The 54223-nt window shown below is 64.4% G+C and carries 54 protein-coding genes and 3 pseudogenes (1 of these 57 running past the window's edge); 29 read left to right on the top strand and 28 right to left on the bottom strand.

Features of this window, described 5'->3' with window-relative positions; genetic code table 11:
• Positions 1 to 1503, bottom strand: partial view of a molybdopterin-containing oxidoreductase family protein gene (locus AC4BBN_RS07555; RefSeq protein WP_490591322.1) — the 5' portion only. Its footprint begins 582 nt before the window's first position; only the first 1503 of its 2085 coding nucleotides appear in the window; the start codon lies at positions 1501 to 1503; the stop codon falls past the left edge of the window.
• 32 nt (positions 1504 to 1535) lie between these two features.
• Between AC4BBN_RS07555 and AC4BBN_RS07550 the strand changes: the two genes are divergently transcribed.
• Entirely contained in the window at positions 1536 to 2672 is a 1137-nt protein-coding gene (locus AC4BBN_RS07550) for an ABC transporter substrate-binding protein (protein WP_490591321.1), read from the top strand.
• Positions 2673 to 2684: 12 nt separating this feature from the next.
• Positions 2685 to 3893 carry a M20 aminoacylase family protein gene (locus AC4BBN_RS07545; RefSeq protein ID WP_490591320.1) on the top strand — a complete coding sequence of 403 codons (1209 nt, stop codon included), beginning with the start codon at positions 2685 to 2687 and terminating at the stop codon, positions 3891 to 3893.
• 47 nt (positions 3894 to 3940) lie between these two features.
• Here the strand turns inward: AC4BBN_RS07545 and AC4BBN_RS07540 are convergent, their stop codons facing one another.
• The 8 genes and pseudogenes from AC4BBN_RS07540 to AC4BBN_RS07505 all read right to left on the bottom strand — a co-directional run bounded on the left by AC4BBN_RS07540 (position 3941) and on the right by AC4BBN_RS07505 (position 12284).
• Positions 3941 to 4714 carry a type III pantothenate kinase gene (locus tag AC4BBN_RS07540; RefSeq protein WP_490591319.1) on the bottom strand — a complete coding sequence of 258 codons (774 nt, stop codon included), beginning with the start codon at positions 4712 to 4714 and terminating at the stop codon, positions 3941 to 3943.
• 63 nt (positions 4715 to 4777) lie between these two features.
• A complete protein-coding gene (locus AC4BBN_RS07535) occupies positions 4778 to 5254 on the bottom strand; it encodes a rhodanese-like domain-containing protein (RefSeq protein ID WP_490591409.1) in 477 nt (158 codons plus the stop codon).
• Between the two features lie 138 nt (positions 5255 to 5392).
• Positions 5393 to 5893: pseudogene (locus AC4BBN_RS07530) on the bottom strand (MBL fold metallo-hydrolase); the annotation flags it as partial.
• A 149-nt stretch (positions 5894 to 6042) separates the two neighbouring features.
• Positions 6043 to 7704 carry a hypothetical protein gene (locus AC4BBN_RS07525; protein ID WP_490591318.1) on the bottom strand — a complete coding sequence of 554 codons (1662 nt, stop codon included), beginning with the start codon at positions 7702 to 7704 and terminating at the stop codon, positions 6043 to 6045.
• 157 nt (positions 7705 to 7861) lie between these two features.
• Positions 7862 to 9556, bottom strand: a complete 1695-nt coding sequence (locus AC4BBN_RS07520; RefSeq protein ID WP_490591317.1) for an NAD(P)/FAD-dependent oxidoreductase — start codon at positions 9554 to 9556, stop codon at positions 7862 to 7864.
• 85 nt (positions 9557 to 9641) lie between these two features.
• Positions 9642 to 10160: a superoxide dismutase family protein gene (locus AC4BBN_RS07515; protein WP_490591316.1), complete on the bottom strand. Its 519-nt coding sequence runs from the start codon at positions 10158 to 10160 to the stop codon at positions 9642 to 9644.
• A gap of 112 nt (positions 10161 to 10272) precedes the next feature.
• Positions 10273 to 11064: pseudogene (locus AC4BBN_RS07510) on the bottom strand (CBS domain-containing protein); the annotation flags it as partial.
• A 26-nt stretch (positions 11065 to 11090) separates the two neighbouring features.
• The gene (locus AC4BBN_RS07505; protein WP_490591315.1) at positions 11091 to 12284 is read right to left on the bottom strand and encodes an HPP family protein; all 1194 of its coding nucleotides are present in this window, start codon (positions 12282 to 12284) and stop codon (positions 11091 to 11093) included.
• Between the two features lie 70 nt (positions 12285 to 12354).
• Here AC4BBN_RS07505 and AC4BBN_RS07500 point away from each other — a divergent pair, with 70 nt between their 5' ends.
• Together AC4BBN_RS07500 and AC4BBN_RS07495 are read left to right on the top strand one after the other, a co-directional pair.
• Positions 12355 to 12783, top strand: a complete 429-nt coding sequence (locus AC4BBN_RS07500; protein WP_490591314.1) for a MarR family winged helix-turn-helix transcriptional regulator — start codon at positions 12355 to 12357, stop codon at positions 12781 to 12783.
• Between the two features lie 162 nt (positions 12784 to 12945).
• Positions 12946 to 13248 (top strand): hypothetical protein, encoded by a 303-nt coding sequence (locus AC4BBN_RS07495; RefSeq protein WP_490591313.1) that lies wholly within the window; start codon positions 12946 to 12948, stop codon positions 13246 to 13248.
• Between the two features lie 26 nt (positions 13249 to 13274).
• Here the strand turns inward: AC4BBN_RS07495 and acnA are convergent, their stop codons facing one another.
• The 6 genes from acnA to AC4BBN_RS07465 all read right to left on the bottom strand — a co-directional run bounded on the left by acnA (position 13275) and on the right by AC4BBN_RS07465 (position 20579).
• Entirely contained in the window at positions 13275 to 16013 is a 2739-nt protein-coding gene (gene acnA / locus AC4BBN_RS07490; protein WP_490591312.1) for an aconitate hydratase AcnA, read from the bottom strand.
• 87 nt (positions 16014 to 16100) lie between these two features.
• Positions 16101 to 16625 carry a 2'-5' RNA ligase family protein gene (locus AC4BBN_RS07485; protein ID WP_490591311.1) on the bottom strand — a complete coding sequence of 175 codons (525 nt, stop codon included), beginning with the start codon at positions 16623 to 16625 and terminating at the stop codon, positions 16101 to 16103.
• A gap of 4 nt (positions 16626 to 16629) precedes the next feature.
• Positions 16630 to 17250, bottom strand: a complete 621-nt coding sequence (locus tag AC4BBN_RS07480; protein WP_490591408.1) for an ABC transporter permease — start codon at positions 17248 to 17250, stop codon at positions 16630 to 16632.
• A 203-nt stretch (positions 17251 to 17453) separates the two neighbouring features.
• The gene (locus AC4BBN_RS07475) at positions 17454 to 18302 is read right to left on the bottom strand and encodes an ABC transporter permease (RefSeq protein ID WP_490591310.1); all 849 of its coding nucleotides are present in this window, start codon (positions 18300 to 18302) and stop codon (positions 17454 to 17456) included.
• 12 nt (positions 18303 to 18314) lie between these two features.
• A complete protein-coding gene (locus AC4BBN_RS07470; RefSeq protein ID WP_490591309.1) occupies positions 18315 to 19469 on the bottom strand; it encodes an ABC transporter substrate-binding protein in 1155 nt (384 codons plus the stop codon).
• A 33-nt stretch (positions 19470 to 19502) separates the two neighbouring features.
• Positions 19503 to 20579 carry an ABC transporter ATP-binding protein gene (locus AC4BBN_RS07465; protein WP_490591308.1) on the bottom strand — a complete coding sequence of 359 codons (1077 nt, stop codon included), beginning with the start codon at positions 20577 to 20579 and terminating at the stop codon, positions 19503 to 19505.
• 540 nt (positions 20580 to 21119) lie between these two features.
• Between AC4BBN_RS07465 and AC4BBN_RS07460 the strand changes: the two genes are divergently transcribed.
• The 8 genes from AC4BBN_RS07460 to AC4BBN_RS07425 are packed head-to-tail and all read left to right on the top strand — an operon-like array spanning position 21120 to position 28278.
• Positions 21120 to 22412, top strand: coding sequence for an ABC transporter substrate-binding protein (locus tag AC4BBN_RS07460; RefSeq protein WP_490591307.1), 1293 nt, complete (start codon positions 21120 to 21122; stop codon positions 22410 to 22412).
• Positions 22413 to 22452: 40 nt separating this feature from the next.
• Positions 22453 to 23184 (top strand): ABC transporter ATP-binding protein, encoded by a 732-nt coding sequence (locus AC4BBN_RS07455; protein WP_490591306.1) that lies wholly within the window; start codon positions 22453 to 22455, stop codon positions 23182 to 23184.
• On the top strand, positions 23181 to 23933 hold the full coding sequence (locus tag AC4BBN_RS07450) for an ABC transporter ATP-binding protein (RefSeq protein WP_490591305.1): 753 nt from the start codon (positions 23181 to 23183) through the stop codon (positions 23931 to 23933). Before AC4BBN_RS07455 ends, AC4BBN_RS07450 begins: the two co-directional genes overlap by 4 nt.
• Positions 23920 to 24780 carry a branched-chain amino acid ABC transporter permease gene (locus AC4BBN_RS07445; protein ID WP_490591304.1) on the top strand — a complete coding sequence of 287 codons (861 nt, stop codon included), beginning with the start codon at positions 23920 to 23922 and terminating at the stop codon, positions 24778 to 24780. The genes AC4BBN_RS07450 and AC4BBN_RS07445 overlap by 14 nt, the downstream gene beginning before the upstream one ends.
• Positions 24781 to 24785: 5 nt before the next feature.
• Complete coding sequence (locus tag AC4BBN_RS07440) at positions 24786 to 25841, top strand: branched-chain amino acid ABC transporter permease (protein ID WP_490591303.1); 1056 nt, start codon at positions 24786 to 24788, stop codon at positions 25839 to 25841.
• A gap of 30 nt (positions 25842 to 25871) precedes the next feature.
• Entirely contained in the window at positions 25872 to 26405 is a 534-nt protein-coding gene (locus AC4BBN_RS07435; protein ID WP_490591302.1) for a 2,4'-dihydroxyacetophenone dioxygenase family protein, read from the top strand.
• Between the two features lie 34 nt (positions 26406 to 26439).
• A complete protein-coding gene (locus AC4BBN_RS07430) occupies positions 26440 to 27249 on the top strand; it encodes an SDR family NAD(P)-dependent oxidoreductase (RefSeq protein ID WP_490591301.1) in 810 nt (269 codons plus the stop codon).
• A 9-nt stretch (positions 27250 to 27258) separates the two neighbouring features.
• Positions 27259 to 28278 carry a zinc-dependent alcohol dehydrogenase gene (locus AC4BBN_RS07425; RefSeq protein ID WP_490591300.1) on the top strand — a complete coding sequence of 340 codons (1020 nt, stop codon included), beginning with the start codon at positions 27259 to 27261 and terminating at the stop codon, positions 28276 to 28278.
• 12 nt (positions 28279 to 28290) lie between these two features.
• On the opposite strand, the gene AC4BBN_RS07420 is transcribed toward AC4BBN_RS07425, so the two are convergent.
• Positions 28291 to 29265, bottom strand: a complete 975-nt coding sequence (locus AC4BBN_RS07420) for a helix-turn-helix domain-containing protein (protein ID WP_490591299.1) — start codon at positions 29263 to 29265, stop codon at positions 28291 to 28293.
• 199 nt (positions 29266 to 29464) lie between these two features.
• Between AC4BBN_RS07420 and AC4BBN_RS07415 the strand changes: the two genes are divergently transcribed.
• Positions 29465 to 29980, top strand: coding sequence for a DUF4124 domain-containing protein (locus tag AC4BBN_RS07415; RefSeq protein WP_490591298.1), 516 nt, complete (start codon positions 29465 to 29467; stop codon positions 29978 to 29980).
• A gap of 24 nt (positions 29981 to 30004) precedes the next feature.
• Here AC4BBN_RS07415 and AC4BBN_RS07410 read toward each other — a convergent pair whose 3' ends face one another.
• The 3 genes from AC4BBN_RS07410 to AC4BBN_RS07400 are packed head-to-tail and all read right to left on the bottom strand — an operon-like array spanning position 30005 to position 33140.
• Complete coding sequence (locus tag AC4BBN_RS07410) at positions 30005 to 32128, bottom strand: protein-disulfide reductase DsbD family protein (RefSeq protein WP_490591297.1); 2124 nt, start codon at positions 32126 to 32128, stop codon at positions 30005 to 30007.
• A gap of 56 nt (positions 32129 to 32184) precedes the next feature.
• A complete protein-coding gene (locus tag AC4BBN_RS07405) occupies positions 32185 to 32496 on the bottom strand; it encodes a DUF167 domain-containing protein (protein ID WP_490591296.1) in 312 nt (103 codons plus the stop codon).
• 5 nt (positions 32497 to 32501) lie between these two features.
• Positions 32502 to 33140 carry a LysE family translocator gene (locus AC4BBN_RS07400; protein ID WP_490591295.1) on the bottom strand — a complete coding sequence of 213 codons (639 nt, stop codon included), beginning with the start codon at positions 33138 to 33140 and terminating at the stop codon, positions 32502 to 32504.
• A 269-nt stretch (positions 33141 to 33409) separates the two neighbouring features.
• On the opposite strand from AC4BBN_RS07400, the gene AC4BBN_RS07395 reads away from it, so the two are divergent.
• Complete coding sequence (locus tag AC4BBN_RS07395) at positions 33410 to 34003, top strand: CBS domain-containing protein (RefSeq protein WP_490591294.1); 594 nt, start codon at positions 33410 to 33412, stop codon at positions 34001 to 34003.
• 58 nt (positions 34004 to 34061) lie between these two features.
• Here the strand turns inward: AC4BBN_RS07395 and AC4BBN_RS07390 are convergent, their stop codons facing one another.
• From AC4BBN_RS07390 to AC4BBN_RS07380, 3 genes are read right to left on the bottom strand one after another with little or no spacing between them, the layout of a single operon-like run.
• Positions 34062 to 35216: an alpha/beta fold hydrolase gene (locus AC4BBN_RS07390; protein WP_490591293.1), complete on the bottom strand. Its 1155-nt coding sequence runs from the start codon at positions 35214 to 35216 to the stop codon at positions 34062 to 34064.
• A gap of 51 nt (positions 35217 to 35267) precedes the next feature.
• Positions 35268 to 35489, bottom strand: a complete 222-nt coding sequence (locus tag AC4BBN_RS07385; protein ID WP_490591292.1) for a hypothetical protein — start codon at positions 35487 to 35489, stop codon at positions 35268 to 35270.
• Positions 35486 to 35812 carry a plasmid stabilization protein gene (locus tag AC4BBN_RS07380; RefSeq protein ID WP_490591291.1) on the bottom strand — a complete coding sequence of 109 codons (327 nt, stop codon included), beginning with the start codon at positions 35810 to 35812 and terminating at the stop codon, positions 35486 to 35488. The genes AC4BBN_RS07385 and AC4BBN_RS07380 overlap by 4 nt, the downstream gene beginning before the upstream one ends.
• Positions 35813 to 36069: 257 nt before the next feature.
• On the opposite strand from AC4BBN_RS07380, the gene argG reads away from it, so the two are divergent.
• Positions 36070 to 37416 carry an argininosuccinate synthase gene (argG, locus tag AC4BBN_RS07375; RefSeq protein ID WP_490591290.1) on the top strand — a complete coding sequence of 449 codons (1347 nt, stop codon included), beginning with the start codon at positions 36070 to 36072 and terminating at the stop codon, positions 37414 to 37416.
• A gap of 16 nt (positions 37417 to 37432) precedes the next feature.
• Here the strand turns inward: argG and AC4BBN_RS07370 are convergent, their stop codons facing one another.
• From AC4BBN_RS07370 to AC4BBN_RS07360, 3 genes are all read right to left on the bottom strand, one after another.
• Positions 37433 to 37828 carry a VOC family protein gene (locus tag AC4BBN_RS07370; RefSeq protein WP_490591289.1) on the bottom strand — a complete coding sequence of 132 codons (396 nt, stop codon included), beginning with the start codon at positions 37826 to 37828 and terminating at the stop codon, positions 37433 to 37435.
• A 15-nt stretch (positions 37829 to 37843) separates the two neighbouring features.
• Positions 37844 to 38230: an ABC transporter C-terminal domain-containing protein gene (locus AC4BBN_RS07365; protein ID WP_490591288.1), complete on the bottom strand. Its 387-nt coding sequence runs from the start codon at positions 38228 to 38230 to the stop codon at positions 37844 to 37846.
• 173 nt (positions 38231 to 38403) lie between these two features.
• Positions 38404 to 38841, bottom strand: coding sequence for a universal stress protein (locus AC4BBN_RS07360; RefSeq protein ID WP_490591287.1), 438 nt, complete (start codon positions 38839 to 38841; stop codon positions 38404 to 38406).
• Between the two features lie 104 nt (positions 38842 to 38945).
• Here AC4BBN_RS07360 and AC4BBN_RS07355 point away from each other — a divergent pair, with 104 nt between their 5' ends.
• From AC4BBN_RS07355 to AC4BBN_RS07315, 9 genes are all read left to right on the top strand, one after another.
• The gene (locus AC4BBN_RS07355) at positions 38946 to 41225 is read left to right on the top strand and encodes a heavy metal translocating P-type ATPase (protein WP_490591286.1); all 2280 of its coding nucleotides are present in this window, start codon (positions 38946 to 38948) and stop codon (positions 41223 to 41225) included.
• Between the two features lie 85 nt (positions 41226 to 41310).
• The gene (gene ccoS / locus AC4BBN_RS07350; protein WP_490591285.1) at positions 41311 to 41448 is read left to right on the top strand and encodes a cbb3-type cytochrome oxidase assembly protein CcoS; all 138 of its coding nucleotides are present in this window, start codon (positions 41311 to 41313) and stop codon (positions 41446 to 41448) included.
• Between the two features lie 223 nt (positions 41449 to 41671).
• The gene (gene ccoN / locus AC4BBN_RS07345; protein ID WP_490591284.1) at positions 41672 to 43120 is read left to right on the top strand and encodes a cytochrome-c oxidase, cbb3-type subunit I; all 1449 of its coding nucleotides are present in this window, start codon (positions 41672 to 41674) and stop codon (positions 43118 to 43120) included.
• Positions 43121 to 43132: 12 nt separating this feature from the next.
• The gene (gene ccoO / locus AC4BBN_RS07340) at positions 43133 to 43843 is read left to right on the top strand and encodes a cytochrome-c oxidase, cbb3-type subunit II (RefSeq protein WP_490591283.1); all 711 of its coding nucleotides are present in this window, start codon (positions 43133 to 43135) and stop codon (positions 43841 to 43843) included.
• Positions 43844 to 43858: 15 nt separating this feature from the next.
• Positions 43859 to 43996, top strand: coding sequence for a cbb3-type cytochrome oxidase subunit 3 (locus tag AC4BBN_RS07335; RefSeq protein WP_490591282.1), 138 nt, complete (start codon positions 43859 to 43861; stop codon positions 43994 to 43996).
• A 12-nt stretch (positions 43997 to 44008) separates the two neighbouring features.
• A complete protein-coding gene (ccoP, locus tag AC4BBN_RS07330) occupies positions 44009 to 44923 on the top strand; it encodes a cytochrome-c oxidase, cbb3-type subunit III (protein ID WP_490591281.1) in 915 nt (304 codons plus the stop codon).
• 78 nt (positions 44924 to 45001) lie between these two features.
• On the top strand, positions 45002 to 46372 hold the full coding sequence (gene ccoG / locus AC4BBN_RS07325) for a cytochrome c oxidase accessory protein CcoG (protein ID WP_490591407.1): 1371 nt from the start codon (positions 45002 to 45004) through the stop codon (positions 46370 to 46372).
• 21 nt (positions 46373 to 46393) lie between these two features.
• Positions 46394 to 46666 (top strand): FixH family protein, encoded by a 273-nt coding sequence (locus AC4BBN_RS07320; RefSeq protein ID WP_490591280.1) that lies wholly within the window; start codon positions 46394 to 46396, stop codon positions 46664 to 46666.
• Positions 46667 to 46678: 12 nt separating this feature from the next.
• Complete coding sequence (locus AC4BBN_RS07315) at positions 46679 to 46927, top strand: hypothetical protein (protein ID WP_490591279.1); 249 nt, start codon at positions 46679 to 46681, stop codon at positions 46925 to 46927.
• Here the strand turns inward: AC4BBN_RS07315 and fnr are convergent.
• Positions 46905 to 47624: a fumarate/nitrate reduction transcriptional regulator Fnr gene (gene fnr / locus AC4BBN_RS07310; protein WP_490591278.1), complete on the bottom strand. Its 720-nt coding sequence runs from the start codon at positions 47622 to 47624 to the stop codon at positions 46905 to 46907. The two genes, AC4BBN_RS07315 and fnr, sit on opposite strands and share 23 nt — an antisense overlap.
• Before the next feature lie 145 nt (positions 47625 to 47769).
• Between fnr and hemN the strand changes: the two genes are divergently transcribed.
• Genes hemN through AC4BBN_RS07295 form a run of 3 tightly spaced genes read left to right on the top strand, consistent with a single transcriptional unit; the run spans position 47770 to position 50670 of the window.
• On the top strand, positions 47770 to 49152 hold the full coding sequence (gene hemN / locus AC4BBN_RS07305) for an oxygen-independent coproporphyrinogen III oxidase (protein ID WP_490591277.1): 1383 nt from the start codon (positions 47770 to 47772) through the stop codon (positions 49150 to 49152).
• 2 nt (positions 49153 to 49154) lie between these two features.
• Complete coding sequence (locus AC4BBN_RS07300; RefSeq protein WP_490591276.1) at positions 49155 to 49841, top strand: sulfite exporter TauE/SafE family protein; 687 nt, start codon at positions 49155 to 49157, stop codon at positions 49839 to 49841.
• A 10-nt stretch (positions 49842 to 49851) separates the two neighbouring features.
• Positions 49852 to 50670, top strand: a complete 819-nt coding sequence (locus AC4BBN_RS07295) for a creatininase family protein (protein WP_490591275.1) — start codon at positions 49852 to 49854, stop codon at positions 50668 to 50670.
• A gap of 76 nt (positions 50671 to 50746) precedes the next feature.
• Here the strand turns inward: AC4BBN_RS07295 and AC4BBN_RS07290 are convergent, their stop codons facing one another.
• Positions 50747 to 51388 carry a LysE/ArgO family amino acid transporter gene (locus AC4BBN_RS07290; RefSeq protein WP_490591274.1) on the bottom strand — a complete coding sequence of 214 codons (642 nt, stop codon included), beginning with the start codon at positions 51386 to 51388 and terminating at the stop codon, positions 50747 to 50749.
• A 115-nt stretch (positions 51389 to 51503) separates the two neighbouring features.
• Here AC4BBN_RS07290 and AC4BBN_RS07285 point away from each other — a divergent pair, with 115 nt between their 5' ends.
• Positions 51504 to 51896 (top strand): LysR family transcriptional regulator, encoded by a 393-nt coding sequence (locus tag AC4BBN_RS07285; protein ID WP_490591273.1) that lies wholly within the window; start codon positions 51504 to 51506, stop codon positions 51894 to 51896.
• A 21-nt stretch (positions 51897 to 51917) separates the two neighbouring features.
• Positions 51918 to 52412 (top strand): annotated as a pseudogene (locus AC4BBN_RS07280) (LysR substrate-binding domain-containing protein); the annotation flags it as partial.
• A 20-nt stretch (positions 52413 to 52432) separates the two neighbouring features.
• On the opposite strand, the gene AC4BBN_RS07275 reads toward AC4BBN_RS07280, so the two are convergent.
• The gene (locus AC4BBN_RS07275) at positions 52433 to 53389 is read right to left on the bottom strand and encodes a restriction endonuclease (protein WP_490591272.1); all 957 of its coding nucleotides are present in this window, start codon (positions 53387 to 53389) and stop codon (positions 52433 to 52435) included.
• Positions 53390 to 54223: the final 834 nt, after the last annotated feature.

Below are 54223 nucleotides of genomic sequence, written 5' to 3'. Positions count from 1 at the left end.
GTGTTCACCATACGCAGTGCGACACAGCACTTCGTCGCTGTCTTGAAAACAGGATTCGTCATAGCCCATGCGGGCCGCTAACTCGCGGAAGATTTGCGTGTTGGGTTTGGATTGGCCAACAGGCGCAATGGCCGGCCGGTTCAGCAGCGCATCCGTGTGGCCGTAGCCGCTGTGTACGTCCCAGTGCTCTAGCTGCGTGGTGGCTGGCAGGATGTAGTCGGCATAGTCGGCCGTGTCCGTCTGGAAGTGCTCCAGCACCACGGTAAACAGGTCTTCGCGCGCAAAGCCTTGAACCACTTTGCCGGATTCGGGGGCCACGGCCACGGGATTGCTGTTGTAGACCAGCAAGGCTTCTATGGGCGTGGCGGACGGGTCCAGCAAGGCGTCGCCTATCGTGCTCATATTGATGGTGCGCGGTAGACGTCCGGCCAGCAGGTCCGGGCGCTGCAATGCGGCGCGCTGAACTGGGAATAGCCCCGAGCTGCTCATCAGTACGCCGCCAGCGCGGTGGCGCCAGGCGCCAATCAGTGCGGGCAGGCTGACCACGGCCCGCGTGGCATTGCCACCGCCCCGGGTGCGCTGCATGCCGTAATTCAGGCGGATGGCGGCGGGCTGCCCGTCTAAAAAGCATTGCCCATAGTCGCGGGCCAGCGACAGGATTTGCTCCAACGGCACCCCGCAGATGGCTGCGGCGCGTTCTGGTGGCCATTGCAGTGCGCGTTCGCGCATCTCCGGCCAGCCCAATGTGTGGTCCGCCAGGTAGGCGTGATCCAGCCAATCGTGGGTGATCAGCTGGTGCATCAGGGCCAGGGCCAGGGCCGCGTCGGTACCCGGGCGCAAGGCGATGTGCTCGTGGCACTTTTCGGCGGTTTCGGTTTTGCGCGGGTCTATGCAGACCAGGCGCGCGCCGTTGCGTTTGGCCTGCTGCACATAGCGCCAGAAATGCAGGTTGCTGCCGATGGAGTTGCTGCCCCAGATCAGGATCAGCTTGGACTCAGCAAAGAACTCCACCTTCATGCCCACCTTGCCGCCCAGCGTTTGCAGCAGCCCCTCGCCGCCGGCGGATGCGCAAATGGTGCGGTCCAGCAGCGAGGCGCCCAGCTTGTGGAAGAAGCGTGCGGCAATGCTTTCTCCCTGCACCAGGCCCATGGTGCCGGCGTAGCTATAGGGCAGGATGGCTTCGGGGTTGCGGGCGGCGATGGATTGCAAACGTGCGGCGATGTCGGTCAGCGCTTCGTCCCAGCTGACGGGGGCAAATTGGCCGGAGCCCTTGGGGCCCGTGCGTTTGAGCGGCTGCAGCAGGCGTTCGGGGTGGTAGGTGCGCTCGGTGTAGCGCGACACCTTGGCGCACAGCACGCCGTCAGTGTGCGGGTGTGCCGGGTTGCCTTGTACCTTGAGTGCGATTCCGTTTTGCACCGTGGTCAGCAGGGAGCAGGTGTCCGGGCAGTCGTGGGGGCAGGCGCCGCGCACCTGTTGGGTGCTGCTGGATTCGGGGTCGTGCATGGTGGTTAATTCGCTTCTGACAGAATGGACCCATGATAAATCGCCGACACTTTTCTATCGCCGCTGGGGTTGCTGCTGTGGCGGGCAGCCCGATAGTGCGTGCGCAGTCCAGCGGGAAAATCGTGTTGGGCCAGTCTGCCGCATTGAGCGGTCCTGCGGCCCAGTTGGGCATCCAGTACGCGCAGGGAGCCAAGCTGTACTTCGACCGCGTGAACGCCCAGGGGGGAATCTCCCAGAGGCAGATTGAGCTGCGCTCGCTGGACGACGGATACGAGCCCGACCGCTGCCTGGAAAACACCCGCAAACTGTTGGCTGACGATGTTCTGGCCTTGTTTGGCTATGTTGGAACGCCCACCAGTTTGGTTGCGTTGCCGCTAGCCATTCAGGCCAAAACGCCGTTTGTGGCGCCGCTGACCGGCGCTATGTCGCTGCGTGACCCATTCAGTAAATATGCATTCCATGTGCGGGCCTCGTACCAGGACGAAACCGCCCGCATCGTCAAGCAGCTCACCCAGTTGGGGCTAGACCGCATCGCGGTGTTCTACCAAAACGACGCTTACGGCAAGGCTGGGCTGGAGGGCGTGACCCTGGCCCTGTCCAAGCTGGGCCGCAAGCCGGTGGCGACCGCCACGGTGGAACGTAACTCCGCAGACGTGGCCAAGGCGGTCGAAACCCTCCGTGCCGCCACGCCGCATGCGATCGTGCAGATCAGCGCCTACAAATCCTGCGCCGCTTTCATTCGCGGCGCGCGCAAGGCCGGCTATGGCGGGCAGTTTTTCAATGTGTCCTTTGTCGGTACCCAGGCCCTGGCAGACGAGCTGGGCCGCGATGCCGCCGGCGTGGTGGTCAGCCAGGTGGTGCCATCGCCATACAGCGCCAGCACGCCACTGGCCCACGGCTTCGTGGAGGCGGTCAAGGTGGCAGGCGGCGGTGCCAAAGCCAACTTCTCGAGCATGGAGGGCTACCTGGCCGCCATGGTGATGGTGGACGGCCTGAAGCGTGCAGCGGCCGGAAAGGGCCTTTCCCGCGAGGCGGTGGTGACGGGGCTGGAGTCGCTCGGCGCGCAGTCTTACGGTGGCTTCTCCGTCAACTTTTCATCCACCGACCACGTGGGGTCGAGCTATGTAGACCTGTCCATGCTGACTGGCGATGGGCGGGTGCGCACCTGAAGGAGCCAAGCCATGTCCATCATTGACGCCATTGCCGAGCAGGCTCCCGGCATCGCTGCGCTGCGCCGCGACCTGCACGCGCACCCGGAGCTGAGCTTCCAGGAGGTGCGTACCGCCGACCTGGTGGCGCGCCAGCTGACCGAGTGGGGCATTCCCTTCCACCGTGGCCTGGCGGGTACTGGCTTGGTGGGCATGGTGCAGAACGGCACGTCCAAGCGGGCGATCGGCCTGCGTGCCGACATGGACGCGCTGCCCCTGCAAGAGTTCAACACCTTTGCGCACGCCAGCCAGTACCCCGGCAAGATGCACGCCTGCGGCCACGACGGCCATACTGCCATGCTGCTGGGCGCGGCCCAGTACCTGGCCGAGCACCGCAACTTTGACGGTACGGTCTACCTGATATTCCAGCCGGCCGAGGAAGGCGGCGGCGGCGCCCGCGACATGGTGCAAGAGGGCCTGTTCGAGCGTTTCCCCATGGACGCGGTGTTTGGCATGCACAACTGGCCGGGCATGCAGCTGGGCCAGTTCGCCGTCAGCCCCGGGCCGGTGATGGCGTCCAGCAATGAATTCAAGATCACCATCCACGGCAAGGGCAGCCACGCGGCCATGCCGCAAATGGGTGTGGACCCCGTGCCCATTGCCTGCCAGATGGTGCTGGCCTTCCAGACCATCATCAGCCGCAACAAAAAGCCCATAGACGCCGGCGTGGTCTCGGTCACCATGGTGCATGGCGGCTCGGCCACCAATATCGTGCCCGACAGCGTGGAGCTGCAGGGCACGGTGCGCACCTTCAGCATCGAGGTGCTGGACCTGATCGAGGCGCGCATGCGCCAGATCGCCGACAACCTGTGCAGCGCCTTCGACGCACGCTGTGAATTCGAGTTCGTGCGCAACTACCCGCCCACCATCAACCACCCGGCCGAGGCCGAGTTCGCCCGCAAGGTGATGGAGAGCGTCGTCGGCCCCGAGAACGTGGTGAAGCAGGAGCCCACCATGGGCGCCGAAGACTTTGCCTTCATGCTGCAAGCCAAGGCGGGGGCGTATTGCTTTATTGCAAACGGCGATGGGGACCACCGCGCCATCGGCCACGGCGGCGGCCCCTGCACCCTGCACAACCCCAGCTACGATTTCAATGACGCGCTGCTTCCCATGGGCGCTACCTACTGGGTTAGGCTGGCCGAGGCCTGGTTGGCGCCCGGTGGCCCATCTGCTTCAAAATAGATAGCTGCTTGCGCAGGTATTCCGTGCGCTAGAGGCCTAAAAGGCTCTTAACTTTCGGTGTTGAAGCGCAGCGCGGCCAGGGCCAGCAGCCCGTCGAAGATCAGGTTGTCCACCAGTTCGAAGTGCACCGACATGCTGGGCGCCATCTTCCAGCCCGCCCCGCCGGTCATGTAGCAGGCCGGCTCCATGCCGCAGTGCTGGCGCACGTGCTGCACCATGCGCTCGACTGCGCCTGCAATCGCGTAGGTGCCGCCGCTGGTCAGCGCGTCGCTGGTATTGGTGGGGAACAGGCGCACCTCGCCGGTCGGCACGTGCAGGCCGGCGGTGCCGGACTCCAGCGCGCGCAGCATGATGCCGTGGCCGGGCAGGATCAGTCCGCCCAGGAACTTGCCGTGTTCGTCGATGGCCTCCACCGTGACGGCGGTGCCGACCATCACCACCACCATGGGCCGGGTCTGGCCCTGGGCCAGCATGCGGTGGCGGGCGCCCACCATGGCGACCCAGCGGTCGGCGCCCAGGCGGGTGGGGTGGTCGTAGCCATTGGTCAGGCCGGCCTCGGCCGCGCTGGCCACCACCCACTGCGGTGCGACGTCCCACAGCTCCATTTGTTCATGGACGCGGCGCTTAACGGCGTCACCGGCGACGATGCAGCCCAGCATGCGGTCGGGCGCACTCAGCCCGGCCCAGGGGCCTTCGGCCAGTTTGTCGATGTTCTCCAGGAATTCCGCGCCGTGGGCCAGCAGCGTGGCCCCCGGGTGGGGGGCGGAATATTGCGACCACTTGAGTCGGGTGTTGCCAATGTCGATGGCGAGAAAACTCATCCTGCGGTCTCCGTGTTCTTTGCGCGCATTATCGGCGCCCGCCTGTCGGCGGGTTGTGGGCTCTTAGCCTTGGCGCCAGGGCAGGCCGTGGAAGCGCCAGCCGCCTTTGCGGCCACGGTGGGCGTCGCCGTCCGGGTCGCCTTCGAAGCCCTCCAGGATGTTGTAGGCCTGCAGGCCCAGTTCGGTAGCGCGTTTGGCTGCGGCCACCGAGCGCACGCCGCTGCGGCACAGCAGCACAGCCTTCTTGCCGCCGGCCAGGGCCGTCTGCAAGCCGGCATCGAAGTCGGGGTTCATGGCCATGCCCGGCCATTGCTTCCAGGCCAGGGCCACGGCACCGGGCACAAAGCCCACCCATTCGCGTTCGGCGTCGGTGCGCACGTCGATCAGCACGGCTTCACCCGCCTGCCACCAGGTGCAGGCCAAATGGGGCGAAACGTCGCCGGCATAGCCCTGGGCAGCGCGGATGCCGCTGGGTTGGGCTGGCGCGTCGGCGTCGTGGCGCAGGCCGGACTGCAGATTGGCGGGCACGGCTTCGTCCATGCGTTGCGGGCGGGGGAGGTTCAGGGCGTCCATGGTGGCGGTAAATTCTTCCAGGGTTTTGTGGGCGATGCGGGGGTTATGGGCTTTTTCGGCGCCAATGGTGGAGTGGCTTTGGCCTCGGTAGTCGTGACCCGGCCAGACCAGGGTGTCGTCTGGCAGGGCGAACAGGATTTGCGTGATGCTGTGGTACAGCGCCTGGGCGCTGCCAGACTGGAAATCGGTGCGGCCGCAGCCGTTGATGAGCAGGGTGTCGCCGGTGAAGACATGGTTGCGCCAGACAAAGCTCATGCTGCCAGCGGTATGGCCGGGCGTGTGCAGGGCCTGCAGGGTTTCGCCGCCAAAGCTGAGGAAGTCGCCATGCTGCAGCTGTACCGCCGCGCCGGCAATGCCGCAGCCGCTGGGCACAGCGGTTTTGGCGCCGGCGTGCTCGGCCAGCAGGCCGGCGCTGGTGATGTGGTCGGCATGGGCATGGGTCTCTAGCGTCCACACCAGGGACAGGCCTTGTGCCGCCAGCAGGGCCATGTCGCGCTCCAGCTGGGCATCCACCGGGTCGATGATGGCGGCGGCCTTGCTGGCGGGGTCTACCAGCACATAGGTGTAGGTGCTGGATGCGGGGTCGAAGAGTTGTAGGGGTTGCATGGCCTTCTATCGTGTTGCGCTTCAGCTTGCCAGCATAGCGCCGAACGTTGGGGGGGCGCGTCCGGCACCGGGTAGCGCTGCGTAAAGCAATTTGTTGGGCACTTCTATTTTTATAGCTACTCGCGTAGGTAAATACTGCGCTGCAGGCCTTAATCGTCCTTGCGCGTCCAGACCGCGAACAGGGCCTTGGCCTTGAACCAGGCGCTGGTGCGCTCGTCCGACAGCACGTCCAGAAAGTCCGACAGGCGCTTTGACTTGACCATGGTGTAGACCGTGAGCACGGTAGTCAGCACAAAGGTGATGGCGAAAATCCACAGCCGCCGGTCCAGCGGGGCGTCGGCCTCGGCCAGCAGGTTCATGCCCAGGAAGCCGGTCGTGACGGTACCAATCAGGCCAAAGATGGTGACCACGGTGAGGCGCACCACGGTGTTGGCCTGGCGGCGCAGGCTGTCGGCCTCCAGGTACTGGTTCATCTCGGCGATGCGTTCCTTTACCTCGGCGTAGAGCGGGTCCAGCCCCAGGTGCTGGGCGCACATCTTGAACAGCGCGCGCACCTGGGCCTGCTCGGACACCTCGTGGAACCAGTAGCGGTGGGTGAAGCGCAGAAAGCTGGAGAAGCCGTAGCGGATGGCCCGCTTGAAGTGGCGGATGCTGTCTGCGTCGCGGATGTCCAGGTTCTTCAGCGCCTCGGCCATGCGGTCGGAGTACATCAGCAGTGCTGCCTTCTGGAAGTGCGCAATCAGAAACACCAGGAAATGCTGGTGCCGGAACTGCGCCAGCACGCCCCGGTCTCGGCAGGTGTAGAAGTGGCTGCCTGCCTCGCCCAGCACCACCATAGCGTGGCCGTTGCACAGATAGCGGGTGTTCGGGGCGGCACCGCCCTCGGCCCAGAAGCGGTCGTAGCAATATTTTTGTTCAAAGTCGGCCAGGTGCTGCTCGCCGTAGGGCAGCTCGCCGCTGCCCGTTGGCTCGTGCGCGCCCGAGCCGGTGACCAGGCCCAGGCGGATGAAGTCGCTGCGGCTGAGGTCGCGCGGACGGTCCAGCGCCAGGTAGGCCATCAAGGGCATGCGGTAGTACTCGATCTGGCGAAAGCGCAGTGGCCCTTCGTGGTCGGAATGGTCGCCCACCAGGGGTTGCATCACATAGTCCCAGTGGGCCGACAGGCGGGGCGCCCGGCGCGCGCTGACGTGGGACAAGAAGGCGTCGCGCTCGTGCGCATCGGAGGCGGCCAGCACCCGGCCCTGGGCATCCAGCCATTCGGCGCTGGCCAGGCAGTGCAGGGCCTGGCCCTGGGCATCCCAGCCGGCCGGGTAGGCGCGGCCAAAGCGGTACATCAGCTCTTGCGCCTGGGCCAGTTCCAGGTGCTGGGCTGATACCTCTACGTTCAGCAGCACCAGGTCTACGTCCAGGAAGAAATACAGGTCCACATGCACGATGTCCAGCGTGATGGGCGCATCGCCGGGGCGCGGCACCACCCGCACAGCGGCGATGTCGTGGCGGCGGAATACGCGCATCGGCGAACCGTGGCTCGCATCCGGCGCGCCATGCTTGGGCCGGCCCTCCCCGTACAGAAAGCGCTGCACATAGGGCAGAAAGCTTACGAACTCGTTGTAGTGCCGTTCGTGGAAGCGGCTGCTGTCGCCGGTGAACTCGTCCACCACCTCGCGCCAGGGCGAGCTGTCGCCCATGTCGGCCAGCAGCTGCCAGGGTTTGGCCACGCCGCCTTCGCTGCCGCGCACCGGCATCAGGCGCACGGGCCACAGCAGGGCCTGCTGGAGGTGTTCAACACGGGGGGCAGTGGTAGCGGGCATGGTGTGCGGCAGCGTGGATGCGTTGCGCACAGTGTAGGCCGCCGTGCAGGCGGCGGGGGCTGGGATATTCCAGCCTTGCCCGTGGTGCTAGATTGCTATATAAAAAATAGCTGTCAACGCAGGTATTACAAGCGCTAGCGCCCTATTTTTTATAAATTCAGCTGCCGGCCAGAATGCTGCGTGCCACGGCCTCGGCGACCTTGATGCCGTCCACGCCGGCCGACAGGATGCCGCCGGCGTAGCTGGCGCCTTCGCCCGCCGGGTACAGGCCGCGCACGTTCAGGCTTTGGAAGTCTTCGTCGCGGGTCATTTTGAGGGGCGAGGAGGTGCGGGTTTCCACGCCGGTCAGCACGGCGTCGGGCAGGTCAAAGCCTTTGATCTTGCGGCCAAACACCGGCAGCGCCTCGCGGATGGCGGCAATCGCATAGCCTGGCAGGGCTGCATGCAGGTCGCCCAGCAGCACGCCGGGTTTGTAGGACGGCTCCACGCTGCCCAGCTGGGTAGACGGGCGCCCGGCGATGAAGTCGCCCACCAGCTGGCCCGGCGCCTGGTAGCTGCTGCCGCCCAGCACATAGGCGTTGGACTCCAGCTGGCGCTGCAGAACGATGCCGGCCAGCGGGTGGACTTGTTGGCCGGGGCCCGGCGCGGGTGGTGCCACATCGCCCAGCGTGGCGGCCCAGGCTGCCGGGTCGAGGGGGTAGTCTTCCGGGGTAATGCCGACCACGATGCCGGCGTTGGCATTGCGCTCGTTGCGGGAATATTGGCTCATGCCGTTGGTGACCACGCGGCCTGGCTCGCTGGTGGCGGCCACCACGGTGCCGCCGGGGCACATGCAGAAGCTGTAGACGGCGCGGCCATTCTGCGCGTGGTGCACCAGCTTGTAATCGGCTGCACCCAGCAGCGGGTGGCCGGCGTGCTGGCCCCAGCGGGCGCGGTCGATCAGGCTTTGCGGGTGCTCGATGCGGAAGCCCACCGAAAACGGCTTGGCCTCCATGTAGACGCCGCGCGCGTGCAGCATCTGGAAGGTGTCGCGCGAGCTGTGGCCCAGTGCCAGGACGACCTGGTCGGCACGCAACTGGTAGCTTTGGCCGGTGGCCTGGTCCAGTACCATCAGGCCGCGCATGTGTCCGTCTTCGATCTGCACGTCGGTCACGCGCTGCTCGAAACGGATCTCGCCGCCCAGGGCGATGATCTGCTCGCGCAGGTTCTCCACCACTTTCACCAGCTTGAAGGTGCCGATGTGCGGGTGTGCGGCAACCAAAATTTCCTCAGGCGCGCCGGCCTTGACGAACTCGCGCATCACCTTGCGGCCCAGGTGGCGCGGGTCCTTGATTTGGCTGTACAGCTTGCCGTCCGAGAAAGTGCCGGCACCGCCCTCGCCAAACTGCACATTGCTCTCAGGCTTGAGCACGCTTTTGCGCCACAGGCCCCAGGTGTCCTGGGTGCGCTGGCGTACCGTGGTGCCGCGCTCCAGCACGATGGGTTTGAAGCCCATTTGCGCCAGCACCAGGGCCGCGAAGATGCCGCAGGGGCCAAAGCCCACCACCACCGGGCGCACGGGTAGATCGGAGGGGGCTTGGCCGACCGGGTAGTACGCCATGTCAGGCGCGGGGCGCAGATGCGGGTTGTCGGGGTGCCGGCGCAGCAGCTCGGCTTCTTGCGCGGCATCCACCAGCGCCACGTCCACGATGTAGACCTGCATCAGCGTGGCCTTGCGCGCGTCGAAGCTGCGTTTGTGGATGGTGAAGTGTGCGATCTGCTCTGCTGGCAGGCCCAGGGTGTGGGCGATCAAGGCAGGCAGTGCGTCCTCGGCGTGGTCGAGGGGGAGTTTGAGTTCTGAGATGCGGATCATGGGGGATAGCCTTAAGGCTTGTAGTTATCAAGCAAGAGGCCGCGATTTTACGGGCGGGGTGCCAGCCCCGCCAGGCTTTGCGGCCCTATACGGCGCGCACGACGCCGCAGGCTATGCGCGGGCCGGAGTTGCCTGTGGGTTGGGTGGTGTAGTCGTCCGCGTCGCGGTGCACGATCAGGCCGTGGCCCACAACGTCGTGCGGGCCGCTGCCCACCGACAGGCTGGTGGACTCAAAGCTGAATTTCGCCACGCCCTGGGCATCGGCCTGCAGGCTGGGCAAGTCGCCCGCGTGGTGCATGGCGCTGCTGGCTGCGCCGTGGGCGTGGCCGTCGGGGTTGAAATGGCCGCCGGCGCTCATGCCGTCGCCGCTGGAACAGTCACCCTTCTCATGCAGATGGAAGCCCAGCGTGGCGTTGGGCGCCAGGCCGCTGATGGAGCCACTGACCAATACCTTGCCCGGCAGTTGCTTGAACTGCACGGTGCCGGTCGCGGTATTGCCTGTGGTGGGCAGCAGGGGGGCGCTGGCCATGGGCGCCGGCGGCGTGCTGGCGCAGGCGGCGAGCAGGCCGATGGAGGCAAGAGCGTAAATCAGGTGCTGGCGCATGGTGGGCTCCTTGGGCATTGCGGGTTGACACTCAGCCTGCATGCTAAACCTAGTGTGCGAGCCCGGGGGAAGCTGCCATAGGCTTTGTGGAAAATGGATGCACTGGTGATCGTCAGGAAGCGTGTCGCCGCCACACCAAGAGCCGCTCCCGGATGTCTTCTTCATCCTGTTGGGCTTGTAATGGTTTGACTAAATCGCTGCGGCTGACGATGCCGACCAGACGCTGGGATTGGTGGTCGGCCAGCACGGGCAGACGTTCCAACCGGTGAGTTGCCATGCGCCGAGCTGCCATGCGGCAGGTTTCGTCTGGCAAGGCGGAGACAGGCGTTGCGTGGGCAAATAGATCACCTGCCAGCTGTGCCGTGGGGGCTGGGTTTGCCAAAGTGTGGATGTCCAGCATGCCTACGTAGCGGCCATCTGCATGGACTACGGCAAAGGCGCGGTGCTGCTGCTGTGCGCCAAACCAGCGTTCTGGAATGGCGGTCAGCGGTGTGCTGGCCGGTATGGTCTGCACCTGGCGGGTCATGGCTTCATCGACGCGGGTGCGTTCCAGCGGGTCCACGCCGTATTCGCGGTGCACGTGGCGGCCCCGGCGGTCCAGGCGCTCGGTCATGATGGAGCGGCGCATCAGCAGCACGCTCAGGCCGTGCGACACCGTACATGCCAGCAGCAGCGGCAGCAGGGCGTTCACGTCGCCCGTTAAACCGACAGCAAAGACCGTGGCCGTCAGCGGTGCGCCCAGCGCACAGGCCAGCATGGCCGCCATGCCCACCAAGGGCCACACCGTGGCGTCCGCGCCTGTCCAACCGTGCGCCAGTAGCGCGCCCAGACCCGCTCCCAGCATCAGCAGCGGCGCCAGCACGCCACCCGAAGTGCCCGAGGCCAGGGCGATCACCCAGATCACAGTTGGGGGTCGCGGTGTGGTCCATATCAGTGGGCTGTTGCGTTGGCCGGGCCCAGGTGGGCCAGGCTGGTTTCGTAGAGGGCGGCCATCACATCGGTTTGCGTGACCATGCCCACCAGGCGGCGCTGGGCGTTGACCACCGGTATGTGGTGCAGGCCCGCATCTGCCATCAGCGACACCAGTTCGCCCAGCGGCGTGCTGTCAAAGGCCGTGGTGACCGGTGTGGTCATGATCTGGCCCACCACCTCGGCCTTGCTGGAATGTGTGTGCGGGGTGCGCCGCAGCAGGGCACGCAGACGTGTGGACAGACCTGGGTAGCCATGGTCATCAATCTGGCGCAAAAAACTGGAGCGCGTGACGATGCCGATGACCCGTCGCGCCCGGTCCAGCACTGGCAGGGCCTGCACCTGGTGGGTGTGCATGCTGTGCCAGGCTTCGGCAAGCTCGGTGGAGAACTCGGCGGACAGCACATCCTTGGACATGATGTCGCTGCATTGTTTGGCGCCAAAGCGCCGGCGGAAGGCTTGGGTTTCCGTGCGGTGGAACAGCGCTTCCAGGTCGTCAAAGCTTACGTCCAGCACCTGGTTGTAATCCTTCAGCACGGTCTGCAGGTCTTCAGGCGTAAAACCCAGGCGGGCAGTGGGCACGGCATCGCTGGTCTGGTGGGGATGCGGGGCGTCTGCGCGCTGGGTGTGCGGGTAGCGGCGGCCGGTGGCTTTGTTGTAGAGCAGCGCCGCCAGCAGCAGGAGTGCCGTGTTCAGTGCGACCGGATTGGCAACGAAGCCATATCCTGCCGCATGGATTTCTGGCCCGCCCAGCACGGCGGTCAGTGCCACTGCGCCGCTGGGTGGATGCAGACACCGCAGCCAGAACATGGCTGCGATGGACAAGCTGATGGCAAGGGCTGCAGCAGCCACCGGCATGGGGATGAGCTTGGCGCAGCTGACGCCGATGGCGGCTGCCAGCAGATTGCCCCCGGTGATCGACCAAGGTTGTGCCAGCGGACTGGCCGGTTGGGCAAACAGCAGCACGGCCGATGCACCCATGGGCGCAATCAACCAGGCGGCGGCCAGGGTCAGGCCCATGGCCTGGGTGCTGAGCCAGCCGGTCAGTGCGATGCCTATCAATGCGCCCAGGCTGGCTCGTAGGCGTTCGGTGTTGTTGACCGAGGTGGTCGCGGGGCAAAGGTTCAACAGCCACAATGGAGGGGAGAGCTTCATGCGATATGGATGCCACACAAAACCGTAATTACATCACATTGTGATGTAATTAACTGCCTTGACCGAACCTATGCCCCCACGCCCCAAGACTCTTGCCAAAGCCGACTACGAGGCTTTATCGGAATTCCGCTACCAGCTGCGCCGGTTCCTGCGCTTCAGTGAGGATGCCGCCCAGTCCGAAGGGCTGACGCCGCTGCAGTACCAGTTGCTATTGCATATCAAGGGCTACCCTGGGCGCGAATGGGCCACGGTGGGAGAGCTGGCTGAGCGGCTGCAGACCCAGCAGCACGGTGTGGTGGCCCTGGTGTCGCGCTGCGAGACAGCCGAGCTGGTGACCCGCTCGGCGAGTGCGGTGGACCGGCGGCAGGTGGAGGTTCGGTTGACGTCCCAGGGCGATAGCTGCTTGCGTCGCCTGGCCGCGCTGCACCACAAGGAGCTGCAGTCGCTGAGCGGCGGTTTCCAGGTGGCGAATATTTCAGCGTTTAACGACCAGTTGTAAAGCTGGCCACGGTGTTCTTCCCCGATCAGGGCTGTCTGTACGGCTTTGTAAATGGCGTGTGATTGCCTTGCCTTGGTTTGTGTGTGAAAGGTAAACTGAAAAACAACTCGCAGGCATGGCTCTGCGGAAGTCGTTTCCTTGTCCACCAACCAGCGGGGGCCTATGAGTATCCAGCGTACAAGTGGTGCATCCAGATATGCCCAGGTGTTAGCGGCGCGTGCCTCCAGCAGCAATACCGACAAATACGGGGTGGTAGGGGCTGCGGCCGTAGGCGTGACCGACGCGGTGGCCCAGGGTGCCAAGAGCCTTGGCAACGGTATCAAGGTGGTGGCGCAAGCCACGGTCAGCCTGGAAAATGCGGCGAAATCGGTTGTCACCGGTAGCTTGTCGTCTGCCAAAGCCATTGCCTCTTATGCCAGCAGCGCCGCAGGCGCGGTGGCGAGCACGATCAGCAAACTGGTCTGAGCTGCAGGGGCCGTAGCCCCTGTCTCTTAATTCCCCAGCAACTGGCGCAGCACAAACGGCAGGATGCCGCCGTGCTGGTAGTAGTCCACTTCAATCGGTGTATCGATGCGCAGGCGTACGGCTACGTTTTGCTGCGTGCCATTGGCACGGTGGATTACCAGCTGTACATCCATTTGCGGCTGTAGTGGGCCGTCTACCACCACGTCAATGGCTTCGTCGCCGCGCAGGCCCAGGGTTTGCCAGCTGTCGTCTCCTTTGAACTGCAGCGGCAGCACACCCATGCCCACCAGGTTGGCGCGGTGGATGCGCTCAAAGCTGCGGGCAATGACTGCTTTGATGCCCAGCAGCTGCGTACCCTTGGCCGCCCAGTCGCGGGATGAGCCGGTGCCGTATTCCTCTCCGCCAAACACCACGGTGGGCACACCAGCCGCCATGTACTTTTGCGCTGCGTCATAGATGAACAGCTTTTCGCCGCTGGGTTGGTGCAGCGTGAGTCCGCCTTCGACCTGCGATCCATTCGCGTCCAGTGGCAACATCAGGTTTTTGATGCGCACGTTGGCGAAGGTGCCACGCACCATCACGTCGTGGTTGCCGCGGCGGGAGCCGTAGCTGTTGAAGTCAGCTTTGGGCACGCCATGGGCCAACAGCCATTGGCCGGCCGGTGATTTTTCGGCAATCGAGCCAGCCGGCGAGATGTGGTCGGTGGTGATGGAGTCGCCGAACAGTGCCATGGGGCGTGCACCGGTAAAGCCCGCAGCTGCGGTGGTCGGCTGCTGGGTGAAGCCGCCAAAGAAAGGCGGCTCGGCAATGTAGGTGGACTGCGGCCAGTTGTAGACCTGGCCGGTGACGCCCTGGATGCTGCTCCACAGCGCACCGGGTTCGGTCTTGACCTTGTCGTAGTTCGCGCGGAAGGCCTGGGCGTTCATGGCGTAATGCAGCTTCTCGTCAATCTCTGCCATGCTGGGCCAGATGTCGCGCAAGTACACGTCTTGGCCTTTGCCGCCCTTGCCCAGCGGCTGGGTGGCCAGGTCGGTCATCACATTGCCCGCGATGGCATAGGCGACGACCAGGGGTGGTGAGGCCAGAAAGTTGGCCTTCAGGTTGGGGTGGATGCGGGCTTCGAAGTTGCGGTTGCCCGACAGCACTGCAGCACACACCAGCTTGTTGCCGGTGATGGCGGCGTTGATTTCTGGCGTCAAATCGCCTGCATTGCCAATGCAGGTGGTGCAGCCGTAACCAGCCAGGTAGAAGCCCAGCTTTTCCAGGTAGGGCAGCAAGCCGGCTTTTTCCAGGTATTCGGTGACGATGCGCGAACCGGGTGCCAGCGAGGTCTTGATGTGCGGTAGCACCGTCAGACCCGCCTCCACCGCCTTTTTGGCCAACAGGCCAGCGGCCAGCATCACGCTGGGGTTGGAGGTGTTGGTGCAGGAGGTGATGGCCGCAATAAGCACGTCACCGTTACCGATGTCCACGCCGCCGCCCGATGGCAAGGGGTAGCGCGTCAGCAGGGTTTCGGCAGGCTGGTTGAAGCCATTGGCTTCATTCGGTTGGCTGTATAGCGTGCGGAAGGTGCTGGAGAGTTTGTCCAGGTCGATGCGGTCTTGCGGGCGCTTGGGGCCTGCCAGGCTGGGGACCACGGTGCCCAGGTCCAGCCGCACCACCTGGCTGTAGTCGATATCGCCCGGGTTGGGCATGCCAAACAGGCCTTGTGCCTTGTAGTAGGCCTCAAACAAGGCAATCTCGGCATCGGTACGGCCCGTGCCTTTGAAGTAGGCCACGGTCTTGTCGTCTACCGGGAAGAAGCCCATAGTGGCGCCGTATTCGGGCGCCATATTGCCAATGGTGGCGCGGTCCGGCACGGGGATGGACGCCGCACCGGGGCCGAAGAATTCAACAAACTTGCCCACCACCTTTTCGGCACGCAGGATGTTGGTGACAAACAGCACCAGGTCGGTTGCGGTCACGCCCTCGCGCAGCGTGCCGGTCAGCTCGAAGCCCACCACGTCGGGTGTCAGCATGTACACCGGCTGGCCCAGCATGGCGGCTTCGGCCTCGATGCCGCCCACACCCCAGCCCACCACGCCGATGCCGTTGATCATGGTGGTGTGGCTGTCGGTGCCGACCAGCGAGTCGGGGTAGTACACCGGTGCGGCAGCCGTGTCCTTGGGGCTCTTGTAGACGCCCCGCGCCAGGTATTCCAGGTTCACCTGGTGCACGATGCCGAAGCCAGGCGGCACTACGCGGAATGTGTCAAAGGCCTGCATGCCCCATTTCATGAACTGGTAGCGCTCGTGGTTGCGCTGGAACTCCAGCCTCATGTTCAGGTCCAGCGCCTGGGGCGTGCCGTAGTAGTCCACCATGACCGAGTGGTCCACCACCAGGTCTACTGGTACCAGCGGCTCTATGGTCTTGGGGCTTTGTCCCAGCGTTGCGGCCACGCTGCGCATGGCGGCCAGGTCGGCCAGCAGCGGGATGCCGGTGAAGTCCTGCAGCACAACGCGTGTGACAACAAAGGGGATTTCATCGGTGCGCTCGGCAGTTGGGGACCAGTGCGCGAGCTGCGCCACGTGCTCGGGCGTGACCTTTTTGCCGTCGCAATTGCGCAGCACCGATTCCAGCACGATGCGTACAGCTACCGGAAGTCGATCCACGCTGGGGAACTGCTTTGCCAGCGCAGGCAGCGACCAGTACTGGCCCGATTCACCTGTGGCGGTGTGAAATGGTTGCAGGGTTGATGCGAACGCGTGGGAAGAGGGTGCCGACATGGGAGCTCCTTTTTCGTGGACAAGCGCCAAGATAGCAGGCTTCTATGAACCCGGTTGTCAGCAGGGATGCCGTGGGAAGGCAGACGTTCAGCCCACCAGCGGGTAATCCGCCTGGTAGCTCCAGTCCGGTATGGGCACATTCTTGGACGAGTGGCAGATGCTGAGCCGGTCGAGCAGCATTTCACGGCCGACGAACTCTGCCGCCAGTTCTTCGCTGAGTTGGACATTGTCCGGGTGCGCTTCGCCATAGGCCAGGCTAAGGTGAGGGAAAGGCGACAAACCTTGCTCCGTCTGGCTGAAGGCCTGCGCTGCTGCCTGCATACCCTTGAACGCAGCACAGGGGGCAAAGCGCAACACCACGCAGCGGAAGAAATGCGGGCTGCATTCCACTGCCTCCACCCGCCAGCGCTGAGCTGGTATCTTGCGCGCCAGAGGTGCCAGCATGTGGCGCAGTGCGTCCAGCGGCTGGGCCAAGTCCCCTTGCACCGTCACATGCGGGGCAAAGCGCTCGCTGCCGCGCAGGGTCGCCAGTCGGGCAATAGTCTGCAGCAGCGCGGCTTCATCCGATGCCGCAGGTCGTAGCCAGATGGAATATTCAGCAGGCACAGTCATGGGTTCACTTCCCAACGCCGGCCAGTACATCAGCCTTCAGAAAACGCTCCACAAACAGCATGAAAAGCACCGATGGCACCAGCAGCAAGAGTGCGGTGATAGACGCGATCTGGTAGTTGCCTTCCATGGCCGCGTTCAGCATGGTCAGCGGTAGTGTGTGCACATCGGGCACGCCGACAAAGAAGGTGCCAGAAAACTCGTCCAGCGAGATCAGGAACACGAAGATGGCGCTGGCCAGCAGCCCCGGAGCCGCCAGCGGCAGGCTTACGGTCAGGAAGGCGCGCAGCGGCGATGCGCCCAGGTTGCGCGCAGCCTCCACCTGTTCTTGGTGTATGGCGGCGAACGAGGCCGAGGCGATCCACACAGCGAACACCAGACCCTGTATGGCATGCACCAGCATTACGCCCCAGATGGTGCCGGTCAGACCCAGGCCGTAGAAGATGCGCGCAATATTCATGTGCACCGCCACCGTAGGGAAGGCCTGTGGCAACAGAAAAAATAGCAAAAACAGGTTGCGGAACGGTAGGGAGCGTTTGGACAGGGCGTAACCGGCGGGAATGGCTACCGCCAGGCTGAGTAGCACAGTCAGTACCGCAATCAGCAGGCTGGTAGTCAGTGCGCGCATGGCACCCGCTTCGGGGCGGAACACCTTGTTCCAGAACGCAAAGCCCCAGCGCACCGGCAGCTTGGCCGGGAAGTACCAGGCTTCGGTCACGGTCCAGATCAGCATATTCAGCAGCGGGCCGAAGACGGCAATCGCCAGCAGCCCAATCAGCAGCACCTGTAGCAGCGTGCCCACGAAGGCCGGGGTGCATGAATGGCTGAGTTTCATTTGGGTTGCCCACCCGTGCGCAGGCCTTGGCGCAGATAAAACCACGCGGCCACGCCGCTCATCGCAAACGCTACAAAGCCCAGCGCGTTGGCTACGCCGTAGTCGCCATAGGAGTTGACGCGCCAGGCCATGTCCACCGTCAGCAAGGTGGGCGTGCCGGCGATGATCATCATCGGGACCGACAGCGCCGACAACATGGTCACAAAAGACAAAATCAGGCTGACCCACACGGTGGCCATCACCTGTGGCAGCACGATTTCCAGCAGGATACGCAGCCGCCCTGCACCCAGGCCACGTGCGGACTCGATCATCGAGCGGTCCATGGATGCCATGGCCCCGCTGATCAGCAGCGCGGCAAACGGCAACTGCTTCCACACGAAGGTGACCACCACGCCACGCCAGTCCAACAGGCTCATGGCATTCAGCGGCTCCACCAGGCCGGCGGCCATCAGCGCGTTGTTCAGCATACCGTTCTTGGCTAGAAAGGTACGCATCAGCTGGGCCGCCACCACAAAGGGGATGAACAGTGGCCAGCGGTAAATCCAGCGCAGCGCGGCTACCGCACGCCGGTTTTCCCCCAGTGTGAGATAGCCCGCAATGGCTACCGCCAGCACGCCTACCAGCGCGGTGGACAGCACGGTGACGATGGCGGTCAGCGTGATGTCGCCGCCGTACAGCGCAAAGGCCTTGGAGAAATTGCCCAGGCCCCAGCCACCACTGCTCTCATTGCGGAAGGCATAGGTGAGCGAAAACACCAGCGGGTAGACAAACAGCAGACCCACCATCACCAAGGCGGGCAGCAGCAGGGCCAGGGCGGGAAAAAGTTCGGAGGGTCTGTGGCGCATCGTTGGGCGTGCTTAGTTTTGCACCTGGGCTTCGTACTGCTCGCGCAGATCCTTGAAGTAAGGTGCCAGCGGGAAGGGCTTGCCATTGCGCGCCAACTCGGCCGGGGTCACGTCCACGAACAGCTGGTTCCAGACCTTGGGGTCCAGCACGGGCTTGACCACGTTGGCGTCAATGCCCGGGTACCAGTTGAAGCGGCGCACGATGCCGTCGGCCTGCACTTGCGGGCTGGTGGCCAGGGCGATGAACTTCTTTGCCAGTTCCACGTTCTTCGCCTTGGCGGGAATCGCGTAGTAGTAGGGCTGGCCGGGCATGCCGGGCGACAGGATCTTCAGCTTCATGTTGGGCGCCAGGCGGCCTTCGGCCTTCCAGCTTTGGAACATGTCCACCCAGACTGGGCCCATGGCGATTTCGCCACGGTTCAGCATGTCCAGCGTGCCGGCGTTGCCGGGCGTGAACACCACCTGCTGGTTGAAGCTCTTCAGGTCGGCGAAGGCCTTCTTCCAGCCGGCGGGCGACTTGGCGTCATAGGGGCCTTGCTGCACGGTCTCGGGGTTGCCGCCGTAGGCGTACATCCAGCCCACCACAAAGGCCACGCCTGACATGCCGCCCTTCAGGCCGTTGTAGCCAAAGCTCTTGGGGTTCTTGGCCACAAAGGCGCGCAGCTCGTCATAGGATGCGGGTGGGGTCTTGATCAGATCCGGGTTGTAGGCCAGCGCGGTCTGGCTTTCAAACATGGGCATGACGTAGCCGTCCACATTTACGCCCAGGGCCTGCTTGGCAGACTGGCTGACCGCGTACTTGCCGGTGGGGATGCTGTCGCGGTATTTCAGCAGCAGGCCGTCACGCACCATTTCGCCGGTCTTTTGCTGGTTGGGCACGATCACGTCGGTGTCCCAGGTGGCGGCGCCAGCGGCTTTCTGGGCCTGCAGCTTTTCCAGCATTTTTTGCGAACCGGCATCGTCCGGGCCGGTGCCGACCACGCTGACCTTGACGCCGGGGTTCAGCTTCTCGAACAGCGGGCCCAGGTAGTCGGTCACGTAGTCCACCATGTTCTGCGAGCCACCGCTGATCACGTTCAGCGTGGTGGTCTGGGCCTGTGCGCTCAGAGACAGAGCGCCCAGCGCCAGGGCAATGGATGCAGCGAGTGTGCGGCGAAGTAGTGGCATGGAATGCTCCTGTGTAGCAATTAAAAAAAGGGCTCAGGCCTGCGCCAAGGCGCGCGGGTAGATGTGCAGCGCGTGGGCGGGAATGCAGACGGTCACGTTGTCGCCGTTCTCCATGGGGCGCGGGTGGTCGATGAAGAAGGCGCCGCATGCGGTCGTGATCTCGCAGCGGTAGCCGCCGCCTAGGTAGCTCACCTGGTGGATGCGGCCTGGTATCTGCAGGCTGTCGTCGGCCTGCGCGTCAGCTGTGCCAAGGCTTGCCATTTCGCTTCGGAAATGCACTTGTGCCGGGCCTTGGATCGGTGTACCTGCGCGGCACCACACCTGTGCCTGCGGTACGCGCGGCACACGCAGCTGCACGCCGCCGTTTTCGGCCTGGGCCTCGCAGTCGATGGTGTTGTCGGCGCCCATGAAGGTTGCCACGTACGGCGTTTGGGGGCGCTGGTACACGTCTTCAGGCGCACCGATCTGGGCGATGCGGCCTTGCTCCAGTATCACCACCTGGTCGGCCATCACCATGGCTTCTTCGCGGTCGTGCGTAACCAGGATGGCGGTGACGCCCAGTGCGCGCTGGATGGAGCGGATTTCGTGGCGCATCTGCAGGCGGATGCCGGCGTCGAGGTTGGACAGCGGCTCGTCCAGCAGCAAAATTTCAGGCTCCACCGCCAGGGCGCGGCCCAGGGCCACGCGTTGGCGCTGCCCGCCCGACAGCTCGCCCACGCCGCGCGCGCCAAAGCCTTGCAGGCCCAGCATGTGCAGCAGCTTGTCTACGCGTTGTTGGATCTCGGCGCGCGGCACGTGGCGCAGCTTCAGGCCGTAGCCAATGTTTTGCGCCACGCTCATGTGCGACCACAGCGCGTACGACTGGAACACCATCGCCATGCCCCGGCGCTCGGGCGGTTCGTGCAAGATGTTTTGGCCCTTGACGCTGATACTGCCCGCCTTGACGGGGTTGAAGCCTGACAGGGTGCGCAGCAGGGTGGTCTTGCCGCATCCCGACGCGCCCAGCAGGGCCACGAAACTACCTGGTTCTATGTCCAGGTCTATGCCTTTGAGCACTTCGTTCGCGCCATAGGCTACGCACAGACCGCGCACAGAAATAATCGGATTCACAAGGGGGACTCTTTGTCGGACGTCGTTTGACTACAGCAAACGATACCCACAAAGCATGACTCTTGTGTGACGGGAAAACCCTTTGTATATGACCGTTTCCCCCTTGGCTGACGGTGGGGGCCCGGTGGGTTGGGGTGGTGCCACCCGGTCCCGCTTCTGCAGATGCCTACAAGCAACGGACTTGGGTGCGGCACCTGGCTGCAGTTTTTACGAAATTTATGCCTGCAGCGCATGTTTGGTCTGCGATGGATGCTATGGGAAAAGTAGCAACTTGCCGTCGCTCGCGTGAGTAGAGTTCCGCTGCACCCACTCTGGTTCGGTGAGGCCCTGAAGCTCTGACCTGCAGAAATCGATGCATGTCCTCTGGAGTCAAGATTTATGGCCGACCCAGGCCAATGGAAAAACGCGTTGCTCCCTAGACTGAGCACGCCTACCAGAACAACGAGACAAGCGACACAGACGTACCAGCGGCACCATCCCTGGCGCAACGCGATCTGCGCCCTTGCGTCTCGTTCGTGACAACTTAAAAAAGGAGACAACATGACCGAGATACAAGTGTTCCCTTCGCAGGAGCCGTCCGCCTCCCGCCGCCAGGCCCTCAAAGGCATGGGTGCCGCCGCCGTGGTCGCCGGCTTGCCCGGTCTGGCACTGGCCCAGACCAAAACCATCCGCATCGGCTACATCAGCCCGCTGACCGGGCCGCAGGCCCCGTTCGGCGAGACGGACAAATACATGGTGGCCAAGATGCAGGCCCTGCTGAAGGATGGGCTCACCATCAATGGCACCAAATATGCGGTCGAGATACTGGTGCGCGACAACCAGTCCAACCCCAACAAGGCGGCCGAGCTGGCCGGTAACCTGATCCTGAATGAGAAGGTGCATCTGATGCTGCCCGCCAGCACCACCGATGCCATCAACCCCGTGTCCGACCAGTGCGAGCTCAACGGCGTGCCCTGCCTGTCCAGCCAGGCACCTTGGCAGAGCTTTGTGTTTCCGCGCGGGGGCTCGGCCGAGAAGCCCTTTAAATGGACCTACCACTTCTTCTGGGGTCTGGAGGACGTGCTGGCCAGCTTCACCGGCATGTGGAACTCGGTGCAAACCAACCGCAAGGTGGGCCTGCTGTTTCCGCGCAATATCGACGGCGAAGCCTGGGGCAACAAGGAGTGGGGCTTGCCACCGGCGGTCACCAAGGCCGGTTTTCAAACCGTCATCCCCAGCTCCTTCCAGCCGCTGACGAATGATTTTTCAGCCCAAATTTCGGAATACAAGCGGGCCGGGGTGGACATCATTGGTGGCATCAGCTACCCCGCCGACCTGAAGACCTTCATCACCCAATGCCGCCAGCAGCAGTTCAAGCCCAAGGTTGTCACCGTGGCCGCCGCGCTGCTGTTTCCCTCGGGGGTCGAGTCCATGGGCCAGCTGGGCGAGGGCATGAGCACCGAGGTGTGGTGGACACCCGCCTTTCCGTTCAAGTCTTCGCTGACCGGTGAAACCGGCGCCAAGATGGCCGAGGACTGGGAGGCCGCTACCAAAAAGCAGTGGACCCAACCGCTGGGCTATGCCCATGCCCTGTGGGAAGTGGCGCTGGACGTGCTCAAACGCAGCAAGGACCCGCTGAGCCGCGATTCCATCCGCCAGGCCATTACCGAGACCAATCTCACCACCATGGCGGGGCCGGTCAACTTCAAGGGCGGCCCCACACCCAATATCTCCAAGACACCGGTGCTGGGCGGCCAATGGGTTAAAGGCAAGGCGCACAAGTACGACCTGCGCATCGTAGACAACAGCACCAGCAAGCTTGTCGGCACCGAAGGCAAGCTGCAGTTGATCTGATGTTCATGACCACCCCATCGCCGACCTGGAGTGTGTGTCCATGAGTGCTGTGCCCATCTTGAGCGCCCAGGGCTTGAGCAAGTCCTTTGGCGCCGTGCGTGTGATCCATGAGATCAGCTTTGAGGTGTGGCCCGGCGAGGTGCTGGGCGTGCTGGGCCCCAACGGCGCGGGCAAGACCACGCTGTTCAACCTGATCAGCGGCGATGTGGCGGTGGACGGCGGCAACTTGCGCTTCCAGGGCGAGGCGCTAAAGGGTGGCGAGCCGCCGTTCAAGCGCTGCCGCCGAGGTATTGGCCGCACCTACCAGGTGCCACGCCCCTACAGCGGCATGACCACTTTTGAAAACCTGCTGGTGGCCGCGATGTTTGGCGGCATGCAGTCCGAGCGGGTGGCCAACGACCGCTGCGCTGCGATTTTGGACGACTGTGGCCTGGGCGACAAAGCCAACCAGCTGGCCGGTTCACTCACCTTGCTGGACCGCAAGCGGCTGGAGCTGGCGCGCGCGTTGGCCAGTGGCCCCAAATTACTGCTGCTCGACGAAATCGCGGGCGGCCTGACGGACGAGGAGTCGCATGCCCTGGTGCAACTGGTGCGGCGCATCCGTGAGCGCCAGGTCACCGTGGTCTGGATCGAGCATGTGCTTCACGCGCTGATGGCCGTGGCCGATCGCCTGCTGGTGCTGAACTTTGGCGAAAAAATTGCCGAGGGCAGCCCCCAGGCGGTGATGGCCAACCCCGAAGTGCAACGCGTCTATATGGGAATTGATTCATGAGTGCCCCCGTATCCTCCCCCTTGCTCTCTACCCACGGGCTGTGTGCCCGTTACGGCGATTTCCAGGCCCTGTTCGGCATCGATTTTGAGATCGCCTCCGGCGAGGTGGTCGCTCTGATCGGCGCCAACGGCGCGGGCAAGTCCACCCTGTTGCGCAGCCTGGTCGGACTGTTGCCCGTGGCACAGGCCATGGTGCGTTTTGACGGCCAGGCGGTCGGCGGCAGTGCCCCGCACCAGATGCTTCAACGCGGCTTGGCCCTGGTGCCCGAAGGCCGCCGCCTGTTTACCGGCATGACGGTGGCGGATAACCTGCAGGTGGCCATCGACCATGCACGGGCGATGGATGCCCACGGCACCGCCAGGCCTTGGACGCTGGACCGCCTGTTCGACCTGTTTCCCATCCTGCTGCAAAAGCGCCGCACGCCGGTGGAACTGCTGTCCGGCGGGCAGCAGCAAATGGTGGCGATTGGCCGTGCGTTACTGGGTCAGCCGCGTCTGCTGTTGTGCGACGAACTGTCGCTGGGCCTGGCACCGCTGGTGATTCGCGAAATCTATGCGGCACTGCCCAGCATCGCTGCGGCGGGCACGGCCATCGTGCTGGTCGAGCAGGACGTGGCGCTGGCTTGCCGGGCATCGCACCGCCTGTACTGCATGCTGGAAGGCCGCATCACCTTGACGGGCCGGTCCGCCGACATGGCCCGCGACGACATCGCCCGTGCCTACTTTGGAGCCAGCCATGCAGTGGCTTGATGCATTGGTACAAGGCCTGCTGCTGGGCGGCATGTATGCGCAGTACGCCATTGGCATGGCGCTGATGTTTGGCGTGATGCGCATCGTCAATACCGCCCATGGCGACATGATGATTTTGCTGGCGCTGGTGGGTGTCAGTCTGGCCGGGGCCCTGGCCATCGGCCCGTATGTGGTGGTGGCCATGCTGGTGCCCATCGCCATGGTGCTGGGCTGGCTGCTGCAAAAGACGGTGCTCAACCGGGTGCTGGGGAACGATCCGCTGCCGTCGTTGATCGCCACCTTTGGCCTGTCGATTGCGCTGCAAAACCTGATGCTGCAAATCTGGTCGGCCGACACCCGTTCTTTGCCCGGCGACGGGCTGGAGTTTGCCAGTCTGGCGCTGGGCGATTTCTTCGTTGGGGTGCTGCCGCTGCAAATCTTTGCCGCCTCGCTATTGATGACGACGGGCCTGGACCTGACGCTGCGCTACACCGCCTTTGGCCGTGCGCTGCGTGCTGCCGCAGCCGACCCCGAGGCTGCGGCCATTACTGGCATCAACCCCCAGCGGGTGTATGCCGCTGCCACGGCGCTGGCCGTTGGCATGCTGGGGGTTGCGGCGGTGTGCCAGTCGCTGCGTGCCACGGTGTCGCCTTCGGACGGCCCGGCGCAGCTGATCTATGCCTTTGAGGCGGTGATCATCGGGGGCATGGGGTCAGTCTGGGGGGCTTTCCTGGGGGCGATGGTGTTGGGGGTGTCGCAGGCGATTGGTTTTCGGCTGGACGCGGGCTGGGGCATTCTCAGTGGGCACCTGGTATTTCTGGCCGTGCTGGCCGTACGCCCGCAAGGGCTGATGTCGCGGAGAGCCTGAACACCATGAGTGCAGTGATGAAACCCCTGGCCGCAATGGCCTCCACCCTGCCGCCGCCAATGGCGATGGTGCAACGCCACACCCGGTCCAGCCGTATCGCCATGGCTCTGTGCGTGCTGGCTGTTGCCACGATGCTAAGCATGCCCTGGTGGGCCGACTCCGGGCTGATCCGCGCGGTGGTCGAGCTCAGCTGCTACATCGTGGTGGCGCAGATGTGGAACCTGCTGGCGGGCTACGCCGGCCTGGTGTCGGTCGGCCAGCAGGCATTTATTGGCGTGGCGGGCTATGCCATGTTTGTGCTGGCCAACAAGTTCGGCGTGGACCCATTTCTGGCATCGGCCCTGTGCCTGCTGGTGCCCGCCCTGCTGGCCGTCCCTGCCTATGCGCTGCTGCACCGGCTGGATGGCCCGTATTTCGCCATCGGAACCTGGGTAGTGTCCGAGGTCTGCCGCCTGTTCGCCTCCAGTCTGGATTACGTGGGCAGTGGCTCGGGCATGACGCTCAGCGCCATGGGCAAGTACAGCCTGGAGCAGCGTGAGTTCGGCACGCTCTGGCTGTGCGCAGCCATGCTGCTGCTTGCCGTGGGTGGTAGCTATGGCCTGCTGCGCTCGCGCTACGGTCTGGCGCTGACGGCCATGCGCGACAACCCGGTATCCGCCGCCAGCCAGGGCGTGGATGTCAAGCGCCTGCGCTTTCTGATCTACCTGGCCGCCGCCGTGGGCACCGGCATGGTGGGCGCGGTGTATTACCTGAGCGCGTTGCGCATCTCGCCCTCGGCCGGGTTTGACCCCAACTGGTCGTCTATCTGCATTTTCATCGTCATGGTGGGCGGTATCGGCTCGATTGAGGGGCCGCTGGTCGGTGCCTTGCTGTACTTCGCCGCCGACCGCCTGTTTGGCCGCTTTGGTGCTACCTACATGGTGGTGCTGGGTCTGATGACGCTGTGCATGGCGCTGTTCGCCCGGGGTGGGCTGTGGGGCCTGTGGTGCAAGCGGGTGGATGCCCCCTGGTTCCCGCTGCGCCGCCGTCTGTTGCGCCGATCCGATGCCGCCAAAAACTGAATTTTTACAACCAGCCTCAAGGAGACAAGCATGAGCACCAGCGTACTGACCCCACCCGACCGCGCCCTGATCCAGCTGCCGCCCGAGCCGCACGCGGCCGTCATCGCCGAGTACGGACTCCACGGCGACCACATCGGCCCATCGGAAGCCGAGTCACCCTGGGTGCCTTTCGGCGACAGCGCGGCGATCCGCCATTTGTCCTTCGACGTGCGTACCGGTGCTGTGGCCAATATCCTGTGGGTCAAGGGTGGCGGTCGCATCGGCACCCACCGCCACCGGGGGGCGGTATCCGCCATCACGTTAGAGGGCACCTGGGGCTACTACGAGTACGACTGGGTGGCCCGCCCTGGCAGCTTTGTGTACGAAACACCGGGCACGGCCCACACCCTGTACTCCGACGACCCGAAGGGCATGAAGGCCATGTTCTGGATCAACGGCGCCATCGAGTTCTTTGACGACGCAGGCCAGCTCACCGACACCTTTGACGTGTTCTGGTTCATCAACCACTACGTCAGCCATTGCCGCGCCCACGGGCTGCCGATCAACAAGGCCTTGTTCCTGTAAGCGGGGGGCGGCAGAAGTGACCATGAGCCCCACGATGCAACTCTTTTCGGTGCGCGGCCTGGCCTGCACCGTCACCGGTGCCGCCAGCGGCATCGGCCTGGCCTACGCCGAGGTGATGGCCGAGCACGGCGCGCGCGTCACGCTAATGGACCTCAACGCCCCGCGACTGCAAGAGGCCGAACAGCGCCTGCGGTCGCAGGGCTACGAGGTGCGCAGTGAGTGCGTGGACGTGACCGACCGCGAGGCCCTGTACGCCGCCTTCGACCGCAGCGCCGCTGCCTACGGCGGGCTGGATGTGCTGTTTGCCAACGCCGGCATCGACGCTGGCCCCGGCTTTTTGACCCCTGACAACGCCCGCAACCCCGAAGGCGCGCTGGAGGCCCTGGACGAGCGCCACTGGGATGCCGTGATTGCCACCAACCTCACCTCGGTGTTCACCAGCCTACGTGCCGCCGTGCGCCACATGAAGCCGCGCGGCAAGGGCAGCATTGTGGTGACCACGTCCAACGTTGCCATCATCAACGAGGCCATCGTCGGCACGCCCTACATGCCCGCCAAGGCCGGTGCGGCCTCGCTGGTGCGGCAGGCGGCAATGGAGCTGGCGCGCTACGGCATCCGTGTGAACGCGATTGCGCCCGGCCCCTTCGCCACCAATATCGCCGGGGGCCGGCTGCGCAACCCGGCCGACCGCGAGGCCTTCCAGGTGCGCGTGCCCATGCACCGGGTGGCCGATACCGACGAGATCAAGCCCCTGGCGCTGTTTCTGGCGTCGAACGCGTCCTCGTTTGTCACGGGTTCCCAGCTGGTGATCGACGGCGGGCAGATGCTCGGCCGGGTGGACTGAAAGGGCTCCATGATGCAAGCTGCCATTTTTGCTGCCCTGCGCCAGCCGCTGCAAATCACGCAGCTTGACGACCCCGAACCCGACCGCTACCAGGTGCTGCTCAAGGTGTGCCGCTGCGGCATCTGCGGCAGCGATCTGCACATGACCGAAGACCCGGTGTTCGGCGCCCAGCGCGGCGATGTGCTGGGCCATGAATACTCGGGCGAGGTGCTGGAAGTCGGGGCCGATGTCACGCACCTCAAAGTGGGCGACCAGGTCAGCGTGGCCCCGCTGCGCGGCTGTGGCGACTGCGACAGTTGCCGCCGTGGCGACCCTGCCTGGTGCGCCCAGATGCAGCTGATAGGCGGGGGCTACGCCCAGTACGCTGCGGTGGCGGCGCGCCAGTGCCGCAAGCTGCCCTGGGGCATTTCTGCGGCCGACGGTGCCCTGGCCGAACCGCTGGCCGTGGCCTTGCACGGCGTGGTGCAGGCAGGCCTGAAACCGGGTGACCGGGTGCTGGTGGTCGGTGCCGGCGCCATTGGCCTGGCCGTGGCATTCTGGGCGCGGCGCATGGGGGCTACTGCCGTGGCGATGAGCGATGTCCACCAGTACCAGGCCGAGCGTGCCCGGGCGCTGGGTGCCAGTGCGTTCCTAACGGCCGACGAGGATTTGGCGGCGCAGGCGCGCAACCACCTGGGCGGCGAGCCGGACCTGGTGTTTGAGTGCGTGGGCAAGCCCGGCTTGATTGACCATTGCATTGGGCTGGTGCGCCCGCGCGGCACGGTGGTGGTGCTGGGCCTGTGCACTGCGCGCGACCACTTTGACGCGTTCCGCGCCATCTCCAAAGAGGTGCGGATCGTGATGTCGGTGTTCTTCAATATGCGCGAGTTCCACACGGCGATTGACGCGCTGGACGGTGGGCGTTACGCGCCCCAGGCACTGATTTCGGAGACCATTGCCCTGGTGGATTTACCGACTGCATTCGAGGCGCTGCGCCAGCGCACCACCCAATGCAAAGTGCTGGTGGACCCGTTCGCTGCGGCGGGTTGACGCCGGAGCGGATCAGTGCAGGGATTGGCGCTGCAGCTGCGTGGGTGTAATGGCAAAGCGTTGCTTGAACGCCCGGGAAAAGTGCGACGGGCTGGCAAAGCCGCAGTGGTAGGCCGTTTCAGCCACGGTGGTGCCGCGCCGTTGCGGATCCAGCAGCTGCTCCCGGGCCCGGTCCAAGCGGCGCGCCAGTACATAGTCGGCCACCGCGCTGTCCTGCGCAGCGAACAGACGCCGCAAATGCCGCTCAGAGATGCCTGCTGCGTGGGCGATCTGGTCGGCATGCAGACCTTCGTCGCCCAGGTGCTCTTCGATGTAGGCCTTGGCGGCCAGCAGATGGGTGGCGCTGAGGGCCGAGGTCACGGTGTGGCCTTCGCCTTGGTGGATTAGCACGCCCAGCAGATCGCAGACCTGGCTGTCCAAGGATTCGCTGTTCTGGAGGGGCTGCGCCGGGCCTTCGATCAGATTCAGCAACAGGCTGCTCAGCGTGTGGCTGTACAGCCGGTGGGTATGGGTGGCGGCGGCGATGTGCAGGGGGTGGTTCAGGTGGGTACGGACCAGCTGGGTGTGGAACAGGTCCGCCGGAATATCCACATGCAGCTGGCTGAAGTTTTCCGCCCCGCCCAGTAAAAACGGGTAACGCGCGTCGTAGACCAGCACATCGCCTTTGTGGACCTTCACGCAGTGGCCGCGCTGGTAGATGAAGGTCTCGCCCTCGCGCACCACGTTGATGAAAATCGACTCCCGGGGCGTGGCGCGGATCATGTCCGGCGTGCGCTCGATCACATGCGCATTGGCGCTGGTGATGGCTAGACGCAGATTGCCCTGGTCCAGGCTGGTCTGCTTGGCCAACAGCCCGTGGTCTGAGTAAGACGAACAGCGTATGCCGACCAGATTGGTCCGGCACTCTTCTTCCCAGTAGCGCACGCGCAGCTCGGGGCGGACCTGGGTGGTGTCAATGGAGGTACGTCCTCTGCCGGGTGTCGTCATGTCGTGGGTGTCAGTGGTGCGGGTGGCTTCAGACTTTCACGACAGTGTATTTTTAGATCAAATTTTCTAGGCTAGCGCTTACCCTTGTGGGGCGGGGGGGCAACAAGCGGGTGATCTGCGCCCCTCTGCACCGTAGGCGTAAACCACGGTTGGCGCGTTACGCAGAGGTGTTTCCTTCTACCTCTTACGGAACGTCGCTATGCGCAAACTTGTTGGTATGTTGTTGTCTTTGGGCTGTGTGGTGGCATCCACGTCGCATGCGGAGGTGTATCGCTGCCAGGCGGCCACGGGGAAAGTTGAGTTCTCTGATGTGCCGTGCCCCACCGGTGCGGCGTCCACCACCTTGACCGTGCGGCCCAATGTCCTGAATTCGGCGGAGGGGCGAGAGCAAGCGCTGCGGGCCGACAACCAGCGCCTTGCCCAGCAGCTGGAGGCCGAACAACGCAAGAACCAAGCTGCCAGCCAGAGCGGCAAAACCCAGCCGGACCTGCAAGCCGCCCAGCAGAACAGCCTGGAGTGCCGGCGCGCCAAGCGCGATTACGAGGTCAGCGCCTCGTCTATCCAGCCGAACAAGGGCCAGGTAAGCGCATTGGCCTCGGCCATGTATGGCGCTTGCGGCCTGCGTGAGCCCGACCGCACTATCAACAAGACCGTGGTGAATGTGAATGCACAGGGCCGCCAGAGCACGCCTGCCCCTGCGGGAGATGAAAACTGATGCTTCAGGCGTTGGCGGCTCTGCCTACAGCCTTGCAATAGCCGCCCGCAAATCGTCCACACTCAGCACCTCCGACAGCACCTGCGGCGCGCTGCCGGGCTTGTACAGCACATACACCGGCACCCCGTTGCGGCCCAGCTGGCCCAGGGCGGCGGTGATGGCCGGGTCGCGGCGGGTCCAGTCGGCGCGCAGCAGTTGCACGTTTTTGGCGTCCAGGTCGGCCAGCACGGCGGGGTGGGCCAGGGTGGTGCGCTCGTTGTACTGGCAAGTGATGCACCAGGCGGCGCTGAAGTCCACCATCACCGGCTGGCCGGCGGCCAGGGTTTGCTCGACCCGGCCCGGTTCCCAGGCTTGCCAGCGGCCGTCGGAAGCGGCTTGGACTGGGGGCGCCAGTTGGGTGATGTTGTGGCCTATGGCGAAGGCCAATACTGCGGTGGCAGCTATCGAAACCATAGTGGATGTGGTGTTTTTCTGGCGCAGCGTCCACAGCACCACGGTCGCCCCGGCCAGCAGCGCCAGCAGGCTTGCGGCCCCTGCCATGCCGCTTTGCTGGGCCAGCACCCAGACCAGCCAGGCGACCGTGGCCAGCATGGGAATTGCCAGCAGCCGGCGCAGGGTTTGCATCCAGGCGCCGGGGCGCGGTAGCAGCCGTGCGACGGCCGGGCTCAGGCTGGCAGCCAGATAGGGCAGGGCCATGCCCAGGCCCATGATGGCGAACACCGGCAGCGCCTGCACGGTGGGCAGGCCCACGGCAAAGCCCAGCGAAGCCCCCATGAAGGGCGCGGTGCAGGGCGAGGCCACGGCCACGGCCAGCACGCCGGACAAAAAAGCGTTCAGTGCCGGATTGCGCGCCTGCAGCGTCACCACGCGGCTAGGCAGGAACTGGCCAAATTCGAACAGCCCGGCCAGGTTCAGCCCGACCACGGTGAACAGCACGGCCAGCCCCGCCACCACGGCGGGCGACTGCAGCTGAAAGCCCCAGCCCAGCTGCTCGCCGCCCGCGCGCAGGGCCAGCATCAGGCCGCCCAGTGCCAGAAAAGACAGCACCACGCCAGCGCTGTAGGCCATGCCGTCCACGCGGTGGCCCCGGCGGTCACCGGCGTGCTGCGCAAAGCCCATGACCTTGATCGCCAGCACCGGGAACACGCAGGGCATCAGGTTCAATATCAAGCCGCCCAGCAGCGCACCCAACAGGGCCGCGCCCCATGTCAGGCTGGGAGCGGAGGGGATTTGCGATGCGGCGCTGTTCGCCTGCAGTGCGGCGGTCAGTGCGGGCGACACGGTGGGTACGGCGGCCACGGCCGGCCAGCGGCCGCTCACATTGGCCAGGGTGCGAAAGCCCCGGCGTGGCTCGCCTTCGGCCATCGCTAGGACCAGCGGCATCTCATCCGGGCTTTGGCTGCGCTGGGCCGACAGGGGCACGTCGGCAGTCCACACGTCGCCTTCCCAGTTCTGGGTGGGCTCGGCGGCGGTTTCGGTGATTTCCGGGGTTTCGGGGAATAGTTGCAGTGTCTTGCCGCGTATTTCTGGCGGCAGGTCGGTCACGCTGACGCGCAGGTTGTTGCCTTTCACCACCACATTGCTGCGCCCTACCAGCGGTTCGGGCTGTGCCGCTTGTGCGGCGTTAAAGGCGGCGGCGTTCAGGCCGGTGGAGCTTTTCACCGGTATCTTCAGCACAAAGTCGCCTTCTTGCGGAATGCATTCCTTGCGGCAGACCAACCAGGCGGCGTGCAGCTTGACCTCCAGGTCGCTGGCCAGCAGCGTGGGTTTGAAGGCCGGCGTGATGGTCAGCGGCACCGGCAGCAGCACCGTGCCCTCGTAGCCGTAGTTGGCCAGCGTGCCCACCGGAATTTTGTGCGGCAGTGGCCAGGCGATGTCGCCAGCTGTGACGCCGGGCGGCAGGGTCCAGCTCAGCGTGGTGGGCAGGCCAGAGTCGCCGGCGTTCTTCCAGTAGGTATGCCACTCGGGCTGGTGGCTGATCTGCAGGCCCACCCAGACCGGTTGGCCGGGCACGGCACCCTGGGGGGCGTGGGCCACCAGCTCGGCGCGCACCTGCTCGGTAGTTACTGTGGATTTTTGGGCGTTGGCGCAGAGTGGTATTGCGCTAGCAGCTATTAAAACGAGAGCGGTGAGAAAGCGATGCAGCATGGTGGGGCCAGAGTATGCCGGGTCGGAGCCCGCGCAGCCGGGCAAAGTTCCGGGGGCTAGCCTGCCCCGAATACGGGCGGCAGCTTCTTTGGCGCCTTGATGCGCAGCTGTTTGTGGATGCTTTCCTGGCCAAACACCACTTCGATGTCGGCTACCGCCACGCCAAACAGCGGCGCCAGAAAGCGCACCATGTGGTCGGTGGCCTTGCCATTTTTCGGCGTGGCCGTCACGCTGACCTTGAGCTGTGTGCCCATGGGCTTGGCGATGGCGTCGCAGCAGGCTGAGGGCTTGCCCAGGATGTTGACGATCAGCACGTCACCATCCCAGGCGAAGAAGCTGTCGCCGGTGGCGTTGCGTGGAGCGGCCATTCGGTTCAGTTCGGGTTTTTGAGCCGCAACAGGCCCAGGCCCAGCAGGCCGAAGGCACCGCCGGTGGTCCGGTTGAACAGCTGGGCCCGGCGCGGCGTGGAGAACCAGCCCTGCAGCCGCCCGGCCAGCAGCGCATACACACAGTGCGAGAACAGGGCGCAGCCTGCGAACACGCTGGTCAGCTGCAGAAACTGCGGCAGCATGGGCGCGTCCAGATGCAAAAACTGTGGGAACAGCGCGGTGAAGAACAAGATGCTCTTGGGGTTGGTCATCGACACCAGCAAGCCCTGGCGTACCAGCGCCCAGCGGGACTTGGGGGCTGCCGTCTGGGTCTGGGCCGCCTTGCTGAACACCGAGCCGGGGTTCGTCCATTGGCGGTAGCCCAGGTACATCAGGTACAGCGCGCCAGCCGTCTTCAGCCCGGCAAACAGCCAGGCCGAGGTGTGCAGCAAGGTGCCCAGGCCAGCCATGGCAATACCCGAAACGGCAAAAATCCCCACCGCACTGCCGATGGAGCTGCCCAGCAGCGTCTTGCGCGGGCCCCAGGCAATGGTGTTGGACACCGCCAGCAGCACGGCCGGGCCGGGGGTGAAGCAGGTGACCAGGGAAATGGTGACGAAGAGCAGCCAGGAGGCAGAGGTCATGGTGGGGCGGATGGCGTGTGCAACAAGGGTAGTGAATCTACCTGAAGTTACCGGATGAGGCCGACCGTTGGCGCTGGGGCGACCCGCCAGCGGGGCTTTTGCAAAGTGCGGGTAAATTGAGGGTTAACCCTAGTAAAGACCCTTGTGAGCCCCTGCCGACAGGCCTATAACCGAGTCCGGTTGCAGCTTTATGGCGCCCGTAGCAACCAGCATCTGGCAGACGTACAGCGCCGCAGACACAACACAGGGTGCGACTTTGAAAGGTTCCCATGTCCGACGGCTCTCTCCCCACATTCCGCTTCCCCGCAGGCACGCATATCGTCCAGGTCCAGCCGCCGCAGCACGGCCCGGTGACACTGGATTCACCCGCTATGGAGGTTTTTACCGACCTGGCGCAGATCCGCGCCGCCACGGTGCAGCCGCAAACATCGCTGGACCAGGCCGAGCTGAAAATGATCTACCAGGGCGTGCGCCTGCTGTTTGTGGTGTCCGACATGCCCTCGGTGGACGGCATCCTGACCTCGGCCGATATTGCCGGTGACAAACCCATGCGCCTGGTGCACCAACGCCAGGTCAAGCACGAAGACCTGACCGCCGCCGACGTCATGACGCCGCTGGCCGAGATCGACGCCATCACCTTCGCTGCGCTGCAGCGCTCCACCGTGGAGCAGGTCGTGGCCACACTGGTACGGCGCGGCCGGCCACACCTGCTGGTGATCGACTCCGACACCGCCGACCGCAGCCCGCGCATCCGTGGCCTGGTGTCCCAAACCCAGGTCGAGCGCCAGCTGGGCCATACCTTGCCGGTGACGGCCATGGCGCAGACTTTTGCCGAGCTGGAGCAGGTACTGGCGGGGCATTAGGCGCGTAGACGGGCGGTTTGGCTCCGTAGCCGCCTGTGCTTGATAGCGCTTGTGGCCGTCACTGCCGCAGGAATGCCAGCAGCGCATCGTTGAACGCTTGCGCGTGCGATACGTTGAAGCCGTGCGGCGCACCGCTAACTTTCACCAACTGGCTGTGGCGCACCGCCTGGTGGGTGCGCAGGCCCGAGCCTTCGATGGGCACGATCGCATCTGCCTCGCCGTGGACCACCAACGTGGGCACGGTTATCCGATTCAGGTCTTCGCGGAAGTCCGTGGTGCCGAAGGCGTCCATGCACGCCAAGGCCGCATACTGCGCCGACTGTTGGCACAGGGCGATAGCGTCGCTGCGCTGCAACTCTGTGACCTGCAGCACGCCATGGGCCGAGAAGAAGTCCTGGGTGAAATGCTCAAAGAAGGCATGGCGGTCTTGCTCCAGCGCATGCCTGCTTTGTTGTGCCTTGTCGGGCATGAGTGGTCCGTCGGGGTTGTCGGCCGTCTTTAGCAAGTAGGGCGGCACGGCGGCGGCGAATACCACGCTGTGCAGGCGCGACTCGCCATGCCGCGTGATGTAGCGGGCCACCTCACCCCCGCCCATCGAGAAGCCCACCAGCGTGACGTCCTGCAGGCCGCATTGGTCCATGACTTGCTGCAGATCGTCGGCCAGCGTGTCGTAGCTGTAGTCTGATTCCGGCTTGTCGGACCGGCCGAAGCCCCTGCGGTCATAGGCCACCACTCGGTACCCTGCCGCGCTGAGCACCGCTACCTGGGGCTCCCAGGCCTGGGCCGACAGTGGCCAGCCGTGTATCAGTACCAGCGGCCGCCCATTCCCGCCGCTGTCTTCGATGTGCAGGCGCACCCGGTCTGCGGGCGCTGTGTCGGCCGGGCTTGCGCCGTCCCCGGTAGTCGTGTCTACCGTGGCGCTGGCCGCAGCGCCGCCCAGTGCGCCGGCAAAGGCGCCGAGTGAGGCGCCCACTACCACCCCTACCGGGCCGGCCACCCCGATACCAATAGCGGCGCCCGTGGCCATGCCGGCCACCGCGCCCCCGCCGACCAGCGTGGACTTGATTTCGCGCGCCGATTCCTCCGGGTCCAGCGCGGTTTGCGCTGCGGGGTCCGGGTCTTGCGAAGGAATGCCGTGGCCCGGTCGCGCCTGCTCGGCAAGGTCTTCGTCAATAGCGACGGTCTTCGACGTGGGGCTGAACGATGGAAGCATGTGGCTCTCCTGCAAGGGGGGGGAGGTGTGCGTGAAAGTGGTGGGGCACCGTTACTGGTAGCCGATGCCCATCACGTAGTCGCGCAGCAGCGCCTCTTCGTGGTTGCCTGCGGCCAGTAGCGCACGCAGTCCGTCGCGGGAGTTCACGACGCCCAGCAGCTTGCCGTCCGGGCGCACCATCAGCAAGGGCGCCAAGGCACGGGCCTCTGTTGTCGCCACCAGTGGGCTTTCGGGGCTGGCGCTAGCGGGCAGAACGGGCGTGAGTGTGTTCATGGGGTCAACGCGGCTTCAAGCTGCGCCTTGTTCATCGCAGAGCGGCCTTTGAGGCCTCGCTGGCGGGCTTCGTTGCGCAGCTGTAGCAACGTGCGGCCGCCCGGGCCCTTGTGCGAGCGCAAGCCGCCGCGTCGGCCCGCCGATATGTCGTTGAGCGAAGAGGCGCTGGCGGTAGCGGATTCCCCGTGCTGTGCGCGTTCCTTGTTGACAACGCGTGCGGCTATTTCTTCGGCCAGCGGCTGGGGCTTGCCGCGTTCGAGCAGGCTTTCCTTGATGTGCGCGTACTGGCGTTCGCGCTTCGCGCTCCAGATCTTTTGCGGCATGGCGGGTCCTTGGTGTGTGGGTGCGTGGTGTGATGGTGGCCGCCCAGCGGTACCGGGTCTGTACTTCAGCGCACATAGCCGGCAGATAGCCGGGTTTGTTGGGTAAATTAGCCTCTGGCGATCTATTTACCTGCGCAGGCAGCTACAAAAAATGTAGTGCTCCAGGGTTGTTGCGGGGCCGCCAGCACGTAGTTTTGCCGGGGGGATTACCCCGCGTCATTTAACATCGAAGGTTTCGCACTGACTCAGAGAACACCATGGCTGCCAATATTTTGCAAAAACTCCCCGCTGGCGAACGTGTCGGCATCGCGTTTTCGGGGGGGCTGGACACCAGCGCTGCCGTGCACTGGATGCGCGCAAAGGGCGCCATTCCCTGCGCTTACACCGCCAACCTGGGCCAGCCCGACGAGTCCGATTACGACGAAATCCCGCGCAAGGCCCTGGCCTATGGCGCCGAAATGGCCCGCCTGGTCGATTGCCGCCCGCAGCTGGTGGCCGAAGGCATTGCCGCCATCCAGTCCGGCGCCTTCCACATCAGCACCGGCGGTGCCACCTACTTCAACACCACGCCGCTGGGCCGCGCCGTGACCGGCACCGCGCTGGTGGTGGCAATGCGCGACGACGGCGTGAACATCTGGGGCGATGGCAGCACCTACAAGGGCAATGACATCGAGCGCTTCTACCGCTACGGCCTGCTGTGCAACCCCGAGCTGCGCATCTACAAGCCCTGGCTGGACCAGCTGTTTATCGACGAACTCGGTGGCCGCAAGGAAATGAGCGAATACCTCGTCGCCAATGGCTTCGACTACAAGATGAGCGTGGAAAAGGCCTATTCCACCGACTCCAACATCCTGGGCGCCACCCACGAGGCGAAAGACCTGGAGTTCCTGAACGCTGGTATGCACATCGTCAAGCCCATCATGGGCGTGCCGTTTTGGCGTGACGACTGCGTGGTCAAGGCCGAATCGGTGACCGTGCGCTTTGAAGAAGGCCAGCCCGTCGCGTTGAACGGCCAGACCTACCCCGATGCCGTAGCCCTGATGTACGCCGCCAATGAAATCGGTGGCCGCCATGGCCTGGGTATGTGCGACCAGATCGAGAACCGCATCATCGAAGCCAAGAGCCGCGGCATCTACGAAGCCCCCGGCATGGCGCTGCTGCACATCGCCTACGAGCGCCTGGTCACCGGCATCCACAACGAAGACACCATCGAGCAATACCGCAGCAATGGCCGCCGCCTGGGCCGCCTGCTGTACCAAGGCCGCTGGTTCGACTCGCAAGCCCTGATGCTGCGTGAAACCGCCCAGCGCTGGATCGCCCGCGCCATCACCGGCGAAGTGACTTTGGAACTGCGCCGTGGCAACGACTACTCCATCATGGACACCAGCAGCCCCAACCTGACCTACGCGCCAGAGCGCCTGTCGATGGAGAAGGTGGAAGACGCGGCCTTCACGCCCGCCGACCGCATTGGCCAGCTGACCATGCGCAACCTGGACATCGCCGACACCCGCGAGAAGCTGGGCGTATACACCCGCGCCGGCCTGCTGGGCAGCGGCAAGGATGCGGCTGGCGTGGCGCTGATCGCCAACCCCGGCGGCGTTTAAAACTGTCTACGGCGTTTTACGGCGAATAGGGCGCCTGCACGGTGCGCTGGGAAATCCACCAGATGTTGCCGTGCGGGTCGCGCACTCCGCCCTGGCGGTCGCCGTAGGGCATGTCGGCCACCAGCATCTGCAGCACAGCGCCATGCTGCAGCGCCCGCGCCATGGCTGCGTCGGCGTCCTCCACATACAGGTAGTAGGCCGCAGCCATCGGCGGGTAGTGGTCGCTGGCCTCACTGACCATCACCGTTGAGTCGCCGATTTGCACCTGCACATTGGCGATGTAGCCGTCGGGCCGCAGTGTGCGGCAGGTTTCGCTGCCGCCCAGCCCGTCGACCAGGAAGTCCACAAACATATCAGCGTTGCGCACAAAGAAGTAGGGCGTGACCGTGCTGAAGCCGGGTGGAATGTACATGGGGACTCCTTGGGGTTAGATACCCGTCTTCAGGGTGTAGGCAAACACCAGCGCCAACAGCACCAACCCGGCGCTGACCCAGCGCAGCCGCACCCGGTTGGCCTCTACGCGCTGCACCAGCTCTGTATTTTGGGTGGCCAGGGCCTGGATCAGCTCGGTGGAGTCCTGCATCTGCGCATGCAGCTCGGCAGTGGTGGCTTCCAGGGTGGCTATGCGGGCTTGCAGCTGGCTCAGGATGTCGCCCTCGGTAGCCAGTACCACCGAGGCCGGGGCGGGGGCCGTCACCGGTTTCTTGGAGACGGCTTTCCAGAGCTTCTTGGCGCCGTCGGCCACCACCGGCGCAGTGGCGATTACGTCGGACCAGGGTACGGTTTTGAGCAGCGAGAACCAGCCTAAAGCCATGGCATCAGCCTTTGAGAGCACAACAAGGCTTCAGTGTCGCCGCATCTGGTGCATGGCGCACCTGGGCAGCACGATTGCCCTGGGCTCGGGTCTGCTATATTTTTAGTAGCTGCTGGCGCAGGTAATGCCTGCGCCAGAGGCCGATTTAATGCGTAATTTTCAACGCAGATTCTTCAACGCAAAATCAGCACCGGGGTGTGCGAGTGCGTCAGCACCTGCTGGGTTTCGCTGCCCAGCAGCAGGCGTTTCAGACCGCGCCGGCCATGCGATGCCATCACGATCAGGTCGGCCTTGTGCTCGGTGGCGGCGGCGATCAGGCCCTCGGCCACCAGGTCAGAGCGCACCACCACGGCCTTGGCGTTGACACCATCTGCCTGGGCCTTGGCGGCGTCCACCACGCTCTGGGCTTCGTCGGCCCATTGCTGTTCGATGCGGGCGCTTTCGTCCAGGCTGACCGGGATGGAGCCCTCGAAATAGGTGCGCGCATAGGTCGGCACGACCTTGGCAATGACCAACGCGGCCCCGGTCAGCTTGGCAAGCTCAATGCCACTGGTAACGGCCTGCTGGGACAGTTCAGACCCATCGGTTGCGACAAGTATGCAGCGGTACATGGTGTTCTCCGGTAGTGGAATAGGTTCAGCATAAGTCTTCTGTGTGGACCCAGGTGTTGATATAGGTCAAACGCGGTGCCGTCCTACGGCGCTAGTCTCGCTGCATGCCTGCCAGCCTTGAGATTGCCCCGCCGCCCCTGTCCTTGCCGATGCCTTCTGCGCAGGCAGAGCAGACTGCGTGGCTGGACGAACCGTCTGAATGGGCGGCCTTCAGCCGGCCTTCAACGCAGTGGCCCCACTGCCAGGAATCGCAACTGCTGGTGGAGGGCATGCGCTGCGCTGCCTGCGCCATATCGGTGGAGGATGCGCTGCGCAAGCTGCCCGGCGTGGTGCAGGTCGAGGTGGGGGCGGCATCCCATCGCGCACGCGTGGTGTGGCTGGACGATGTCGGTCGGCCCTCCCAGTGGCTGGCCGCCGTGCAGCGTGCGGGCTACCGCGCCGTGCCGGCGCTGGACGCGACCGAGCGGGCCTTGCGCCAGCAGGCCCAGCGGCGCGCCCTGTGGCGCTGGCTGGTGGCCGGTTTTTGCATGTTGCAGGTGATGATGTACGCCATGCCCGCCTATGTGGCCGGGCCGGGCGAGCTGACGCCCGACATGGCGCAGCTGCTGCGCTGGGCCTCCTGGGTGCTGACCCTGCCGGTGATGGTGTTCTCCTGCGGCCCCTTCTTCAGCGCCGCCTGGCGTGATGTGTGGCACCGCCGCGCCAGCATGGACCTGCCGGCCGCGCTGGGCATGGCGGTGGCGTTTGCGGTCAGTACCGCCGGCACTTTTGATCCTACCGGGCCATTGGGCCGCGAGGTGTATTTCGACTCGCTCACCATGTTCGTCTTTTTTCTGCTCACCGGCCGCTGGCTGGAGCTGCGCCTGCGCGACCGCACCGCTGGCGCGCTGGAGGCGCTGATCAGCCGCCTGCCCGACAGCGTGCAGCGCTGGGACGCTACCGCCGCCGTGCCGGCCTTTGTCCGCGTGGCGGTACGGCGCCTGCAGCTGGGCGACCGCATCCGCGTGCTGCCGGGCGAGGCCTTTCCGGCGGACGGCAAACTGTTGCTGGGCCGCACCCAGGTGGACGAGGCCCTGCTGACCGGCGAATCCACGCCGTTGGGCCGTGGCCCCGGCGACGCCGTGCTGGCCGGCAGCTACAACCTGAGCGCCCCGGTGGAGCTGCAGGTGGAGGGCCTGGGCAGCGACACCCGCTTCTCCCAGATCGTCGCGCTGATGGCCGATGCCGCCAGCCAGAAGCCGCGCCTGGCCCAGCTGGCCGACCGCATGGCGCGTCCGTTCTTGTGGTGCGTGCTGGTAGCTGCTGCGCTGGCGGGCGCATTCTGGTGGCCGTCCGGCCCCGGCCATGCGCTGATGGTGGCCGTGGCCGTGCTGGTAGTGACCTGCCCCTGCGCGCTGTCGCTGGCCACGCCGGCGGCGTTGCTGGCGGCTGCCGGCAAGCTGGCCAAATCGGGCGTGCTGGTGCGCCGCCTGCAGGCTTTGGAAAACCTGGCCCAGGTGGACACCGTGGTATTCGACAAGACCGGCACGCTGACCCAGGACGGCATGGTGGTATCGGCCATCCATACCTGCGCCGGCCTGTCTGACGACGAGGCCCTGGCTCTGGCGGCAGCGCTGGCTGCACCTTCTCTGCACCCGGTGGCGCGGGCGGTGGTGGCGGCCGCCCAGGCACGGGGGCGGCAGCTGCCGCCCGATGTAGTGGAGGTAGAGGAGGCCGTCGGCCTGGGCATGCGTGGCCAGAGCCGCCACGGCGCCTTGCGCTTTGGCTCGGCCCGCTTTTGCGGCACGCCGGGCGACCCGGCCCAGCAGCAGGTGCACCTCAGCGATGCCCAGGGCTGGCTGGCCAGTTTTGACCTGTCGGAAGACCTGCGGCCGGATGCGGCGCAGGCCGTGCAGGCCTTGCGCCAGGCGGGCGTGCGCGTGGAATTGCTGTCTGGTGACCAGCCAGTCGCGGCCCTGCGCGTGGCCACGCAGCTGGGCATAGAGCAGGCGCACGGGGGCTGCTCGCCGCAGGACAAGCTGGCCCATCTGCGCGCCCTGCAGGCCAGTGGCCACCGGGTGGCCATGGTGGGCGACGGGCTGAACGACGGGCCGGTGCTGGCCGGCGCCCATGTGTCCTTCGCCTTTGGCCAGGCCGTGCCTCTGGCGCAGCGGCAGGCGGACTTTGTGGTGACCGGTGGCGCCTTGCTAGCCCTGCCGCAGGCCCTACTCACCGCACGCCGCACCCTGCGCGTGGTGCGGCAAAACCTGGGCTGGGCCGCAGCCTACAACGCGCTGTGCGTGCCACTGGCCTTGGTGGGTTGGCTGCCCGCCTGGGCGGCAGGCCTGGGCATGGCACTGAGCTCCCTGCTAGTGGTGCTGAACGCCGCAAGATTGTCCAAATAATGATTTATATGAAAACAGCCTCTGGCGCACAGATTACCTGGGCAGGCAGCTATGGAATGGATAGCAACCGAGATGCGAGGCGCTGATGGACATCCTGTACCTGTTGATTCCCTTGTCTGTGGTGCTGGTGCTGGTCATTCTGGGCGGGCTGTGGTGGGCTATCTACCAAGGCCAGTTCGAGTCGGTGGAGCAAGAAGGCGAGCGCATTCTGCACAACGACTAGCTTGGTGGTTCACCCCAGGCTTCGCGCACTTCCCGGAATCGGCCCGCTGGGCCGAGAACGCATGTCGCCACTCCAACCCCCCTCGCAAAGCCGGTTCTGCAGTGTTCTTGAAAGATGCGGGGGAGGCCGGTTGCAAGGGCGCTAAGTGACTCTCGATTGACTTGCATCAAAGTGTGTTCGGCCTGTCGCCGGGACACTGCTGCCATAAACAGAAGAGGTGCCCATGGCAACAACGCATTCGCAATCCGCAGGACCGGAGGTCTACAGTGACACCGCTGTCCGGCAGTTTTCCATCATGGCCGTCGTGTGGGGTGTGGTGGGCATGTCGGTGGGGCTGCTCATTGCATCCCAGCTGGCCTGGCCTGACCTGACCAACGGCATTCCCTGGCTCAGCTACGGGCGCATTCGCCCCCTGCATACCAATGCGGTGATCTTCGCCTTTGGCGGCTGCGCACTGATGGCGACCAGCTTCTACGTGGTGCAGCGTACCTGCCAGGTGCGCTTGTTCTGCCCGCCGCTGGCGTCCTTTGTGTTCTGGGGCTGGCAGGCGGTGATTGTGGGCGCGGCCATCAGCCTGCCCCTGGGCTACACCACCGGCAAGGAATACGCCGAGCTGGAATGGCCTATCGACATCCTCATCACCCTGGTGTGGGTGGCCTACGCGATCGTCTTCTTCGGCACCGTGGGTCGGCGGCGCGTGCGCCACATCTACGTGGCCAACTGGTTCTACGGAGCCTTCATCATCGCCGTGGCCCTGCTGCATGTGGTGAACAGCGCCGAGGTGCCTGCGGGCTGGATGAAGTCTTACTCGGCCTATGCCGGTGTGCAGGACGCCATGGTGCAGTGGTGGTATGGCCACAACGCCGTGGGCTTCTTTTTGACGGCTGGCTTCCTGGGCATGATGTACTACTTCATCCCCAAGCAGGCCGAGCGGCCGGTGTACTCGTACCGCCTGTCCATCGTGCACTTCTGGGCGCTGATCTTCACCTACATGTGGGCCGGCCCACACCATCTGCACTACACCGCACTGCCTGACTGGACCCAGTCGCTGGGCATGGTGTTCTCGCTGATCCTTTTGGCACCCAGCTGGGGCGGCATGATCAACGGCGTGATGACCCTGTCGGGCGCCTGGCACAAGCTGCGCGACGACCCGATCCTGCGCTTCCTGATCGTGTCCCTGTCCTTCTACGGCATGAGCACGTTTGAAGGCCCGATGATGGCCATCAAGACGGTGAACGCCTTGAGCCACTACACCGACTGGACCATTGGCCACGTGCACTCCGGCGCTTTAGGCTGGGTCGGCTTCGTCAGCATGGGCTCTTTGTACTACCTGATCCCGCGCATGTTTGGCGGCAAGAAGATGCACAGCGTGCCCGCCATCGAGCTGCACTTCTGGATGGCCACCATCGGCGTTGTGCTGTACATCGCCGCCATGTGGATTGCCGGTGTGATGCAGGGCCTGATGTGGCGTGCCATCAATGCCGACGGCACCCTGACCTACACCTTTGTGGAAAGCGTGAAAGCCACCTTCCCGTTCTATGTGGTGCGTGTGGCCGGTGGCGTTCTGTACCTGGGCGGCATGCTGGTCATGGCCTGGAATGTGTGGATGACCGCCATCTCCGGACGCTCGCAACTGGTGCCTGTGCCCAACACGTCGGTGGCCCACGCCTGAGGAATACAAGCCATGTCTGATAACAACAAACCCGTGCCCTTCTTCTCGCACGAGAAGATCGAGACCAATAACTTCTTGATGATCGTGCTGATCCTGCTGGTGGTCGCCGTAGGCGGCCTGGTGGAGATCGTGCCGCTGTTCTTCCAGAAGTCCACCACCGAGCCGGTTACCGGCCTGAAGCCCTACACCCCCTTGCAGCTGATGGGCCGCGACATCTATCTGCGCGAGGGCTGCTACGGCTGCCATTCGCAGATGATCCGCCCATTCCGCGCCGAGACACTGCGCTACGGCCACTATTCCGTGGCGGGTGAGTTTGTGTACGACCACCCATTCCAGTGGGGCAGCAAGCGCACCGGCCCGGACCTGCACCGCGTGGGCGGCAAGTACAGCGACGAATGGCACCGCATCCACCTGCACAACCCGCGTGACGTGGTGCCCGAGTCGAACATGCCGGCCTACCCTTGGTTGGAAAAGGCCCTGCTGGACCCGACCGATGTGGCGCCACGCATGAAGGCCTTGCGCACCGTGGGCGTGCCCTATACCGACGCCGAAATTGCCGGCGCAGCGGCCGAGGTGAAAGACAAGACCGAACAGGAAGCCCTGATCGCCTACCTGCAAGTGCTGGGTCGCGCGCTGTCCGACCAGTTGGCTGCGCAGGCCGCTGCCACGGCGCCCGCTGCTCCAGCGTCCGCCACGCCGGTTACCCCAGTTAACGCACCTTGATACAGAAAGCCCGCTATGGACGTCACCACCTTGCGCATCGCCGCCACGGTTGTCAGCTTCATCACTTTTGTTGGCATTCTGGTCTGGGCATTTTCCAGCCGCAACAAAGCCCAGTTTGACGAGGCAGCACAACTGCCTTTCCAGCAAGACTGACGAGGATTTCGTATGAGTGATTTCACCAACAATTTCTGGTCGGTATGCATCGCGGCCATTTCGGTCGTCAGCATTGCCGCCTGCCTGCTGCTGCTTTGGATCACGGCCCGCAAAAAGGTGCCGTTCCAGAGCGACAACACCACCGGCCATGTGTGGGACGGCGACCTGCGCGAGATGAACAACCCCTTGCCCCGCTGGTGGGTGGGCTTGTTTATCTTGACCATCCTGTTCTCTATCGGCTACCTGGCCTTCTACCCCGGCCTGGGCAACTTTGCGGGCAAGCTGGGCTGGACCTCGGCCAACGAATACAGCGACGAAGTGAAAACCGCAGACGCGGCACTGCAACCCCTGTATGCCAATTTTGTGGCGCTGCCGCCCGAGCAGCTGGCGGGCAGCGCGCCGGCCATGGCGATTGGTGAGCGCTTGTTCATGAACAACTGCGCCCAGTGCCACGGCTCCGACGCACGCGGTAGCAAGGGCTTCCCCAACCTGACCGATGGCGACTGGCTGCACGGCGGCTCGCCGGACAAGATCAAGGAAACCATCACCCACGGCCGTATCGGCCAGATGCCTGTGATGGCCCCCGCCGTGGGCACGCCGGACGACGTGAAGAACGTGGCCAACTATGTGCTGAGCCTGTCGGGCAGCCCGCATGACTCGGTGCGCGCCGGTCTAGGCAAGGCCAAGTTTGGTGTCTGCGCAGCCTGCCACGGGGTGGGCGGCAAGGGCAACCAGGCGCTGGGTGCACCGAATCTGTCGGACGACATCTGGCTGCACGGCTGGGGCGAGGCCGCCATCATGGAGATGGTCAACAAGGGCAAAATCAACCAGATGCCGGCCCAGCAAGGCAAGCTGACCGAAGCCCAGATCCATGTGTTGACGGCTTACATCTGGGGCCTGTCGAACAAGCCCGTGGCCACCAAATAGGAGCATGGTGTGAACACCGTCGCGCCCCGCAAGACCATCCCCATCGTGCCTGTGCCTGGACCAGATGCCGATGAGGTGATGGTGTCGCTGTACGCGGCCAGCAAGAAGATCTACCCACGTTCGGTGCAGGGCCTGTTTGCGCGCTGGCGCTGGGCCATGGTGTTGCTGACGCAGCTGGTGTTCTACGGCCTGCCCTGGCTGCAATGGGGCCAGCGCCAGGCGGTGTTGTTTGATCTGGAGGCGCGCCGCTTCTACATCTTCTCGCTGGTGCTGTACCCGCAGGATTTCATCTACCTGACCGGCCTGCTGGTGGTGTCAGCCTTGTCCCTGTTTCTGTTCACCGCCGTGGCAGGGCGCCTGTGGTGCGGCTTTGCCTGCCCGCAGACGGTGTACAGCGAAATCTTCATGTGGATAGAGCGCCATATCGAAGGCGACCGCGCCGCCCGCATGCGGCTGGACGGTGCACCCATGTCGGCCCACAAGCTGGCCCGCAAATCGGCTAAGCACGCCGCCTGGTTGGTGCTGTCCCTGTGGACCGGTTTTACCTTTGTCTCGTATTTCACACCCACTTATGCGCTGCTGCAGGAATCTATGAGCGGTAGCTTCGGTTCGTGGGAGGTGTTCTGGGGCCTGTTTTACAGCTTTGCTACGTATGGCAACGCCGGCTTCATGCGCGAGCAGGTCTGCAAATACATGTGCCCCTATGCGCGCTTCCAGAGCGCCATGTTCGACAAGGACACGCTGATCGTCAGCTACGACACCACCCGTGGCGAGCCCCGCGGCTCCCGTTCGCGCAAGGCCGACCCCGCGGCCCTGGGCCTGGGTTCTTGCGTGGACTGCACGCTGTGCGTGCAGGTCTGCCCCACCGGTATCGATATCCGCGAGGGCTTGCAGTACGAATGCATAGGCTGCGCCGCCTGCGTGGATGTGTGCGACGGCGTGATGGACAAGATGGGCTATGCCCCTGGCCTGATCCGCTTTGCCACCCAGAACGGCATGGCCCAGGGCTGGTCGGGCCGGCAGATACTGCGGCGCGTGCTGCGGCCCCGGGTGCTGGTTTACGGCACGGTGCTGCTGGTATTGACGCTGGCGCTGCTGGGCAGCCTGTTGACGCGTACCCCGCTGAAGGTGGATGTGGTGCGTGACCGCGCGGCGCTGTCGCGCATCGTGTCCGGTGGCCAGCTGGAAAACGTGTACCGCCTGCAGGTCATGAACGCCAGTGAAGTGCCGCAGCGCTACCGCCTCACGGCCCATGGGCTGGATGGGCTGGTGCTGGCCTCGGACGAATGGGTGGACGTGGAGCCGGTGGCTTCGCGCTGGGTGGCGGTGCGCCTGCACATCCCCTACGGTTCGGTTGAACCGGGCTCCTACCCGGTGTTCTTCGACATCCAGACGGCGGATGGAAGCACCAAGGTGTCGGAAAAGTCCACGTTCTTTGTTCCCCGCTGAAAATAACTCCAGGAGACTGCCATGCCCTCTCACACATCTACCACGCCGGTGCCGCTGCCATGGTGGCGCTACGGCTATGTCTGGTTGGTGATTTCCGGCCCGCTGGCCGTGGTGGTGGCGGCGCTGGTCTCGGGCTGGATCGCCGTCCGCCAGCAGGACCCGGTGCTGGCCCAGGACTACTACCGTCAGGGGCTGGAGATCAACAAAACCCTGGCCGCCCAGGGCCCGCTGGCGCCGGCCGAGCAGGGGCGCAACCATGCTGCGTCGCCACCCGGCTCGGTGCGTACCAAGTAGCCGGAGGGCACCATGCAAATCTTTAGGGTAGTAAGCGTTGTGTGGCCCGCTTTTTTGGGCGCGTGCATGCTGGAGATGCTGGTGTTTGCGGTGGTCGATCCCTACAGCCTGCAGTGGCTGGGGCAGCCGCTGCCTTTGTCACGCCAAGGCGTGTACAGCCTGGCGTTCTTTGCGTTTTGGGCGGTGGCGGTGCTGGTGGGGTGTCTGACGCTGCTGGTGGGCCAGCCGGTGACGGTGCCTACAGACAGGGCTGAAGATTGACGATGCGCTTGAGCGCTTCGGTGTCCAGGATGCGGATGTGGCGCTGCTTGACTTCCACGATCTGGTCGTCCACAAACTTGGAGAAAGTGCGGCTCACGGTTTCCAGCTTCAGGCCCAGGTAGCTGCCAATCTCTTCGCGGGTCATGCGCAGGATGAGCTCGGACTGCGAAAACCCGCGTGCATGCAGGCGCTGCACCAGGTTCAGCAAAAAGGCCGCCAGGCGCTCTTCGGCACGCATGCTGCCCAGCAGCAGCATCACACCGTGCTCGCGCACGATCTCGCGGCTCATGATCTTGTGCACATGGCGCTGCAGCGAGTTGACCTCGCGCGAAAGCTCTTCAATGCGGTGGAATGGCATCTCGCACACTTCGGCATCTTCCAGGGCCACGGCGTCGCAGGTGTGGTGGTCGTTGACGATGCCGTCCAGGCCGATGATTTCGCCGGCCATTTGAAAGCCGGTGACCTGGTCGCGGCCATCTTCGGTGGTGACGGTGGTCTTGAAGAAGCCCGTGCGGATGGCGTACAGCGCCTTGAAAGTTTCGCCGTTGTGGAACAGCGCCGTGCCGCGCAGCACCTTTCGGCGCACCGCGACCAGATCGTCAATGCGCTCTAGCTCTTCTTTGTTTAAGCCTAAGGGCATGCACAGCTCACGCAGATTGCAGTTCGAGCAGGCAACTTTGATGGCGACAGGGTTCATGCGCAGAGTATGGGCTGATTCAAAAAGGAAGGGGCTTTTAAGAACTTATATTGTGTGCAGAAGTATCTGAAACCAGATTGATGTAGGTCAAAGAAGCGGGCAAGGCTTCGCGGCACATTCCAGTCATGCAACCTGACTGCCTGCCATGACCCGAGTTTTGCCCGAATTGTTACGCCGTTTTGACGTGCCTGGGCCGCGCTACACATCCTATCCCACCGCTGACCGGTTCGTCGAGGCCTTCACCTGCGAGGACTATGGCCGCGCCCTGCAGCAGCGCAACCAGGGGGCAGCCGCGCTGAGCCTGCCCTTGTCGCTGTACGTGCACATCCCGTTTTGCGAGTCGCTGTGCTACTACTGCGCCTGCAACAAGATCATCACCAAGCGCCATGAGCGCGGCGCCTCCTATCTGCGCTACCTGGAGCGCGAAACCGCCCTGCACACTGCCCAGCTGGGCGAGCGGCGCAACGTCAGCCAGCTGCACCTGGGCGGCGGCAGCCCCACATTTTTGAGTGACGACGAGCTGGCCCAGCTGATGGCCATGTTGCGCCGCCACTTTGTGCTGACACCTGGCGGTGAATACTCCATCGAGGTAGACCCCCGCACGGTGGATGCCAAACGCCTGCAAGCTTTGGCCACCCTGGGCTTCAACCGGCTCAGTTTCGGAGTGCAGGACTTCGATGCCGATGTGCAAAAAGCGGTGCACCGCGTCCAGCCCGCGCAGCAGGTGTTCGAGTTGGTGGAGGTGGCCCGCACGCTGGGCTTTGAGTCCATCAATGTGGACCTGATTTACGGTCTGCCCCGGCAGACGCCTGCCTCGTTTGCGCGCACGCTGGAGCAGGTGGTAGAGCTGCGGCCTGACCGCATTGCCCTGTACGCCTATGCCCACCTGCCCGAGCGCTTCAAGCCCCAGCGCCGCATCCTGGGCGCGGAGCTGCCGGCCGCGGCGGACAAGCTGTCCATGCTGTCACAGGCTTTTGACGCCTTTCTGGAGGCCGGCTATGTCTACATCGGCATGGACCACTTCGCCCTGCCCAACGACGCGCTGGCCATTGCCCAGCGGCAGGGCCGGCTGCACCGTAACTTCCAGGGCTACAGCACCCAGCCTGATTGCGATCTAGTGGGCCTGGGCGTGTCCGCCATAGGCCGCATAGGCGCCACCTACAGCCAGAACGCCAAGACCCTGGAGGAATACTGTGACCGTATCGACCAGGGCCAGCTGCCGGTGGTGCGTGGCCTGGCGTTGAACCGCGACGACCTGGTGCGCCGCGCCATCATCATGGGCCTGATGTGCCAGGGCGAAGTGCAGTTCGAATCCATAGAGTTGGCTTTCCTGGTGGACTTCAAGCAGACTTTCGCCGCCGAGCTGGAGGCTCTGCAGCCCTTGGTCGAGGCCGGCCTGGTGCAGCTGGATGCCAGTGGCATCCGCGTCACCGCCACCGGTTGGTTCCTGGTGCGCGCGGTGGCCATGGTGTTTGACCGCTACCTGCAAGCCGACCGCAACCGCGCCCGCTTCTCCAGAATTATTTGACCATGCAAACCGGCCTGGCCTGGACCGCGCTGCTCATGGGCCTGGCCGGTGGCCCGCACTGTGCCGCCATGTGCGGCGCGGCGTGCGGGGGGCTAGGTCGATTGGCGAGCGCGCGCAGACCCTGGCTGGGCATGCTGCAGCTGCAGGCCGGGCGTCTGGGGGGGTACAGCCTGGCGGGTGCGTTGGCCGCCTGGGCGGTGGACAACCTGGCCTGGTTGACGCGCCAATCGGCTGCGTTGCAGCCGGTGTGGACCCTGTTCCATGTGGCGGTGTTGGTCTGGGGCGGGACCTTGCTGGTGTTGGCGCGCCAGCCGGTGTGGGTGGACGGCATGGGCCGCAAGCTGTGGGCGCGCCTGCGGGCCAGCTCCGGCGGGTATGGCTGGGCCTTTGGCGTGGGCGCAGCCTGGGCCTTCATGCCCTGTGGCCTGCTGTATTCGGCCCTGTTGGTGGCGGCCTTGAGCGGCGGGCCGCTGATGGGGGCCGTATGTATGGCCTTGTTTGCCGCAGGCAGCGCCATCACCCTCATGGCCGGCCCCTGGCTGTGGCTGCGGCTGCAGGCCTGGCGCAGCCCTACGCGCAAGGAATGGGGTATGCGCGCGGCAGGCGGCGCCCTGGTGGCCGTGGCTTTATGGGCCGTGGTGCACGACTTGGACCCACGGGTGGCGGAGTTTTGCCGCAGCCTGTGGTGAAATTCACCGCATGCATGCCAAATCACCTTTCTGGGCCGACCTCACTACCCGCGACTTCGCGCAGCTAGACCCGGTCCGCACCGTTGCCGTCTTGCCCGTGGCTGCCACCGAGCAGCACGGCCCGCACCTGCCCCTGAGTGTGGACACCTCGCTGGTGGACGGCGTGGTGGCAGCGGCACTGCCGCACCTGCCGGCCGACGCGTCGGTGCTGTTTCTGCCCACCCAGCAGGTCGGCTTCAGCCCCGAGCACCAGCGCTTCCCGGGCACGTTGACCCTGTCGTCTGAAACGGTCATCCGCATCTGGACCGAGCTCGGTGCCTGCGTGGCGCGCAGCGGCGTGAAAAAGCTGTTGATCTTTAACTCCCACGGCGGCCAGGTCAGCCTGATGGACATCGTGGCCCGCACCCTGCGCACCGAGCATGGTTTGCTGGTCTACAGCGCCAGCTGGTTCAACCTGCCGCTGGGCGAGGCGAACCGGCCGTTCAGCGCCGATGAACAGCGCTTCGGCGTGCACGCCGGCGATGTGGAAACCTCGATGATGCTGGCCTTGCGCCCGCAGTTTGTGGACATGGCACAGGCGCGCGATTTCAAGTCCAGCTCGCAGGACCGCGCCGCCAAGTACCCCATTCTGGGCAACGGCAAAAGCGCCAAGCTGGGCTGGCAGATGCAGGACTACAACGCCACCGGCGCTGCCGGCAATGCCGCCGCCGCCACGGCAGACAAAGGCCAGGCGCTGGTCCATACGTCGGGCCAGCAGCTGGCCCTGTTGCTGCAGGAAATCGCCGACCTGCCGCTGTCTACCCTGGTGGATGCGCCCGATCTGGGTTAATGCATAAAAACAGGCTCTGGCGCATATAGATTCTGCGCGAGTAGCTATGTTTTAAATAGCAATCGGTGATGGCTGGTTACACCAGCCCCCATGTCAATACCCCGGCCGTGCCCCACATCATCAGTGCCACCAGTCCGTCCAGCGCACGCCACAGCGCTGGTGAGCGCAGGCGTTGGCCCAGCAGCATCAAACCCAGGCCCAGGCCCGCAAACCACAGGGTGGATGCCGTGATCGCGCCCAGGCCGAACCAGGCATTGCCCGGCCGGCCCCAGGCCAGAGAGGCCGTGCCGATCAGCACGGCAGTGTCCATCCAGGCATGCGGGTTCAGCCAGGCGAATGCCAGGGCTGCGGTCACTGCCTGGCGGCGTGTCATCGGCGCGTGCGCTGGCAGGCCCACAGCCCCCGGGTGGGCGCCACGGCGAAAGCGTGTGAATGCCTGCCAGCCGTAGTACAGCAGGAACACGATGCCCGAGCCCACCAGCGCGCCCTGCAGCTTGTCCGACATGCCTCCCAGCTGTGCCAGGCCCAGCACACTCAGCCCTATCAGCCCCATGTCCGACAGGATGCACACCGCCACCGTCAGCCACACGTGCTGGCCGGTCAGCCCCATGCGCAGCACATGCGCGTTCTGCGGCCCCAGCGCGACGATCAATGACAGGCACAGCACCAGTCCGGCGGTGAAGGCGGGGGTGAACAGCAAAGAGGGCAGGGTAGGCATGGCGGACTTTGAACGGGGCTGTTAAGTGGCCCGCAGTGTCCAGCATTCCGGGCTTTTATTAAACAGTCCTAAATTAAAATCACATCACGTAAAAATTACTTGATGAAAGCCGCCGATGCTGGACGCCAAACAACTCGAAGCCCTGGCCGCCGTGCTGGAACACGGTGGCTTTGGGCCGGCGGCCACGGCGCTGAACCTCACGCTGGCGGCGGTGTCGCTGCGCATCAAGGGGCTGGAGGCGGCGCTGGGCCAGCGCCTGCTGGTGCGCGGCAAGACCGTGCGCGCCACGCCCGCCGGCCAGGCCCTGCTGGGCCATGTGAAGCAGCTGCGCCTGATGGAGGCCGACCTGTTGGGCGCCTTGCCTGCTTCCAAACATGCGAAGGGGGCTGCTGCAGCTTGGCAAACCCTGGGTGTGGCCATCAACGCCGACTCGCTCGCCAGCTGGTTCCTGCCCGGCGTGGCGGCCTGCGTGGCGCGCTACCGCCTGCTGCTGGATCTGCAGATTTAAGACCAGGACCACACCCACGAAGCCCTGAAAAACGGCGAGGTGGTCGGCTGCGTCAGCACCCTGGCCCAGCCCATGCGCGGCTGCGTGGCCGAGCCGCTGGGCGTTATGCGCTACCGCTGCGTGGCCGCGCCCGCGGTGGTGGCGCAGTGCCGTACCAAGGCCGGCGCCGTGTCGGTACACCGCATGCTGGCCATGCCCGCCATCATCTTCAACCGTACGGACGGCTTGCAGGACGCGTTCTTGCAGCAGTACTTCGCCCTGTCTGCGCCGCAGTACCCGCGGCACTTCGTGCCCGCCGTCGACGCCTATGAGACCGCGCTAGAGCACGGCCTGGGCTGGGGCATGGTCCCCGACCAGTTCCTGGCCCGTCGCGAGGGCCGCTTGCCGCTGGAAGAGGTGCTACCCGGCAGCGCCGTGGAGGTGGCCCTGTACTGGCACCACTGGGAGCGCGAGCCCCTGTCCGCGCAGCGCTTGACGCAGGGGGTGCGGGAGGCGGCGGGTGGATTGCGGGGATGATGCTCAGTTGGGTCGCATCGCTATAAGATTTTGAGAAACGGCTGTTTGGCTATGACGGCTGCCTGCGACTTTTTTCGAAGAAGTGAGATGAGGTCTGTTTCGTTCTGAAGGAGCATGACAATTTCTTGAAGCGAACACAAGAACATTGTCCGTTGGTTGAGGGCGTTGGCACACTCTTTAAGAACCGGCTCGGTGAACTCGCTGTTGGAAATGAATATGCCGCTCGCACTTGCACGACCGAAGAGCCGGACCAAATGCGGTGAGAAATCGGCAATGCCAACGGGATCTTTCAACCATTTCATCTCAACAAGGTGAATTGTTCCGTCCAGAACGATCACCCCATCGATTTGTTCAAGAACGGTGTTTGAATCCGGGTCCCTCCGCTTGAAGTCCTCATGTACGAGGACTCCATAAGCCCTGAATAGCCCATTGAGCACGGTTTCAAGTAGCTTTCCACGAACCTGTGGCTTATCGTCAAGAGCAAATAGAGAGAACAACTGTTCTTTGAGTTCGCCTATTTGCTTCTTATGTGCTTGGTCGGCTGCTCGCTCTGCTTGCAGCGCAGTTTGAACCTGGGCTCTCTCCGTATCTCGCTCTTGCTTCATGCGAGTAAATGAATCTTTGACATTCACAATCCGGCGGACTTCCGAGACGGCACCCTTTGCTTTTAGTTGATCTTCTGACCAACAGGACGAGAAGTCTTCAAACTCGACTACTCGCTTTATGACCTCTCGGCGTTGCGCAAGTGTGGAATCGCCGCGAGCATTGAGCGCTTCAATCACAGTTCGGGCAATTTGATATTTGTTTACCGACTTTCGATCAGTACGTAGCTGATCCGAGAACGGCTTTAGGACAGCTTCTGGCGTACCTGCGCCACGGAAAAATACAAGTACATCGTTTTTGCTTCTGCAGAGAAGTGGGATGGTGTCGACCAACAGTGAGAGTAGGTCCGGTGGATAGTGGTATGCATCAGCCATGCTTCAGTTTACGACGGAGAGTTGGCCCTGATGGGTTTAGTTAGGTCCAACGCCATCCCTAGCCGGGAGTTCGCCCCGGCGGGCGAGTAACTTTTCTTTTGCGCAAAAGAAAAGTCACCAAAAGAAAGGCGCCCCCACTGTCTGCGCCCCGTCGCTATCGCGTCGGGGAACCTGCGGTGCTCGCGCCAAGTGGGGTCCCGCTCGAACTCGCCTTCGGCTCAGACAATCGCGGGCCCTTATCCACTTGGCGCTGTGCTCCTCGGCGCATACAGAGGGGGACCCCAAATGCGGGATCGGTGGCGCTGTGCGCCACATCGCGCCTAGGGCGCGAGGCGGTTGCAGCCCGGCTGCGCCGGGCTGGGTATTGGCTGTTGGTATCTGGCTGTTTGGCTTTCTGTTTCCACGCCGTGTGGCGTCGGCGAGTAGCGGAAGTCTGAGCGGATCAGGGCTGGCGTTGTTTGAGCGAAGCGAGTTTAGCCAGACCCCGCTCAGACTGAGCAACGCAGCGTACCCCGTAGCGTAGCGAAGGGGGCGACGACTTCGGCTCGCCTTTCTTTTGGGTACTTTTCTTTGGCGAAGCAAAGAAGAAGTACCTCGCCCGCCGGGGCGAACTCCCGGCCGGGGATGCTGGCAGCACCCAGTAAATCCAAAGGTTCAAGCCAAATTACCCGCTAGCGCACGAACTACCTGCGCAACCAGCTATCAATTTAAGAGTAACCGTCGCCAATCTATCCCTGAAGCCAGAACTGGAAGTGGGTTTCACGTAGCTTGCACGGGGCGGGTTGATCGGGAGGTGACACGGTTACAAACCGCCGTATCCTCACCCCCACTACA

Source organism: Rhodoferax sp. SPJ21, assembly GCF_058216335.1.
The sequence above is the reverse complement of the archived record's forward strand: the minus strand, read 5'-3'. Positions and strand labels throughout refer to the sequence as shown.

Excerpts from the sequence above, each read along its gene's own strand:
- AC4BBN_RS07550 (WP_490591321.1), top strand. The coding sequence starts at position 1,536 with ATGATAAATCGCCGACACTTTTCTATCGCCGCTGGGGTTGCTGCTGTG.
- AC4BBN_RS07545 (WP_490591320.1), top strand. The coding sequence starts at position 2,685 with ATGTCCATCATTGACGCCATTGCCGAGCAGGCTCCCGGCATCGCTGCG.
- AC4BBN_RS07540 (WP_490591319.1), bottom strand. The coding sequence starts at position 4,714 with ATGAGTTTTCTCGCCATCGACATTGGCAACACCCGACTCAAGTGGTCG.
- AC4BBN_RS07535 (WP_490591409.1), bottom strand. The coding sequence starts at position 5,254 with ATGGACGAAGCCGTGCCCGCCAATCTGCAGTCCGGCCTGCGCCACGAC.
- AC4BBN_RS07525 (WP_490591318.1), bottom strand. The coding sequence starts at position 7,704 with ATGCCCGCTACCACTGCCCCCCGTGTTGAACACCTCCAGCAGGCCCTG.
- AC4BBN_RS07520 (WP_490591317.1), bottom strand. The coding sequence starts at position 9,556 with ATGATCCGCATCTCAGAACTCAAACTCCCCCTCGACCACGCCGAGGAC.
- AC4BBN_RS07515 (WP_490591316.1), bottom strand. The coding sequence starts at position 10,160 with ATGCGCCAGCACCTGATTTACGCTCTTGCCTCCATCGGCCTGCTCGCC.
- AC4BBN_RS07505 (WP_490591315.1), bottom strand. The coding sequence starts at position 12,284 with ATGAAGCTCTCCCCTCCATTGTGGCTGTTGAACCTTTGCCCCGCGACC.
- AC4BBN_RS07500 (WP_490591314.1), top strand. The coding sequence starts at position 12,355 with ATGCCCCCACGCCCCAAGACTCTTGCCAAAGCCGACTACGAGGCTTTA.
- AC4BBN_RS07495 (WP_490591313.1), top strand. The coding sequence starts at position 12,946 with ATGAGTATCCAGCGTACAAGTGGTGCATCCAGATATGCCCAGGTGTTA.
- acnA (WP_490591312.1), bottom strand. The coding sequence starts at position 16,013 with ATGTCGGCACCCTCTTCCCACGCGTTCGCATCAACCCTGCAACCATTT.
- AC4BBN_RS07485 (WP_490591311.1), bottom strand. The coding sequence starts at position 16,625 with ATGACTGTGCCTGCTGAATATTCCATCTGGCTACGACCTGCGGCATCG.
- AC4BBN_RS07480 (WP_490591408.1), bottom strand. The coding sequence starts at position 17,250 with ATGCGCGCACTGACTACCAGCCTGCTGATTGCGGTACTGACTGTGCTA.
- AC4BBN_RS07475 (WP_490591310.1), bottom strand. The coding sequence starts at position 18,302 with ATGCGCCACAGACCCTCCGAACTTTTTCCCGCCCTGGCCCTGCTGCTG.
- AC4BBN_RS07470 (WP_490591309.1), bottom strand. The coding sequence starts at position 19,469 with ATGCCACTACTTCGCCGCACACTCGCTGCATCCATTGCCCTGGCGCTG.
- AC4BBN_RS07460 (WP_490591307.1), top strand. The coding sequence starts at position 21,120 with ATGACCGAGATACAAGTGTTCCCTTCGCAGGAGCCGTCCGCCTCCCGC.
- AC4BBN_RS07455 (WP_490591306.1), top strand. The coding sequence starts at position 22,453 with ATGAGTGCTGTGCCCATCTTGAGCGCCCAGGGCTTGAGCAAGTCCTTT.
- AC4BBN_RS07450 (WP_490591305.1), top strand. The coding sequence starts at position 23,181 with ATGAGTGCCCCCGTATCCTCCCCCTTGCTCTCTACCCACGGGCTGTGT.
- AC4BBN_RS07445 (WP_490591304.1), top strand. The coding sequence starts at position 23,920 with ATGCAGTGGCTTGATGCATTGGTACAAGGCCTGCTGCTGGGCGGCATG.
- AC4BBN_RS07440 (WP_490591303.1), top strand. The coding sequence starts at position 24,786 with ATGAGTGCAGTGATGAAACCCCTGGCCGCAATGGCCTCCACCCTGCCG.
- AC4BBN_RS07435 (WP_490591302.1), top strand. The coding sequence starts at position 25,872 with ATGAGCACCAGCGTACTGACCCCACCCGACCGCGCCCTGATCCAGCTG.
- AC4BBN_RS07430 (WP_490591301.1), top strand. The coding sequence starts at position 26,440 with ATGCAACTCTTTTCGGTGCGCGGCCTGGCCTGCACCGTCACCGGTGCC.
- AC4BBN_RS07425 (WP_490591300.1), top strand. The coding sequence starts at position 27,259 with ATGATGCAAGCTGCCATTTTTGCTGCCCTGCGCCAGCCGCTGCAAATC.
- AC4BBN_RS07420 (WP_490591299.1), bottom strand. The coding sequence starts at position 29,265 with ATGACGACACCCGGCAGAGGACGTACCTCCATTGACACCACCCAGGTC.
- AC4BBN_RS07415 (WP_490591298.1), top strand. The coding sequence starts at position 29,465 with ATGCGCAAACTTGTTGGTATGTTGTTGTCTTTGGGCTGTGTGGTGGCA.
- AC4BBN_RS07410 (WP_490591297.1), bottom strand. The coding sequence starts at position 32,128 with ATGCTGCATCGCTTTCTCACCGCTCTCGTTTTAATAGCTGCTAGCGCA.
- AC4BBN_RS07405 (WP_490591296.1), bottom strand. The coding sequence starts at position 32,496 with ATGGCCGCTCCACGCAACGCCACCGGCGACAGCTTCTTCGCCTGGGAT.
- AC4BBN_RS07400 (WP_490591295.1), bottom strand. The coding sequence starts at position 33,140 with ATGACCTCTGCCTCCTGGCTGCTCTTCGTCACCATTTCCCTGGTCACC.
- AC4BBN_RS07395 (WP_490591294.1), top strand. The coding sequence starts at position 33,410 with ATGTCCGACGGCTCTCTCCCCACATTCCGCTTCCCCGCAGGCACGCAT.
- AC4BBN_RS07390 (WP_490591293.1), bottom strand. The coding sequence starts at position 35,216 with ATGCTTCCATCGTTCAGCCCCACGTCGAAGACCGTCGCTATTGACGAA.
- AC4BBN_RS07385 (WP_490591292.1), bottom strand. The coding sequence starts at position 35,489 with ATGAACACACTCACGCCCGTTCTGCCCGCTAGCGCCAGCCCCGAAAGC.
- AC4BBN_RS07380 (WP_490591291.1), bottom strand. The coding sequence starts at position 35,812 with ATGCCGCAAAAGATCTGGAGCGCGAAGCGCGAACGCCAGTACGCGCAC.
- argG (WP_490591290.1), top strand. The coding sequence starts at position 36,070 with ATGGCTGCCAATATTTTGCAAAAACTCCCCGCTGGCGAACGTGTCGGC.
- AC4BBN_RS07370 (WP_490591289.1), bottom strand. The coding sequence starts at position 37,828 with ATGTACATTCCACCCGGCTTCAGCACGGTCACGCCCTACTTCTTTGTG.
- AC4BBN_RS07365 (WP_490591288.1), bottom strand. The coding sequence starts at position 38,230 with ATGGCTTTAGGCTGGTTCTCGCTGCTCAAAACCGTACCCTGGTCCGAC.
- AC4BBN_RS07360 (WP_490591287.1), bottom strand. The coding sequence starts at position 38,841 with ATGTACCGCTGCATACTTGTCGCAACCGATGGGTCTGAACTGTCCCAG.
- AC4BBN_RS07355 (WP_490591286.1), top strand. The coding sequence starts at position 38,946 with ATGCCTGCCAGCCTTGAGATTGCCCCGCCGCCCCTGTCCTTGCCGATG.
- ccoS (WP_490591285.1), top strand. The coding sequence starts at position 41,311 with ATGGACATCCTGTACCTGTTGATTCCCTTGTCTGTGGTGCTGGTGCTG.
- ccoN (WP_490591284.1), top strand. The coding sequence starts at position 41,672 with ATGGCAACAACGCATTCGCAATCCGCAGGACCGGAGGTCTACAGTGAC.
- ccoO (WP_490591283.1), top strand. The coding sequence starts at position 43,133 with ATGTCTGATAACAACAAACCCGTGCCCTTCTTCTCGCACGAGAAGATC.
- AC4BBN_RS07335 (WP_490591282.1), top strand. The coding sequence starts at position 43,859 with ATGGACGTCACCACCTTGCGCATCGCCGCCACGGTTGTCAGCTTCATC.
- ccoP (WP_490591281.1), top strand. The coding sequence starts at position 44,009 with ATGAGTGATTTCACCAACAATTTCTGGTCGGTATGCATCGCGGCCATT.
- ccoG (WP_490591407.1), top strand. The coding sequence starts at position 45,002 with ATGGTGTCGCTGTACGCGGCCAGCAAGAAGATCTACCCACGTTCGGTG.
- AC4BBN_RS07320 (WP_490591280.1), top strand. The coding sequence starts at position 46,394 with ATGCCCTCTCACACATCTACCACGCCGGTGCCGCTGCCATGGTGGCGC.
- AC4BBN_RS07315 (WP_490591279.1), top strand. The coding sequence starts at position 46,679 with ATGCAAATCTTTAGGGTAGTAAGCGTTGTGTGGCCCGCTTTTTTGGGC.
- fnr (WP_490591278.1), bottom strand. The coding sequence starts at position 47,624 with ATGAACCCTGTCGCCATCAAAGTTGCCTGCTCGAACTGCAATCTGCGT.
- hemN (WP_490591277.1), top strand. The coding sequence starts at position 47,770 with ATGACCCGAGTTTTGCCCGAATTGTTACGCCGTTTTGACGTGCCTGGG.
- AC4BBN_RS07300 (WP_490591276.1), top strand. The coding sequence starts at position 49,155 with ATGCAAACCGGCCTGGCCTGGACCGCGCTGCTCATGGGCCTGGCCGGT.
- AC4BBN_RS07295 (WP_490591275.1), top strand. The coding sequence starts at position 49,852 with ATGCATGCCAAATCACCTTTCTGGGCCGACCTCACTACCCGCGACTTC.
- AC4BBN_RS07290 (WP_490591274.1), bottom strand. The coding sequence starts at position 51,388 with ATGCCTACCCTGCCCTCTTTGCTGTTCACCCCCGCCTTCACCGCCGGA.
- AC4BBN_RS07285 (WP_490591273.1), top strand. The coding sequence starts at position 51,504 with ATGCTGGACGCCAAACAACTCGAAGCCCTGGCCGCCGTGCTGGAACAC.
- AC4BBN_RS07275 (WP_490591272.1), bottom strand. The coding sequence starts at position 53,389 with ATGGCTGATGCATACCACTATCCACCGGACCTACTCTCACTGTTGGTC.